The 57,671-nt window shown below is 67.8% G+C and carries 48 protein-coding genes and 2 pseudogenes (1 of these 50 running past the window's edge); 29 read left to right on the top strand and 21 right to left on the bottom strand.

What is annotated here, in order from left to right:
• The first annotated feature begins 126 nt into the window (after positions 1 to 126).
• Positions 127 to 1,683 carry a cytochrome bc1 complex cytochrome b subunit gene (qcrB, locus tag ACZ5NW_RS28215; protein WP_468746742.1) on the top strand — a complete coding sequence of 519 codons (1,557 nt, stop codon included), beginning with the start codon at positions 127 to 129 and terminating at the stop codon, positions 1,681 to 1,683.
• Here qcrB and ctaF read toward each other — a convergent pair.
• Positions 1,601 to 2,002, bottom strand: coding sequence for an aa3-type cytochrome oxidase subunit IV (gene ctaF / locus ACZ5NW_RS28210; RefSeq protein WP_468746741.1), 402 nt, complete (start codon positions 2,000 to 2,002; stop codon positions 1,601 to 1,603). The two genes, qcrB and ctaF, sit on opposite strands and share 83 nt — an antisense overlap.
• Positions 1,999 to 3,663 carry an aa3-type cytochrome oxidase subunit I gene (gene ctaD / locus ACZ5NW_RS28205; RefSeq protein ID WP_468746740.1) on the bottom strand — a complete coding sequence of 555 codons (1,665 nt, stop codon included), beginning with the start codon at positions 3,661 to 3,663 and terminating at the stop codon, positions 1,999 to 2,001. Before ctaD ends, ctaF begins: the two co-directional genes overlap by 4 nt.
• 264 nt (positions 3,664 to 3,927) lie before the next feature.
• On the opposite strand from ctaD, the gene ACZ5NW_RS28200 reads away from it, so the two are divergent.
• The 3 genes from ACZ5NW_RS28200 to ACZ5NW_RS28190 all read left to right on the top strand — a co-directional run bounded on the left by ACZ5NW_RS28200 (position 3,928) and on the right by ACZ5NW_RS28190 (position 7,496).
• Positions 3,928 to 4,314, top strand: coding sequence for a DUF6479 family protein (locus ACZ5NW_RS28200; protein ID WP_468746739.1), 387 nt, complete (start codon positions 3,928 to 3,930; stop codon positions 4,312 to 4,314).
• Positions 4,315 to 4,647: 333 nt separating this feature from the next.
• Positions 4,648 to 5,307, top strand: a complete 660-nt coding sequence (locus ACZ5NW_RS28195; protein ID WP_468746738.1) for a GAF and ANTAR domain-containing protein — start codon at positions 4,648 to 4,650, stop codon at positions 5,305 to 5,307.
• Positions 5,308 to 5,435: 128 nt separating this feature from the next.
• Positions 5,436 to 7,496: a hypothetical protein gene (locus tag ACZ5NW_RS28190; protein WP_468746737.1), complete on the top strand. Its 2,061-nt coding sequence runs from the start codon at positions 5,436 to 5,438 to the stop codon at positions 7,494 to 7,496.
• Between the two features lie 45 nt (positions 7,497 to 7,541).
• Here ACZ5NW_RS28190 and ACZ5NW_RS28185 read toward each other — a convergent pair whose 3' ends face one another.
• Positions 7,542 to 8,045, bottom strand: a complete 504-nt coding sequence (locus ACZ5NW_RS28185; RefSeq protein ID WP_468746736.1) for a GNAT family N-acetyltransferase — start codon at positions 8,043 to 8,045, stop codon at positions 7,542 to 7,544.
• 285 nt (positions 8,046 to 8,330) lie between these two features.
• Here ACZ5NW_RS28185 and ACZ5NW_RS28180 point away from each other — a divergent pair, with 285 nt between their 5' ends.
• The 4 genes from ACZ5NW_RS28180 (at position 8,331) to ACZ5NW_RS28165 (ending at position 21,610) form a co-directional block, all read left to right on the top strand.
• Entirely contained in the window at positions 8,331 to 8,948 is a 618-nt protein-coding gene (locus tag ACZ5NW_RS28180) for a DUF5317 family protein (RefSeq protein WP_468746735.1), read from the top strand.
• Between the two features lie 702 nt (positions 8,949 to 9,650).
• On the top strand, positions 9,651 to 13,913 hold the full coding sequence (locus ACZ5NW_RS28175; protein WP_468746734.1) for a LamG-like jellyroll fold domain-containing protein: 4,263 nt from the start codon (positions 9,651 to 9,653) through the stop codon (positions 13,911 to 13,913).
• A 178-nt stretch (positions 13,914 to 14,091) separates the two neighbouring features.
• Positions 14,092 to 20,970, top strand: coding sequence for a polymorphic toxin-type HINT domain-containing protein (locus ACZ5NW_RS28170; protein ID WP_468746733.1), 6,879 nt, complete (start codon positions 14,092 to 14,094; stop codon positions 20,968 to 20,970).
• On the top strand, positions 20,963 to 21,610 hold the full coding sequence (locus ACZ5NW_RS28165; protein ID WP_468746732.1) for a hypothetical protein: 648 nt from the start codon (positions 20,963 to 20,965) through the stop codon (positions 21,608 to 21,610). Before ACZ5NW_RS28170 ends, ACZ5NW_RS28165 begins: the two co-directional genes overlap by 8 nt.
• 55 nt (positions 21,611 to 21,665) lie before the next feature.
• Here the strand turns inward: ACZ5NW_RS28165 and ACZ5NW_RS28160 are convergent, their stop codons facing one another.
• Positions 21,666 to 22,391 (bottom strand): SDR family NAD(P)-dependent oxidoreductase, encoded by a 726-nt coding sequence (locus ACZ5NW_RS28160; RefSeq protein WP_468746731.1) that lies wholly within the window; start codon positions 22,389 to 22,391, stop codon positions 21,666 to 21,668.
• A 105-nt stretch (positions 22,392 to 22,496) separates the two neighbouring features.
• Between ACZ5NW_RS28160 and ACZ5NW_RS28155 the strand changes: the two genes are divergently transcribed.
• Entirely contained in the window at positions 22,497 to 23,336 is an 840-nt protein-coding gene (locus tag ACZ5NW_RS28155) for a LysR family transcriptional regulator (RefSeq protein ID WP_468746730.1), read from the top strand.
• 498 nt (positions 23,337 to 23,834) lie between these two features.
• Positions 23,835 to 24,212, top strand: coding sequence for a hypothetical protein (locus ACZ5NW_RS28150; protein WP_468746729.1), 378 nt, complete (start codon positions 23,835 to 23,837; stop codon positions 24,210 to 24,212).
• Positions 24,213 to 24,253: 41 nt separating this feature from the next.
• Here the strand turns inward: ACZ5NW_RS28150 and ACZ5NW_RS28145 are convergent, their stop codons facing one another.
• The 5 genes and pseudogenes from ACZ5NW_RS28145 to ACZ5NW_RS28125 form a co-directional block, all read right to left on the bottom strand.
• Entirely contained in the window at positions 24,254 to 24,874 is a 621-nt protein-coding gene (locus ACZ5NW_RS28145) for a TetR/AcrR family transcriptional regulator (protein WP_468746728.1), read from the bottom strand.
• 89 nt (positions 24,875 to 24,963) lie between these two features.
• Positions 24,964 to 25,296, bottom strand: coding sequence for a nuclear transport factor 2 family protein (locus tag ACZ5NW_RS28140; protein WP_468746727.1), 333 nt, complete (start codon positions 25,294 to 25,296; stop codon positions 24,964 to 24,966).
• 74 nt (positions 25,297 to 25,370) lie between these two features.
• Positions 25,371 to 26,270, bottom strand: a complete 900-nt coding sequence (locus tag ACZ5NW_RS28135) for an SDR family oxidoreductase (protein ID WP_468746726.1) — start codon at positions 26,268 to 26,270, stop codon at positions 25,371 to 25,373.
• A gap of 57 nt (positions 26,271 to 26,327) precedes the next feature.
• Positions 26,328 to 27,068, bottom strand: a complete 741-nt coding sequence (locus tag ACZ5NW_RS28130; RefSeq protein ID WP_099933780.1) for an SDR family oxidoreductase — start codon at positions 27,066 to 27,068, stop codon at positions 26,328 to 26,330.
• Positions 27,069 to 27,424: 356 nt separating this feature from the next.
• A pseudogene (locus ACZ5NW_RS28125) lies at positions 27,425 to 27,601 on the bottom strand (DUF5131 family protein); the annotation flags it as partial.
• A gap of 269 nt (positions 27,602 to 27,870) precedes the next feature.
• Here ACZ5NW_RS28125 and ACZ5NW_RS28120 point away from each other — a divergent pair.
• Positions 27,871 to 28,293 (top strand): Hsp20/alpha crystallin family protein, encoded by a 423-nt coding sequence (locus tag ACZ5NW_RS28120; RefSeq protein WP_468746725.1) that lies wholly within the window; start codon positions 27,871 to 27,873, stop codon positions 28,291 to 28,293.
• Between the two features lie 348 nt (positions 28,294 to 28,641).
• On the opposite strand, the gene ACZ5NW_RS28115 is transcribed toward ACZ5NW_RS28120, so the two are convergent.
• Entirely contained in the window at positions 28,642 to 28,794 is a 153-nt protein-coding gene (locus tag ACZ5NW_RS28115; protein WP_468746724.1) for a hypothetical protein, read from the bottom strand.
• 291 nt (positions 28,795 to 29,085) lie between these two features.
• Between ACZ5NW_RS28115 and ACZ5NW_RS28110 the strand changes: the two genes are divergently transcribed.
• The 5 genes from ACZ5NW_RS28110 (at position 29,086) to ACZ5NW_RS28090 (ending at position 33,249) form a co-directional block, all read left to right on the top strand.
• A complete protein-coding gene (locus ACZ5NW_RS28110; RefSeq protein WP_468746723.1) occupies positions 29,086 to 29,448 on the top strand; it encodes a J domain-containing protein in 363 nt (120 codons plus the stop codon).
• Positions 29,449 to 29,487: 39 nt separating this feature from the next.
• Positions 29,488 to 31,347 (top strand): molecular chaperone DnaK, encoded by a 1,860-nt coding sequence (gene dnaK, locus ACZ5NW_RS28105; protein ID WP_468746722.1) that lies wholly within the window; start codon positions 29,488 to 29,490, stop codon positions 31,345 to 31,347.
• 2 nt (positions 31,348 to 31,349) lie between these two features.
• Positions 31,350 to 31,895 carry a nucleotide exchange factor GrpE gene (grpE, locus tag ACZ5NW_RS28100; RefSeq protein WP_468746721.1) on the top strand — a complete coding sequence of 182 codons (546 nt, stop codon included), beginning with the start codon at positions 31,350 to 31,352 and terminating at the stop codon, positions 31,893 to 31,895.
• A gap of 82 nt (positions 31,896 to 31,977) precedes the next feature.
• Positions 31,978 to 32,370 (top strand): DUF2267 domain-containing protein, encoded by a 393-nt coding sequence (locus ACZ5NW_RS28095; protein ID WP_468746720.1) that lies wholly within the window; start codon positions 31,978 to 31,980, stop codon positions 32,368 to 32,370.
• 273 nt (positions 32,371 to 32,643) lie between these two features.
• Positions 32,644 to 33,249, top strand: coding sequence for a dihydrofolate reductase family protein (locus tag ACZ5NW_RS28090; protein WP_468746719.1), 606 nt, complete (start codon positions 32,644 to 32,646; stop codon positions 33,247 to 33,249).
• Between the two features lie 259 nt (positions 33,250 to 33,508).
• Here the strand turns inward: ACZ5NW_RS28090 and ACZ5NW_RS28085 are convergent, their stop codons facing one another.
• Positions 33,509 to 35,269: a S8 family peptidase gene (locus ACZ5NW_RS28085; protein ID WP_468746718.1), complete on the bottom strand. Its 1,761-nt coding sequence runs from the start codon at positions 35,267 to 35,269 to the stop codon at positions 33,509 to 33,511.
• A gap of 822 nt (positions 35,270 to 36,091) precedes the next feature.
• Positions 36,092 to 37,330, bottom strand: a complete 1,239-nt coding sequence (locus ACZ5NW_RS28080) for a hypothetical protein (RefSeq protein ID WP_468746717.1) — start codon at positions 37,328 to 37,330, stop codon at positions 36,092 to 36,094.
• A 389-nt stretch (positions 37,331 to 37,719) separates the two neighbouring features.
• Here ACZ5NW_RS28080 and ACZ5NW_RS28075 point away from each other — a divergent pair, with 389 nt between their 5' ends.
• From ACZ5NW_RS28075 to ACZ5NW_RS28065, 3 genes are all read left to right on the top strand, one after another.
• Complete coding sequence (locus ACZ5NW_RS28075) at positions 37,720 to 38,889, top strand: DNA gyrase subunit B (protein ID WP_468746716.1); 1,170 nt, start codon at positions 37,720 to 37,722, stop codon at positions 38,887 to 38,889.
• Positions 38,890 to 39,129: 240 nt separating this feature from the next.
• Positions 39,130 to 39,714 (top strand): hypothetical protein, encoded by a 585-nt coding sequence (locus tag ACZ5NW_RS28070; protein WP_468746715.1) that lies wholly within the window; start codon positions 39,130 to 39,132, stop codon positions 39,712 to 39,714.
• 375 nt (positions 39,715 to 40,089) lie between these two features.
• Positions 40,090 to 40,989: a GNAT family N-acetyltransferase gene (locus tag ACZ5NW_RS28065; RefSeq protein ID WP_468746714.1), complete on the top strand. Its 900-nt coding sequence runs from the start codon at positions 40,090 to 40,092 to the stop codon at positions 40,987 to 40,989.
• 222 nt (positions 40,990 to 41,211) lie between these two features.
• On the opposite strand, the gene ACZ5NW_RS28060 is transcribed toward ACZ5NW_RS28065, so the two are convergent.
• Positions 41,212 to 41,679: a hypothetical protein gene (locus ACZ5NW_RS28060; protein WP_468746977.1), complete on the bottom strand. Its 468-nt coding sequence runs from the start codon at positions 41,677 to 41,679 to the stop codon at positions 41,212 to 41,214.
• Positions 41,680 to 41,769: 90 nt separating this feature from the next.
• Here ACZ5NW_RS28060 and ACZ5NW_RS28055 point away from each other — a divergent pair, with 90 nt between their 5' ends.
• The 3 genes from ACZ5NW_RS28055 to ACZ5NW_RS28045 all read left to right on the top strand — a co-directional run bounded on the left by ACZ5NW_RS28055 (position 41,770) and on the right by ACZ5NW_RS28045 (position 43,668).
• The gene (locus ACZ5NW_RS28055; protein ID WP_351992962.1) at positions 41,770 to 42,126 is read left to right on the top strand and encodes a MerR family transcriptional regulator; all 357 of its coding nucleotides are present in this window, start codon (positions 41,770 to 41,772) and stop codon (positions 42,124 to 42,126) included.
• Between the two features lie 510 nt (positions 42,127 to 42,636).
• Entirely contained in the window at positions 42,637 to 43,239 is a 603-nt protein-coding gene (locus ACZ5NW_RS28050) for a transposase (RefSeq protein ID WP_468746713.1), read from the top strand.
• Positions 43,240 to 43,398: 159 nt separating this feature from the next.
• Positions 43,399 to 43,668 carry a hypothetical protein gene (locus ACZ5NW_RS28045; protein WP_468746712.1) on the top strand — a complete coding sequence of 90 codons (270 nt, stop codon included), beginning with the start codon at positions 43,399 to 43,401 and terminating at the stop codon, positions 43,666 to 43,668.
• A gap of 1,124 nt (positions 43,669 to 44,792) precedes the next feature.
• Here the strand turns inward: ACZ5NW_RS28045 and ACZ5NW_RS28040 are convergent.
• Entirely contained in the window at positions 44,793 to 45,251 is a 459-nt protein-coding gene (locus ACZ5NW_RS28040; RefSeq protein WP_468746711.1) for a MarR family winged helix-turn-helix transcriptional regulator, read from the bottom strand.
• Between the two features lie 62 nt (positions 45,252 to 45,313).
• On the opposite strand from ACZ5NW_RS28040, the gene ACZ5NW_RS28035 reads away from it, so the two are divergent.
• Complete coding sequence (locus ACZ5NW_RS28035; RefSeq protein ID WP_468746710.1) at positions 45,314 to 45,682, top strand: VOC family protein; 369 nt, start codon at positions 45,314 to 45,316, stop codon at positions 45,680 to 45,682.
• 177 nt (positions 45,683 to 45,859) lie between these two features.
• Positions 45,860 to 46,366, top strand: coding sequence for a hypothetical protein (locus ACZ5NW_RS28030; protein WP_468746709.1), 507 nt, complete (start codon positions 45,860 to 45,862; stop codon positions 46,364 to 46,366).
• A 49-nt stretch (positions 46,367 to 46,415) separates the two neighbouring features.
• On the opposite strand, the gene ACZ5NW_RS28025 is transcribed toward ACZ5NW_RS28030, so the two are convergent.
• Complete coding sequence (locus tag ACZ5NW_RS28025) at positions 46,416 to 46,946, bottom strand: TIR domain-containing protein (RefSeq protein ID WP_468746708.1); 531 nt, start codon at positions 46,944 to 46,946, stop codon at positions 46,416 to 46,418.
• Between the two features lie 233 nt (positions 46,947 to 47,179).
• On the opposite strand from ACZ5NW_RS28025, the gene ACZ5NW_RS28020 reads away from it, so the two are divergent.
• Positions 47,180 to 47,713 (top strand): GNAT family N-acetyltransferase, encoded by a 534-nt coding sequence (locus tag ACZ5NW_RS28020; RefSeq protein ID WP_468746707.1) that lies wholly within the window; start codon positions 47,180 to 47,182, stop codon positions 47,711 to 47,713.
• Positions 47,714 to 48,750: 1,037 nt separating this feature from the next.
• On the opposite strand, the gene ACZ5NW_RS28015 is transcribed toward ACZ5NW_RS28020, so the two are convergent.
• The 3 genes from ACZ5NW_RS28015 to ACZ5NW_RS28005 are packed head-to-tail and all read right to left on the bottom strand — an operon-like array spanning position 48,751 to position 50,006.
• Positions 48,751 to 49,134: a peptidase inhibitor family I36 protein gene (locus tag ACZ5NW_RS28015; RefSeq protein ID WP_468746706.1), complete on the bottom strand. Its 384-nt coding sequence runs from the start codon at positions 49,132 to 49,134 to the stop codon at positions 48,751 to 48,753.
• Between the two features lie 36 nt (positions 49,135 to 49,170).
• Positions 49,171 to 49,641: a hypothetical protein gene (locus ACZ5NW_RS28010; protein ID WP_468746705.1), complete on the bottom strand. Its 471-nt coding sequence runs from the start codon at positions 49,639 to 49,641 to the stop codon at positions 49,171 to 49,173.
• Positions 49,638 to 50,006, bottom strand: coding sequence for a hypothetical protein (locus ACZ5NW_RS28005; protein ID WP_468746704.1), 369 nt, complete (start codon positions 50,004 to 50,006; stop codon positions 49,638 to 49,640). Before ACZ5NW_RS28005 ends, ACZ5NW_RS28010 begins: the two co-directional genes overlap by 4 nt.
• A gap of 133 nt (positions 50,007 to 50,139) precedes the next feature.
• Between ACZ5NW_RS28005 and ACZ5NW_RS28000 the strand changes: the two genes are divergently transcribed.
• Positions 50,140 to 50,361, top strand: coding sequence for a S1 domain-containing protein (locus ACZ5NW_RS28000; protein WP_468746703.1), 222 nt, complete (start codon positions 50,140 to 50,142; stop codon positions 50,359 to 50,361).
• Between the two features lie 823 nt (positions 50,362 to 51,184).
• On the top strand, positions 51,185 to 51,499 hold the full coding sequence (locus ACZ5NW_RS27995) for a DUF6924 domain-containing protein (protein ID WP_468746702.1): 315 nt from the start codon (positions 51,185 to 51,187) through the stop codon (positions 51,497 to 51,499).
• Between the two features lie 55 nt (positions 51,500 to 51,554).
• Here ACZ5NW_RS27995 and ACZ5NW_RS27990 read toward each other — a convergent pair.
• Positions 51,555 to 52,099: pseudogene (locus ACZ5NW_RS27990) on the bottom strand (IS5 family transposase); the annotation flags it as partial.
• Positions 52,100 to 52,314: 215 nt separating this feature from the next.
• Positions 52,315 to 53,175, bottom strand: a complete 861-nt coding sequence (locus ACZ5NW_RS27985) for an SGNH/GDSL hydrolase family protein (protein WP_468746976.1) — start codon at positions 53,173 to 53,175, stop codon at positions 52,315 to 52,317.
• Between the two features lie 97 nt (positions 53,176 to 53,272).
• Between ACZ5NW_RS27985 and ACZ5NW_RS27980 the strand changes: the two genes are divergently transcribed.
• Positions 53,273 to 53,452: a hypothetical protein gene (locus ACZ5NW_RS27980; RefSeq protein ID WP_468746984.1), complete on the top strand. Its 180-nt coding sequence runs from the start codon at positions 53,273 to 53,275 to the stop codon at positions 53,450 to 53,452.
• Between the two features lie 284 nt (positions 53,453 to 53,736).
• Here the strand turns inward: ACZ5NW_RS27980 and ACZ5NW_RS27975 are convergent, their stop codons facing one another.
• On the bottom strand, positions 53,737 to 54,405 hold the full coding sequence (locus ACZ5NW_RS27975) for a FadR/GntR family transcriptional regulator (RefSeq protein WP_468746701.1): 669 nt from the start codon (positions 54,403 to 54,405) through the stop codon (positions 53,737 to 53,739).
• Between the two features lie 344 nt (positions 54,406 to 54,749).
• On the opposite strand from ACZ5NW_RS27975, the gene ACZ5NW_RS27970 reads away from it, so the two are divergent.
• Positions 54,750 to 57,671: the 5' portion of a right-handed parallel beta-helix repeat-containing protein gene (locus ACZ5NW_RS27970; RefSeq protein ID WP_468746700.1), read on the top strand. Its footprint extends 192 nt past the window's final position; only the first 2,922 of its 3,114 coding nucleotides appear in the window; it begins with the start codon at positions 54,750 to 54,752; the stop codon falls past the right edge of the window.

Here is a 57,671-nt window from a genome sequence, read left to right as displayed (position 1 = left end):
CGCCCGGCGGTCCGTGGGCAAGGGATGGCAGACGCGAGCCGGCGTCAGGGCCCAGTGGCGGGCAGAAGGAGGGGATTCCGTGGACCGCGACCGGTGTGAGGCACCGACCGAAGACCTGGACGCCGTATGAGCGCGGAGGGCCGGGATGCCTCCCCACCGCCGTCGGGCGAGGATCGTGGTCGCGGGCAGCGGTTCGCCGACGCGGTCGACGCACGCCTGCCGGTCGTGGACGGCGGCGGCCCGCTGCTGCGTAAGGCGTTCCCCCACCACTGGTCGTTCTTCCTCGGTGAACTCGCGCTCTACAGCCTCGTCGTCCTGGTGCTGACCGGTGTGTGGCTGACACTGTTCTTCAAGCCGGAGATGCGCGAAGTGGTCTACGACGGTCGGTACGTGCCGTTGCGGGGTGTGCGCATGTCGGCGGCCTTCGACTCCACCGTACGCATCAGCTTCGACGTACGCGGCGGTCTCCTGATGCGGCAGATGCACCACTGGGCGGCTCTGGTGTTCGTGGCGGCGATCGGTGCGCACCTGCTGCGGATCTTCTTCACGGGAGCCTTCCGCAGGCCGCGCGAGATGAACTGGGTCATCGGAGTCACCCTGTTCGTGCTCTCCCTTGCCGAGGGTTTCGCCGGCTATTCGCTCCCGGACGACCTGCTCTCCGGGACGGGGCTGCGGATCGCGCAGGGGATCATGCTGTCGATCCCGGTCGTGGGGACGTACGTGAGCATGTTCGCGTTCGGGGCCCAGTTCCCGGGCGAGGACATCGTCCCCCGGCTCTACAGCCTGCACATCCTCCTGCTCCCCGGCGCCCTGATCGCCTTGGTCACGGTGCACCTGATCCTGGTCTTCCATCTGAAGCACACCCAGTGGCGGGGCCCGGGCCGTACCAACCGCAACGTCGTCGGCAAGCCGCTCTTCCCCCAGTTCGCGGCCTCCTCGGCGGGGCTGAGTCTCATCGTCTTCGGCGTGATGGGCCTGCTGGGCGGCCTCGCGCAGATCAACCCCGTGTGGACCTACGGCCCTTACCGTCCCGACCAGGCGTCCACGGGCTCCCAGCCCGACTGGTACGTCGGCTTCCTGGAGGGCGCCCTGCGGCTCGTACCTCCCTGGGAGACGAACGTCGCCGGTCACACGATCATGTGGAACGTCCTCCTCCCGGCCGTCGTCCTGCCCGCCCTGCTGTTCCTGATCCTGTACGCCTACCCGTTCGTGGAACAACGGCTGACCGGCGAGCGGGATCAGGAGCACCACCTGTGCGACCGGCCGCGCGAACGCCCCGTCCGCACCGGCCTCGGCGTAGCCGGGATCACCTTCTACGGCGTCCTGCTGCTGGCCGGCGGCAACGACGTGCTGGCACAGAGCTTCAGGATCTCGCTGAACACCCTCACGTGGATCCTGCGCATCGCGCTCGTACTGGCACCGGTGCTGGCCTTCATGCTCACCCGTCGGCTGTGCCACGCCCTGCTGGAGTCGGAGCAGGAACGGCTGGTACGCGGGGTGGGAACCGGAGAGGTGCGTCAGACGGTCGAAGGCGGTTACGAGAGCGGCCACCGGCCGGTCGAGGAGCCCGAGTTCCGGCCCGGCGCCCCGAGGACGCCCGTCAGCCTTCCCGGTCGGCACCCCGGCGGGCGTACTGGAACGCGAAGCCCGCGACTCCGCGTGCCACCACGCCGACGCCGATGAGGAACAGCCACAACCCGTAGACCACGCCCGTCGCGGCGACCGCGAACCCGACCGCGGTGACCACGGGCCATGGGCTCTCGTCCGGGAAGAACTCGACCGGCCCCGCGCCGTCGGCCACTTCGGCGTCGGGACGGTCCTGGGGGCGCCGCCCCTTGCGCCGGTACTGCACCGCGCAGAAGAACGACACGAGCGCGGCCATGGCGAAGGCGACGACCAGCGCCGCCGTACCGGCCGGGTCGCCCGACCAGAGTCCGTAGAGCACGGCCGTGCCGGCGAAGAACGCGGCGACACCGGCGAAGAGCAGGGCCTCGACCTTCACCGCGGTTCCTCCGTCCGTAGGATCTCCGGATGCCGCAGGTCGAAGGCGGGGGACTCGGACCGCACCCGCGGCAGCGCGGTGAAGTTGTGGCGGGGCGGCGGACAACTCGTCGCCCATTCCAGGGAGCGTCCGAACCCCCACGGGTCCTCCTCGGTGACCCGCTTCCCGTACCTGGCGGTGTGCCAGACGTTGTACAGGAACGGCAGAGTCGACACCCCGAGCAGCAAAGCTCCCGCCGAGGAGAGGGTGTTGAGGAGCGTGAAGCCGTCGGCCGGCAGATAGTCGGCGTACCGGCGGGGCATGCCTTCCTCCCCGAGCCAGTGCTGGACCAGGAACGTCAGCTGGAACGCCGGGAACAGCAGCCAGAAGTGCAGCTTGCCCAGCCGTTCGTCGAGCAGCTTCCCGGTGAACTTGGGCCACCAGAAGTAGAACCCGCCGAACATCGCGAACACCACCGTCCCGAACAGGACGTAATGCAGATGCGCCACGATGAAGTACGAGTCCGTGACGTGGAAATCGAGCGGCGGGGACGCGATGAGCACCCCGCTCAGGCCGCCCAGCAGGAACGACATGAGAAAGCCCAGCGCCCAGAGCATCGGTGTCTCGAAGGACAGCGAACCACGGTGCATGGTGCCGATCCAGGCGAAGAACTTGATTCCGGTCGGTACCGCGATCAGGAACGACATGAGCGAGAAGAACGGCAGCAGCACCGCGCCGGTGGCGAACATGTGATGGGCCCAGACGACCGCGGACAGCATGGTGATCGCGATGGTCGCGCCGATCAGCGACACATACCCGAAGATCGGCTTCCGGGAGAAGACGGGGATGATCTCCGAGATGATCCCGAAGAACGGCAGCGCGACGATATAGACCTCCGGATGCCCGAAGAACCAGAACAGGTGCTGCCAGAGGATCGCCCCTCCGTTCGTCGCGTCGAAGATGTGCGCGCCGAACTTCCGGTCCGCCTCCAGGGCCAGCAGCGCGGCGGTGAGCACGGGGAAGGCCGGCAGCACCAGGATGGACGTGAACAGCACGTTCCAGGTGAAGATCGGCATCCGGAACATCGTCATGCCGGGGGCGCGAAGACACAGGATCGTGGTGATGAAGTTGACGGCGCCGAGCGTGGTGGACACCCCGGTGACCACCAGACCCATCACCCAGAGATCACCGCCCGCGCCGGGGGAGTGGTAGGCGCTGTTCAGCGGCGCGTACGCGAACCAGCCGAACGCGGCGGCGCCTCCCGGCACCACCACGCCGGACACGACCATCAGACCGCCGAAGAGATACATCCAGTACGACAGCGCGTTGAGCCGGGGGAAGGCCACATCCGGGGCGCCGATCTGAAGCGGCATCACCGCGTTGGCGAAGCCGGCGAACATCGGCGTCGCGAAGAGCAGCATCATCACCGTGCCGTGCATGGTGAAGAGCTGGTTGTAGGTCTGCTCGCTCATGAACTGCAGGCCCGGACGGGCTAGTTCGGAACGCATGCCCAGGGCCAGCAGGCCCGCGAAGAGGAAGAAGCAGAACGCCGTGACCATGTACAGGCGGCCGATCACCTTGTGATCGGTCGTGGTCGCCCAGCGCAGCAGGGCCCGGCCCAGAGAGGACGTGGTGGAGGGGACCCTGACGGGGTCGTCGCGGCCTTCCGTGGCTTGGGTCATCGTCCTCCTTCACGGCTGCCCCGGCCGGGCGGGCCACCGGAAGGGCACGAACCGTCCCCGCGAGTGCCCCGGACGGCCTCGGGGGAAACGGATGGCCCGACAGGAAATGCGGGCGGAACCGACGCACCTCCGTCACCTTTCGGTCACCCGCGGTGACGCTACCGGTGAGGGCCCCGGAAAGCGGTGAAGCCACGCCCGGCCACCCCCGAGCCGCCCCCGAGGGCGAACCGGACCAGAACGCGCTCCCCTGGGTACTCGGCCGCCATGGACGCCATCCACTACGCACATGAGGCGATCGAGTCGAGCTCCGTGTTCGGCGCGATCGTCGTACTCGTCGTCGGTCTGGCCATCGCCGGTGCCCTGGTGTGGGCCGTTCGGTTCGGTGGCAGGGTGCGACGACGCGAACAGGACCCGGGACGTCAGGTCCGCCGCTCCCGCGCGAGCAGTCCCCCGGAAGAAGCCGGCCCGCTCCACGAGACCCGGCAGATGCGCGAACCGGACGAGGTCCCCCGGGCAGAGAACGAAAGCGAGCGGCTCACTCCTCACGACCTCAAGGGCCAGGGGAGCAGGCGAGCCAGGGACCAGAGGCGCCCGCGCTGGGATTCCGGCACCAGCGGTTCGTTCGGAAGCGGCGGCCCGGGCGGCATATGACTGCCGCTCCGGCATCGCCGACCCGGTGGCCGTGCCGGGCGGTCGCCCTCCACGCCCGCGCGGACCGGGCTGTCGCCGCCGTCCCGCTCCCGGTGAGAGCGGTCGGCCACCGGCTCTGGCCGGGAAGGGACGCGGTCGGTGCGGTGCGCAGGACGCCGGCGTCTGCGGCGGCGTTGTGGCCCAGGGCCTCACATCTGGCCGTTGGCGGCGATCCGCCCGCGGGCTCCCGTGGGGCGGTTTCGTGCAGGGCTGGGTAGGAGGCTGGGGGAGGGGTGGTCCGGGGCAGGACGAGCGAAGGAGAAGACGGTGGGGTGGGCCCGGTTTGCGGAGCAGATGGCCTCGATGGCACGCGATCTGCTGGCACAGGACTCGGTGGGCGCGACGCTGGAGCGGATCACGGCCTCGGCGACCGAGCTGGTGGACGGCTGCGATGCGGCCGGCATCCTCGTACTGCACGACAAGCGTGTGAAGACTCTTGCCCCCACCCATCAGCTGGCCATCGACAGCGACCGGCTCCAGGAACGCCTGGGAGAAGGTCCCTGCTTCGACGTCACCCACGATTCGAACGGCGAACGGGTCTTCCGCATCGCCGACCTCACCGCCGAACATCAGCGCTGGCCCGCCTATGCCCCCCAGGCCCGCAAGCTCGGGGTGGGCAGCATGATGGGTTTCCTGCTGTACACCGAGGACGAAGATCTCGGCGCGCTGAACCTCTACTCCCACGAGCCCGGCATGTTCACCGCGGCCAGCGAGACGGCCGGTCTGTTGCTGGCCTCCCACGCGGCGGTGGCTTTCTCCGCCGCCCGCACCCAAGCCCAGATGGAACAGGCCCTCGCCACCCGCCACACCATCGGCGAGGCCATGGGCATCCTCATGGGCACCGGCCACCTCACCGAAGAGGAAGCCTTCGACGTCCTGCGCCGTTACTCGCAGGAGAAGAACATCAAACTCCGCGAGGTCGCCCGCCGCGTCTGTGAAGGGGGGACCCTCTGAGCAGTGACGAGTGAGACCAAGGGGGTCATCCCGTACGACTCCGCCGACCGCGTGAATCGGTGGTCACCAGATACAGCGTTCATGGCCACCTGGCCCGCAAAATTGTCGGCGTCCGCTCATGATAAACCGTGGGCAAGTTCCAGGAAATCTTCCGACGCTCGATCCGACTCCTCAGGGGGCAGACCAGCTCCATCCCCTCGGACGCTACGAACGGTCCTCTCGCCGGCGAGGCGCGCAGATTCGATGTTCTTGCCCTCGATTACGAGATGGCAAGGGAAGACGAGCGGACCTTCGCCAACATCCAGACCGCGGTGGCCAGCATCACGGTGGTTCTTATCGGCGCGGTCGCCGCCGTGGTCAGTGACGCATGCGCCCTCAGGGATCCCGGGCAAGACAAAAAGAATTGCAAACAGATCCCAGCCCTTTTTCTGGCCGGCGCGCCCGCTATCCCTCTGGCAACGCTTGCCTTCATGCAACTTCTCGGCATGGTAGCCGCTCTGCGGAGCTATTACATCCGTGCAGTGGAGAACGAGCTGAGAAAATACGCCTCGGCCCCACTGGCCGACCTCTCCGCCGTGGGCTCCATCAGCCCGGCTTCCTACCACGGTCTGATCACAGAGGTGACAACCCTCCGCAGGGGGCGAGCTGGTTATCGCATTCTTGCCGTGATGATCATGTTGGTGGCCCTGGCTGTCTTCGGTGGACTGACGGTGTACCTCGCAATCAAACTGGACGGGGCATACCGCGTCGCCATGCTGATTGGCTATGGACTCGCCTTCACCGTGCTGATCGCTGATGTGGCCGGCGCGACTTTCGGGGCGAGAACAACCTTCATTCAGGTGGCTCACAATTATCATCAACGGAAACATCGCCCGCTTCTTGACGCGGATGTCCCGACCGGCCGAAGCCTGATGTCCTATGTGTTGCTGCCCCGTCCAGAGGACTGGATCAAATGGTTCTTCGTGCCCGGGGGCTACCTTGCTGCCGTCTGGACAATGCAAGGAACCCCGGACTGGGGGACTCTTGCGCTGGCAGTCGTCATCACGGAGTATCTGGTCTACTCCGCCCGCTATCAGTGGAACGATATCCGCGGGTGGGCGGACGACGCATCCCACCCCCATTCGGCTGCCCGGCTCAGATTGCCGTCCATAGAGGGCGATGGCCCTCAGTCCAACAGGAGAAGGCGTCTCATCGTCGCAGCCAGTACGGTCACTGCGCTACTGCGTCTGGCGACCGCCTGCTTGCTCGGCATCGGCGTGGGAAAGGCGTCAGCGACACTGAAACTGATTGCCCTGGTTTTCGGTGTTGGCGTGCTGTACGAGTCGCTACGCGCCGTAGAATCCTCTGAAAAGGCCACAGCGGTGATGCAAAAATCGGCTGCGAGATTGATCTGGATTACCGTCGGCTCGGGTTACGCAATCCGATGCCTCGCGGGCATCTATGCTGCAGGAATGCATCTGTCCAGCTCGCTCGCCGTCGCTGGATCACTGTTCACATATCTCTTCGGTATTACGTTTGTCCTCCTCACCTGGGTATTGGAGGCGACCAGTTACTGTCGAGAAGAGGCTACAGCTACGTACATCGATGGGCGTTTGCAGCAGCCTGCCCTCTGGTATGCAGCCAAACGACTTCTCCATAAGCCTCATCTGATGCTCTTGCTCGAGTTCGTTCCCGGGTTGGTAGTACTGGAGGACCCCGGCCCGCAGGACCGACAACGCGGGCGTCATTGCGGAGGATTGCCGATCCTGAAGCAATGCACCCCTCATTTCGCTCCGTGGAACGTCGCCTACTGGGCCGCCTGCACTGCGGGCGCGTGGCTCGCCGTGAACCTCATGCACCATTCGAGCAGCGGCATGGGAGTTACCAAATTGGCGCTGATCAGTTTGGTGGGATCCGTGGCAGTTTCCCGCGCCTGCCGTCCGCTGCTCCGGACAGTGATCGGGCTAGGCGTCGCCGTCCTTCTATGGATGGTCACAGTATGGGATATCGGCATGTATTTCGATCGGCCTGGCATTGTCATGTCGGTAGTCCCTTGGGTGCTTGCGACGGCAACATACCTGGCATTCCGAGGTCAGTCGTACGATCGCCTGAAAGAATTCCCCAAGGAAATGCGAAAAAATGCGTCGCGACTCGGCCACTCCGTCGCGAAGGCAGTGGTGGGATCCGACACCTGGGAGAAGATCCGCTGAACACTCGAGCGTGTGAGCATGAAGCCCCGCGAGCGCGCTCTCGCATCACGGCAACGAGCGTGTGAGCCAGGCCACTTCACCGTTCTCTTCAGTGGAAACGCGATCCCGCTCGAACCCGAGCTTTTCAAGGACACGGAGCGATGGTGTGTTCCACGTGCCGACGGTCGACCAGAGTCGTTTCCGCCCGGTCGCAATAGCGGCATCGAGCACCGCGCCGGCTGCCTCGGTGGCGTAGCCACGCCCATGCACGCGCTGGAACAGCTCATACGCGATTTCGGGCTCTTCCAGAGTGGAGCGGCCGATGATCAGCCCGCAGTAGCCGATGAAGTCGCCCTCGTCACGGCGCTGGATGGGCAAGAGGGCGATCCCCGTGGTCTCCGTTGCGGCGAGCAGCTCCGCTATGGACGACCGGATGCGCTCAACTTTGGGCGTGCCCTTGCCGCGTTCCGAGAGGAGGGCGCAGAAGTCAGCGGCGTCCGACTCGGCCCACGGCCGCAGTATCAGCCGCTCGGTCTCGAGGTGGAACGGCATCGTCTCGTACGTAGTCATGGCCCCACTCTGCCCCACGGGCCATCACGAACTACGGCTGGAGTACGCAGCATGAGTGGGGCCGGCTTGGACCGGTTGTCCCACGCCCAGGCCAGTTTTGTTCCGCCAGCCGGATAGTCGGCTCCGGGTGCTTGCGGCCCCGCCCTCGCCCTGCGACGATCCGTCAACGGTCTCGCTGAGACCTCGCCAAGGGCCGGGGACGCAGGCCGCTTGGGTCCTGCGGCGCCAGATCGCAGTGAGGTGGGGGATGAGCGTGCGGGGGCGCGTCACCTGCGGGGTGGGGCCATGGGCCTCACCGCGCTGATCCTGTTCGGGGGACCGGTTGCCGTAGGAACGCTTGCGGGGTATCTCAGTGGTGGCCGGCTGAGCAGGCTGTTGGGCGTGCGGCTGCGATGGTTGTGGCTGCTGTGGCTCGCGGCGGCCGTGCAGGTCGCGCAGCTGGCTACCGCCGGCCTTCCCGGCGCTGCCGGACGCCATCTCAGGACACCGCTGCTTGGCTTGACCTTCGCCGTTGCCCTCCTCTGGCTGATCGTCAACGCACGAGGCAGGGCCTGGCCGTTGAAGACGGGGGTGGGACTGGCACTCACGGGAGCCGTCCTCAACGCTCTTCCGATCGCCGTCAACGGCCGGATGCCCTACAGCCCCTCCGCGGCGGCCGCCGCGGGGCTGCGCGCCGGGTCCCAGACCGCCAAAAACGTGCCGGCTGGGCACAGCACCCGGCTGCTCGCCCTGGGCGACATCATCCCGTTTCCGCCTCTGCACGCCGTCGTCAGCATCGGCGACGTGCTCTTGGCGACCGCAGCGGCCCTGCTCGTCGCAACCGCCATGCACCACCCAGCCAACGCCGCTCGAGAAGGGAACCAACCATGTCCCACACCCTCACCTGGCAGCGCTTTGCGCTGATCGCGTTCACGCTGGCCTCGGTCGCCGTCCTCCTTTGGACCCTCGGCGCCCCCGAGATGACCGGCGGCTGATTGATCTGCCGACGGATGCACACTTCGACACCACCGATCTCAAGGAGCCTTCAATGCTTCGGGTCATCCCCTGGCAGCGTCTGGCGCTGATCGCGTTCACGCTGGCCTCGGTCGCCGTCCTCCTCTGGACCCTCGGCGCCCCCGATTTCGGCGGCGGCTGACCAGTCGGCTCGCTGCACGCCCCGACCCTGCCCTCCGCCGAACCTCGCCCCTCCGACACTGCCGCCTTCGAGCGTGGCCCAACAGATCGAGCCCCACCCCGCAATGAGAGCGGGGTGGGGCTCGTGGCTGCAGTGGGGTTGCCGTCTGGACGGGTCAGAGGGGTGTTCATCTTGAATTCTCTTGCATTTTGGCCTTTGATTTCCCTGGGGGATGGCCGAAATGGTGAAGCGTGGATTTTGTGATGGGCGTCACATGAGTTATCCATGGTGTTTGTCGGTCAAATCCCGGGATTTGCCTATCCATTGACCTGGACCCCGCGTTGCCCTCCCTTTAACTTCGACTGGCGATTACTTGATCGTTTTGGCGATGTGAAAGTCCGGGGGAGGACTGGGGGATGACGGTTCCCAGACGGGGCCGCGCCGCTGCCCGCGCAGTGAGCGTCGTAGCAGGTCTTACATTGCTGGGCGGCGTGCTGCCGGCCCTCACGGGGACGGCACTCGCCGTTACCCGGGCGCAGCCAGGGGTGACCCAGGAGGCCGCGCAGACGAAGAACACGGAAAGTGCCGCTTTCGGCCAGGCCGCGCGTTCGGGGAAGAAGGTGGAGATCGCCTCGCTGCGTGGTGAGACGAGCGAGACGTACGCCCTTCCGAACGGCAATTTCGAGGCCGTGGAACATCTGCGTCCGGTGCGGGCGCGAGTGGGTGGGGAGTGGAAGGCGGTCGACACCGCACTGGAGAAGCGGGCGGACGGCAGCATCGCGCCCAAGGCGACGACGGTCGGTATCGTGTTTTCCGGCGGTGGGAAGAAGCAGCCGCTGATCACGCTGGAGCGGGCGGGCCGGAAGCTGTCCCTGTCCTGGCCGACAGCGTTGCCGGAGCCGCTGATCAAGGGCGACACGGCGACGTATCCGTCGGTGCTCAAGGACGTGGACCTTCAGGTGAAGGCGAGCGTCGACGGCGCCTCGGAGGTGCTGGTCGTCAAGACGCCCGAAGCGGCGGCGAATCCGAAGCTGGCCGAGCTGCGGCTGGCGATGGACGCGGGAGACATGGACGTCCGCACCACGCCGGCCGGCGGCCTCGCGGCGGTCGACAAGGCTGCCGGCGGCTCGGTCTTCGAGGCCCCGCGGCCGATGATGTGGGACTCCAGCAAGGGCGCCTCGACCAAGGGCGCCTCGATCAGCGGCACCCCGGCCAGCGGCGCCCCGACCGGCCCCGCACCCAAGGCAACCGAAAAGGCGGCCAAGCCCGCCGCCGACCCCTCGCACGGTCCCGGCGAGTCCGCGAAGGTCGCCCCCATCGCTGTGAGCGTCCCTTCGGGTGACGACGCGCTGGTGCTGAAGCCGGACCAGAAGCTGCTGAAGAGCGCCACGTTCCCGGTCTATATCGACCCGCAGTGGTACTCGCCGAAGGCGAGCAGCTGGACCTTCGTCTCCCGCTACTGGGCCTCGTCCCCGCAGTGGAAGTTCAATGGCAACTCGGACTCGGGCATGGGCTATTGCGCGGGTGACGCGCGCTGCGCGCCCGAGGACGTCAAGCGCGTCCTCTACACGATCCCGACCTCGCGCTTCGCGGGCAAGACGATCCTGTCGGCGGAGTTCGTGGTCAACGAGACGCACTCCTACAGCTGCACCAAGACCGATGTGCAGCTGTGGCGCACCAAGGGGATCAGCTCCTCGACCACGTGGAACACGCAGACAGCCAGCGGCTTCTGGGCCGATCTGCTGAAGACGCAGAGCGAGGCGAAGGGCTGGAGCAGCGACTGCCCGGGTGGCAGCGTCGAGTTCTGGGCGCTGCGCGCCGTGCAGCAGGCGGCGGCCAACGGCTGGTCGACCACGACGTTCGGACTGAAGGCCCGCGACGAGAACGACGTCCTGTCGTGGAAGCGGTTCTCCGACGACGCCTGGCTGCGGGTGCAGTACAACCGCCCCCCGACGCAGATCCGCATGTCGCAGCTGACGCAGGATCCCGGCGGCGCCTGCTCCTCGACCGCCAAGCGGGTGCGCATCCTGCCCACGATCAGGGCGAACGACGTGACGGACCCGGACGGCGACAACATCGCCGTGCAGTTCCAGGCGTCCTGGGACGCCGGTGACGGCAAGGGGTACACGTCACGCTGGACCTCGGCCCGGACGACCTACAAGAAATCCGGTTCCGACTTCTCGATCTCGCTGCCGACCAGCATCCCCAAGAACAAGACCATCGGCTGGCATGTGCGCTCCTACGACAGCGCGCAGTGGTCGCCGTGGAGTTATACGGGCTCGGCGACCGACTGCAACCTGGTCTACGACACGAGCGTGCCCGCGGGCCCCTCGATCGTGTCCACCCAGTACCCGGCCTCGGACCCGGAGGATCCGAACGACCCCTGGCTGGACGGGGTGGGCCGGTACGGCACCTTCACCATCGACTCCTCGTCCACGGATGTGTCCAAGTACTGGTTCGGCATCAACGGCGATCCCACCAGCGCGCACACGCTGACCACCTCCGGCGGCGCCGCGCAGACGACGAAGTTCATGCCGACCAGGTCCGGCATCAACTTCATTACCGCGCAGGCCTTCGACACCGCCGGCAACGGCAGTGAGATCCGCACCTACCAGTTCCGGGTCAACGCCGGCCAGCCCGACCGGCTGAACATGAAGCTCAACGAGGCCGCGGGCTCGACCACGGTCAGCGGCGCGGGCGGGGAATGGCCCGCCCAGCTGAACGGCGCGACCCCGGGCGGCGAAGGCGTGTCCGGCCACGGCCTGCACTTCGACGGCGTCGACGACTACGCCGCCACCGACTCCCCGGTGCTCAACACGGCCAAGAGCTTCTCCGTGTCGACCTGGGCCAAGCTGCCCGCCACCGAGCCGAGCAGCGCGGTGGTGGCCCTGTCGCAGGCCGGCGCCAACACCAGCGGCTTCGAGATCTACTATTCCCCGGCGATGGGCGGCTGGCAGTTCCTGCGGCACAGCGTCGACGCCTCGTCCCCGGCCATCTCGCGCGCTTCCCAGCCCGCCTGCCCGACCGGCGACACCGCCTGCACCGCCGCGCGGCTGAACACATGGACCCATCTGGTCGGCGTCTTCGACAACCCCAAGGGGGAGATGCGGCTGTACGTCAACGGCGCGCTGGTCGGCAGTGCGGCGTTCACGACCCCGTGGGACTCCCGCGGCCGTACCCTCCTCGGCGCCGCCCAGCACTACGGCACCCTGGGCAACTACTTCACCGGTGACCTGGACGAGGCCCAGCTCTTCGACTACCAGCTCACCGCCGCCCAGATCAGCCGCCTCTACGCCAGGCAGCCGGTGAACACCAACCGTCCGGCGAAGGTGGTCTGGCCGCTGGACGAGGAGGCCACGGCGACCGCGGTCTCCGGCCGGTCTCAGGAGGTGACGGCGACCGTCAACGGCGGAGCGGTGCTCGGCTCGGCGGGCGTCGACGGCACGGCGGCGACCTTCGACGGCACCGACGACGGTGTGATCACCGCGCAGCCGGTACTCGACACCTATCAGAGCTTCGCGGTCTCCGTCTGGGCCAGGCTGCCCAAGGACAAGGAGAGCCGGGCGATGATGGCGGTGACCCAGGGAGGCACCAACGTCCCGGGCTTCGAACTGGTTCACTCCTCGGCACTGGGCGGCTGGGTCTTCCTGCGCGCCGGCTCCGACTCGACCAGCGCCACGCTGGTGCGGGCCCGGCAGAACGCCTGTGATCCGAACGTGAACTGCCCGGCCGCCCGGCTCGGCGAGTGGACCCATGTCGTGGGCGTCTACGACTACGACATGGGCCAGATACGGCTCTACGTCGACGGCGTACTGAAGGACACGCAGCCCTTCACCACCCCGTGGCTCGCCTCCGGACCGGTCACCCTCGGCTACAAGGTGACGGGTGGAGCCCAGGCCTTCATGAAGGGCGACCTCGACGACGTCCGGCTCTTCGACCGGGCCCTGTCCGGTGACGAGGTCAAGGAGCTGAACAAGGCGCGTCCGGTCGTGCAGGGCCGCTGGAAGCTGGACTCCGGTACCGGCACGCCCGTGACCTCCGCCGACGACTCCTCCGGCAAGCGGGCGCTGACGCTGGGCGGCAACGCCTCGATCGACACCACCGGCAGCTCCAACTACGTGGGCAACGGCGGTCTGTTGCTGGACGGCGACGGCGACTACGCCGCCACGGCCACCTCGCCCGTCTCCACCGCCACCAGCTTCACCGCCGCCGCGTGGGTGAGCACGGCGGCCCGGCCGGATCATCCGGTCACGGTGTTCTCGCAGGCGGGCTCCGTCAACAGCGGTTTCTCCGTGCGGTATGTGCCCAGCGCGACCGACCCGGCGAACGCCGGCCGGTGGCAGCTGGCGGTGCCCGGCTCCGACGCCAAGGGCGCGACCGTGGCGACGGCCGAGCATCCCAACTTCATGAACAACACGAGCTGGAACCATCTGGCGGTGGTCTACGACGCCTTCGCCGACCAGATGCGGCTGTATGTCGACGGCAACCTGGAGCAGGTGGTCTGCGCCGACGCCGACGAGGACGGCAGTCCCGATGTCGCGGGCTGCACCGACTCGGTGTCCTGGAACTCCAACGTCCTTCCGTTCAACGCCACCGCCGGACTTCAGCTCGGGCGCGGTAGGACCGACGGGGCGTGGGGCGAGTACTGGCCGGGCGTGATCGACGACGTGTGGACCCTGCAGGGCGTGGCCTCCGACGAGCAGATCGCCCGGCTGGCCAACGGCACGGACCTGGCCACGGTCCCCGGCCCGTAGCAGTCCGGCACGAGCAGCGCGGCGGGGGGCGGGGCCCAACGGCCCGCCCCCCCCGCGTGGCCTTCGTCGGCATCGCCGTGCTCGCCGACGCGCCTTCAGAAGAAGACGAACAGAATTCAGAGGGGGAATCATGGTCTTGGCTGAGCGGGCCTGGAGACGGACGCGGCGCAGAGTCGCCGTGACCGTCTCCGCGGTCCTGGTCGGAACACTGCTGCAAGGGGCGGTTGCCTCGACCGCGGCCCAGGCGGACGACATGCCGAAGGTCCCGGCCGCCGAGAAGGCGCTCTCGGGGCACACCGTGAAGCCGCTGCCGCGCGGCACGGACGGGCAGCGCAGGATGCCGTCCACGGCGCCGCGCCACGCGTCGCCGAAGGCCGGGGCGGCCACGGTCACCCTGCGGCCGGGTGCCAAGGCGGTCACCCGGCGGGCGGGCACCCTGCCCGTGTCGCTGACCGCGCCCGCCACCACGAAGACGACGAAGACGGCGAAGACCGCTAAGCCGGCGAAGAGTACAGCGTTCTCGGGTGCCGCGACCGTACGCGTACTGGATGAGAAGGCCGCCCGGAACGCCGGTGTCGAGGGCCTGCTGTTCTCCGTTCGGCGCGCGGCCGACGCCCAGGGCAGCAAGATCGGTGTCAGTGTCGACCAGTCCGCGTTCGCGCAGACCTACGGCGGCGCCTACGCCGCCCGGCTCAAGCTCGTACGGCTGCCCGCCTGCGCCGCGACGACTCCGCAGCGCGCGCAGTGCCGTACGCAGCAGCCGCTCGACGCCCGCAACGACGGGTCCACGCTGTCCGCCGACGTCAGTGTCGCGGGCGCCGAACCGATGATGCTGGCGGCGACCTCGGCCGCCGCGGGCGGAGCGTCCAGCGACCACGGCGACTACACCGCCAGCCAGTTGTCCCCCTCCGCGACCTGGTCGACGAGCCTGAACTCGGGCAGCTTCTCCTGGTCGTACGACATGCCCGTGCCGGGCGTGCCGGGCAAGTTCGCGCCCAGCGTGGGCCTGTCCTACTCCTCCGGGGCCATCGACGGCCGTACGTCCTCGACGAACAACCAGTCCTCCTGGACGGGCGACGGATTCAGCCTGTGGCCCGGCTCCGTCGAGCGCAGCTACAAGAGCTGTGCCGACGACGACGTGAAGAACGCCGACGGCAACAAGCCCGGTGACATGTGCTGGGCGTACGACAACGCCACCATCTCGTTCAACGGGCACTCCGGTGAGCTGATCCCGGACGGCACCGACTCCTTCCGGATCAAGGGCGACGACGGCACCAAGGTCCAGCGCGTCTACGGCTCCACCACCGACGTCCGCTCCAACGGCGCGCGCAACGACGAGTACTGGAAGGTCACCACGACCGACGGCACCCAGTACTTCTTCGGCTACAACCGGCTGCCCGGCTGGGCGTCCGGCAAGGACACCACCGACTCCACCTGGACGACCCCGGTCTACGGCGACGACGAGGGCGAGCCCTGCCACGCCGCCGCCTTCGCCGACTCCTGGTGCCGGCAGGCCTACCGCTGGAACCTCGACTACGCCGTCGACGTCCACGGCAACGCGATCGCCTACTACTACAAGAAGGAGTCCAACTACTACGCCCGCAATCTCACGGCCGCCGACGAGACGGCCTACGACCGCGGCGGCTACCTGGACCGGATCGAGTACGGCCTGCGCAAGGACACCGTCTACTCGGCCAAGGCCCTCGCCAAGGTCAGCTTCACCTCGGCCGAGCGCTGCCTGCCGCAGACCGGTGTCACCTGCGACGCGTCGACCATCGACGACCAGAAGTTCTACTGGTACGACACGCCGTGGGACCTGAACTGCAAGTCCGGGGAGGACTGCACCAAATCCGCCTCCCCGACCTTCTGGACCCGCAAGCGGCTGACGGCGGTCACCACGCAGGTGCTCAAGTCGGACGGGACGTACGCCCCGATCGACACCTGGACACTCGGCCACCGCTGGGGCATGGCGGACATCGACTACCAACTGCTGCTCGACTCGATCCAGCACACCGGCAGGTCGACCACTCCCGAGATCACCCTGCCCAAGGTCACCTTCGGCTACCACCAGGACGCCAACCGCCTCGACATCGCCGGTGACAACACCGCGCCCTTCATCAAGGAGCGCCTGTCGACCGTCGCCGACGAGTCCGGCGGCCAGATCGACGTGAACTACTCGGCGGCGGCCTGCGACGCGGCCAACCTGCCGACCCCGCAGACCAACACCACCCGCTGCTACCCGGTGTACTTCACCAAGTCCGGTGACCCCGACCCGACCCTGCAGTGGTTCAACAAGTACGTGGTGGAGTCGGTCACCGAGACCGACCGCACCAACACCGCCCCGGACATGGTCACACGCTACGACTACCTCGACGGCGGGGCCTGGCACTACGCCGACGACGACGGCCTGACCAAGGAGAAGTACAAGACCTGGTCGCAGTGGCGCGGCTACGCTCACGTACGGGAACGCACCGGCGGCCAGGAGCCGGTCGGCATGAAGTCGCAGACCGACCACTACTTCCTGCGCGGCATGGACGGCGACCGCAAGGGCCCGTCGACCGCCGACGGCACCAAGTCCGTCACCGTCTCCGACGACAACGGCGGCACGATCACCGACCACGACTCCGCGGCGGGCTTCGAGTACAAGACCGAGGAGTTCAGCGGCCCCGGCGGCCGGGTGCTGAACAAGTCGGTCAGCACGCCCTGGCATCACCAGACCGCCAGCAAGATCCGCCCGTGGGGCACCACCACCGCGAACCTGACCGGCACCGCCTCCGAGCGCACCTGGACCTCGCTCGACAACGGGGCAGGACAGCAGTGGCGCCAGACCTACCTGACCAACACCCACGAGAACACCGCCGGCCGTGTCACCCAGCTCGACGACTTCGGTGACACCGCCACCGCCGCCGACGACCAGTGCACCCGCACCACCTATGTCGACAACACCACGGCCTGGATTCTGACCAAGCCCTCACGAGCGGAGACCGTGGCGGTCAAGTGCGCCGCCACTCCGGACCGCTCCAAGGACGTGCTGTCCGACATCCGCACCGCCTACGACGGCCAGGCGTACAACGCCGCCCCCACCAAGGGCGACCCCACGCACATCGCGAGCCTGAAGTCGCACAACGGCACCACGGCGACGTACCTGGAGTCCGGCGTCACCTACGACACCGTCTACGGCCGCCAGCTGACCAGCACCGACATCACCGGCACGGTCACCGCTACCGTGACCGGCACCCCAACGCGCACCGACCGCAGCGACGGCCGCACGACGACCACGGTGTACGCCCCGACCACGGGCTTCCCGACCACGGTCACCGTCACCACCCCGCCGGCCACGCCGGGCGTCGCCAGCACCGCGCAGACGACCACCACCACGTACGACACGCTGCGCGGACTGCCGGTGACCGTGCTGGACACCAACAACAAGCGCACCGACAAGGCCTACGACGCGCTCGGCCGCAGCCTGAAGATCTGGCTGCCCAACCGTTCCAAGGCCAACAACCAGACCCCGAACTACGAGTTCGCCTACACCATCACCGACGGCAAGCCGGTGGCGGTGACCACGAAGACACTGAAGAACGACGGCAGCCAGCGCAGCTCGTACACGCTGTACGACGGCTTCCTGCGTGCCCGTCAGACCCAGGGCCCCGGCCCGTCCGGCGGCAGGCTGGTCAACGACGTCTTCTACGACGAACGCGGCCTGACGGCCAAGGTCTTCGCGCCGTACTACAACACCGGCGCCCCCTCCACCGAGCTGCTGAAGCTCGACGACGCCCTGGCGGTGGAGACGCAGACCTGGAACACCTACGACGGCCTCGGCCGGGTCATCAAGGCCCAGCAGGTGGCCGGCAACGGTGACGGCGGCACGGTGCTCGCCACCACCCTCACCGCCTACGACGGCGACCGCACCACGGTCACCCCGCCGGCCGGCGGCACCCCGAGCACCACCGTCACCGACGCCCGCGGCCGCACCACCGACCTGATGCAGTACGACGCGGCCACCCCGACCGGCACCCCGGCCACGACCCACTACGACTACGACCCCGCCGGGCGGGTCTCCGCGATCACCGACCCCGTCGGCAACCAGTGGACGTACAGCTACGACCAGCGGGGCAACAAGACCGGGACGAAGGACCCCGACAAGGGCCAGACCACCTACACCTACGACGACCGCAACATGCTGGTCACCAGCACCGACGACCGTGAGGTCAAGCAGACCGTCACGCATGTCTACGACGGTCTGGGCCGCGAGCTGGAGACCCACGACGGCACCGCCACCGGCCCGCTGCTGACCCAGCACGTCTGGGACCCCGCCGGCTTCGAGGGCCAGCCGGCCTCCGCCACCCGCTACGTCGGCGGCGCGAGCGGCAGCGCGTACACCACCACGTACAGCATGTACGACACGCTGTACCGACCCAACCGGGTGACCACCACGATCCCGGCGTCCGAGGGCGCCCTGGCCGGGTCGTACCAGTCGAACACCAAGTACAACCTGGACGGCACCGTCCAGTCGAGCAGCTACCCGGCGGCCGGCAGCCTCGCCGCGGACGTCATCACCCCGACGTACGACGACGTGCTGCGTCCGGTCACGCTCTCCGGCGCGGGCGGCGTCACCTACATCACCGACACGGTGTACAGCCCCACCGGCAAGCCGCTGCAGTTCACCTACCAGAGCGGCGGCAAGAAGACCCAGGTCACCAACACCTACCAGTGGGGCACCCAGCGCCTGGACAACACGCGGGTCGACCGTGAGGGCGTGCCCGGCGTCGACAAGTCGTCCACCTTCGGCTACGACGAGGCCGGGAACATCACGTCGATCAGCGACGTGTCACGCGACGGCACCGACAACCAGTGCTACCGCTACGACCACTTCGGTCGGCTCACCGAGGCATGGGCCCAGGGCAGCACCGGCTGCTCCGCCACCGCGGGGTCCCTGCTCGGCGGGCCCGCGCCCTACTGGCAGTCGTACACCTACGACGCCACCGGCAACCGGAGCACCGAGACGCTCCACGACCTCACCGGTGACGCCACCAAGGACACCAAGCGCACCTACGAGTACCCCGCGCCCAAGTCCCCGCGCCCGCACGGCCTGACCCGGGTCACCACCCAGGGGCCTTCGGGTTCGTCGATCGACTCGTACACGTACGACAAGGTCGGCAACACCCACACGCGCACCATCGGAGGCAACCAGCAGGTCCTCGACTGGGACGCCGAGGGGCACCTCGCCAAGGTGACGGAGGGGACGAAGACCACCTCCTACGTCTACGACGCCGAGGGCAACCGGCTGATCCGCCGTACCGACGCCGACACCACGCTCTACCTCGGCTCCACCGAGATCACCCTCGCCAAGGGCGCCACCACCGCCAAGGCCACGCGTTACTACGACCTCGGCGGCGGCAACCAGGCGATCCGCACGGACGACGGCAAGCTGTCGTTCCTGATCGGCGACCACCACGGCACCTCCGAACTCGCCGTCAACGCCGCCGACCTGACCATGCAGCAGCGCCGCTCGACCCCGTTCGGCGCCGCTCGCGGCCGGGCACCGACGTCATGGCCCGGCCAGAAGGGCTTTGTCGGCGGTACCGACGACACCACGACCGGACTGACCCACCTCGGCGCCCGTGAGTACGACGTCCAGACCGGCCGTTTCCTCAGCGTCGACCCGGTCATGGACTCGGGCGACCCGCAGCAGATGAACGGGTACAGCTACACGGAGAACAACCCGGTCACCCACAGCGACCCCACGGGCACCACGAAGTGCGACGCCGAACCCGAACTGTGCGGTCACCACGACAACCGCTGCAATGCGGCGTGTGTCAAGAAGAACATCGAGAAGGTCAACAAGGCCAACAAGGCGACCGAGGAGTACTTCAGGAAGAAGCGACAGAAGGAGGCGAAGAAGCTCTACGACTACTTCTTCACGCCGACGAAGTGCTTCGGCAACCCGGTCAATCCGCTCCCGAAGTACGACACCTGCTACACGCAGGCGGAACTCGACAACGACACGCAGCTGTTGAAGACCGTCCTGTCCGCCTTCGGTGACATGACGATGCTGGAGCCCTGGTACCAGTGCGCCTTCCACGACAACCAGGACAAGTGTGACACCCTCGGTATGGCCATGTCCTCCGCGGACGCCGGCGGTATCGCGCGGGGCGCCACCCGGTTCATCGGCGCGATGAGCAAGGCCGGGCGGATTCTGTGCAGCTTCACCTCCTCGACCCGGGTGCTCATGAAGGACGGACGCACCAAACAGATCGGGAAGATCAAACCCGGCGACAAGGTCGAGGCCGCCGACCCGAAGACCGGCAGACACAAGGGTCCACGCACCGTCACCGCTCAAGGCGCACACCGTGACCAAGACCTGGTCGACCTGAGGATCCGGGACGAAGCGGGCCGCGCCGGCACCATCCACACCACCTACAAGCACCCCTTCTGGGACGACACGGCACACGCGTGGATCAAGGCCGGTGAGCTCACCGCGGGCCACGACCTCAGCACCGTCGACGACGGTCACGTCCGACTCCTCGGCGTGGAGCACGCATCCGGCGCGGCCGACATGTACAACCTCACCGTCGAGGAACTGCACACGTACTACGTGCTCGCCGGTTCCACGCCGGTTCTGGTCCACAACTGCGACCTCGCCCTCGGGTGGCGCACGATGGGAACCGGCGAGTGGGCGAAGAAGAACAACTTCGACCACATGCTGGCCAACCCCGACGACGGCTGGAAGTTCCCCGTCGAGCGCATGATCGGTGACCCCAACGTCACGGTCCACGTCAACCTGACGGGCTGGGAGACGGATTTCGAGGGCGCGGTCAGGAACGGTCTCGCGGGAGGCAAGGCCACGGAACTCGAGATGAGCTGGATCGCCAGGGCAGTGGCCAACGGCCAGCGTTCATGGAAATCCGTGAATTTCTACGAGAAGCGGGGCGACGATATCGTGCCGATACCACGGCCTCCGGAGCCGGACTGGTCCACCTTCGGCAACCTCGAACCGGTCAAAAGCCCGTACACCATGTGTAAATGCGAAGGGTCGGTTCCCTGGGATGAGTAACGAGAGGCCGCCGAAGGTCATGCCCGAAGGGCTGGTCGAGACGCTGAAGCGGCGTGCCACCGCACTCGGGCTGCCCCTCGGCGGGCTCGTCGAGGGATTCGGCGGAGCGCAGCTCGCGACCGACCGCGGGATCGTCAAAGTCTGGACCGGGACCGAGGGAGGCTTCCTCGGCGTCAAGATCTACGAGCCCGACGTCCTCGAATGGGCGGCCGGGACGACCGAGGACGTCGACCAGGCCCTGCGGGCGGTAGCCGCCTGGCAGGGCGGCGAGTCCCTGGACGACTTCCTGTCGGAGTTCCCGTTCATGCAACCGGGAACGCTGGCGCACGCGTACGCGCAGGGAAGGCTCACCGAAGGGAAGTGGCAGAGCCTGCTGGACTCGGAGTACCCCACGGGCGGCCAGCAGCTCCTCGTCAGCCTCGCCCCCTTCGCCGAACTGCGCAGCTACTACCCGGACATCAGCTATGGCGAAGTCCGCTTCACCACGCCCCCGCCCCGACGGGACAACCGGGTGTTCCGCGTCCAGCGGGACGGCCCCGGATTCCGCGTGGAGGAGTCCGGGCCGGAGCGCCGGGACTACACCCTCTCCACACTGGAGGACCTCGCCCGCCACATCGTCGAGTTCTTCACCTCGGGCTGATCGAGGGCAAACGAAGGCCCACCGGACGCTGGTGTCGCTCCGGTGGGCCTTCCTGTCACCAGGGAAGTGTTCCACCGTCGTCGAAGAATCCGCCGGTCGGTCCGTCGTCGGGCAGGGTCGCGAGGTGAATGGCGATCGCCGCGCCTTGTTGGGGAGTGCGGACGCCCTGAAAGCCGTTGAGGTCGGTGGCGGTGAAACCGGGACAGCCGGAGTTGATCAGGATGTCGGTGTCGCTCAGTTCCTTGGCGTATTGGACGGTGACAGCGTTGAGGAAGGTCTTGGACGCCAAGTAGGCAACGGGAATCGGGCCCATGTCGATGCCGGGCGTGGTCTGCAGGGTGAGCGAGCCGACGCTGCTGGACATGTTCACGATCCGTGGCGATGCCGAGCGGCGGAGCATGGGCAGCATCGCGTTGGTGACACGGATGACCCCGATCACGTTGGTTTCCACGACGTCTCGTACGGTCGCGGGAGAGACCGTGGTGGGCGTCTGCGGCATACCATCGGTGATCGCGGCGTTGTTGACCAGGACGTCGAGCCCTCCGGCGCGGTCGGCGATCAGCTCGGCCGCGGCGGCCACACTGGCGTCGTCCGCCACGTCGAGCGGAACGCCGAACGCGTCGGCCCCCGCCGCGCGCAGCTTCTCCACCGCGGTGTCGCGGCGCTGTTGATCCCGCGCGCCCACGCCGATGCGCCAGCCGAGGGCACCCAGGCCCGCCGCGATCTCGTATCCGATTCCTTTGTTCGCACCGGTCACCAGCGCGATCGTCTGTTCACTCATGTCGTCAAGCGTGGTGCGGACTCGGGCGGGACGTCCAAGACCGACTGGGTGGGCCGCGATACTGCACGGATATCGGTCCTGGTGAGCGCCGGATACGATGACGCGGTGGAGACGCGGGAGCTACGGTACTTCGTCGCCGTCGCGGAGGAATTGCACTTCGGGCGGGCGGCGCAGCGACTCGCCATGGCGCAACCACCGCTGTCGCGAGCGATCCAGCAGCTGGAGCGGCGGCTCGGAGTGGTCCTGCTGCACCGCACTGCTCGCGCAGTCGCCTTGACCGAGGCCGGTTCGGTGCTTCTGCGGGAGGCCCGGGCCGCACTCGACGCGGTCGAGGCCGCCGAGCGCCGCACCCGCCGCGCAGCTGCCGAACGGCCCGGTGTGGTGCTGGCCACGAAAGCCGGAGCGTCCGGCGAACTGCTGTCGAAGCTGCTGGACGCCTACGCCGCCGAGCCCGGCGCGGTCGCCGTCGAGGTGATGCTGTGCGGGCCCGGCGAGCAGGAAGGGCTGCTGCGCGACGGGCGTGCCGATGTAGCTCTGCTTCAGCGGCCCTTCGACACGACGGCGGGACTCGACACCGAGGACCTGCACACCGAACAGCAGGTCCTGGTCCTGCCCGCAGGGCACCCCTTGGCCAACCGTCCCCATGTGTCGATGGCCGAGGTCACCACCCTGACGGGCCTGCCCCTGCCACGCTGGCCTCGACGGGACGGGCGCTATGCGGACGGACCTGGCCCGCAGGTGCGCGACCACACCCAGCTGTTCCAGCTGATCGCGCTCGGACGGGCGTGCGCGGTCGTGCCGGAGTCCGTCCGAGCTCACCTGCGTGACGATCATGCGACGGTGCCGGTGCCGGACGCACCGGCTGTCACAACCGTGATCGCCTGGCCACCACACAGCAGATCCAAAGCCGTCGCCGACCTCGTCCGCACCGCGACACGCCTGTAGCCAACGGCAAGGGCGGGCAGGGGAACTCTGGCCGTGTAGACCGTGAGCGCGTCGATCAGCGGCTGGTGCTGGGCGGTAGACGCTGAATCGCCGTAGGTCGACAGAACGTCGCGCACGGCCGGGCGGATCTGGCGTCCTGCCGTACGTGGTGATCGATGGGGCGAGTCGGGAGATCGAGCCGATCAGCCGGTACCTGCGGGATCTGCTGCTGTGGCCGGTCGACGTCGGGTGGGAGCAGGCCACCGAGGCCGAGATCGCCACACGGGTGGGGTGGCTGCGGTCGGCGCCGAACCCGCAGCGGCGACGCCGCCGCGTGGATGCCTTGACGGCGGGGACGGTCAATCCGAAGACTGGCAAGCCGACTCTTGGGGCGGGTACGCGCCGCGCACAACTTGTCGGTGGTGCACGGCTTCTACGCGTTCCATCTGCCACTTCGGCCGGGGGCCTGCGGTCAACCCGGTGCCGGACAGCAGATCCCGCCGACGGGCCTTGGCGCACGTGTCGCCGATTGAGCCGGCCAGGCCGCATCGGCGGGCACGGCTGCGGCCGAAGGTCCCGGCCCGTCAGCCGCGGGCGATCCCCGACCCGCAGTGGGAGGAGCTGTCCGCCGCGATGCGCTGCGCGCGTGACCGGGCCCTGCCGGCCTGCTATGTCTCTTCCGGTGCCCGGGCCTCAGAGCTGCTGGGCGTCCAGCTCAGCGGCGTCGAATGGACCAAGGGCCAGCTCTGGGTGATCTCCAAGGGGTCGAGGCTTCGGCAGGCGGTCCCCGCCTCCCCGGAGGCCCTGGCCTACCTGGTCGGCTATCTGGAGGAAGCGGGTCTGCCCGCGGGTGGCGGTTCCATTGACCCCCGACGCCGGATCCGGGCAGGTGGCTGACCGGCCACCGCGTAGCCATCACGACCGCGGTCACGACCGTCCTAATTCGGGCGGACTCCGTCCAGGAGGTTGTTCACGAGCGCGACGATGAAGTCGTCGGTGACAGGTTCGTCGGGGATGAGCAGGCGGTGGTAGACGGCGCCCCAGAGCTGGTCGACCAGGACCTGCACGTCGATGCCGGTGCGGATCTGGCCGAGTTCCTGAGCCCGGTGGAGGCGCTCCGCTGCCAGCTGGCGCCGGTGCGAGGAGTACAGCTTCCGGTAGGCGGTGGCCAGGTTCTTGTCGGTCTGTGACTCGCCGATCAGCTCGGTCAGTACGCGTCCGCCTGGGGTGTGGGTCATCACGTGGGCGAAGGCTCGGAGTTGGGTGAGCAGGTCGGCGCGGATGTCTCCGGTGTCGGGGAAGGCGAGCGTTGTCTCGACGGCGTGGAAGTAGCCGTCCAGGGCGAGTGCTCCCTTGGAGGGCCACCATTTGTAGAGCGTCGTCTTGCTCACCCCCGATGCCCTGGCGACGCGTTCGAAGGTGAGGTCGGCGATGCCTTCAGTGAGCAGCAGGTCGCCGGCGGTGCGCAGGACGTCTGCTCGGACCTCGTCCGCCGGCCGGCGCCCTCGTCCGCGGCCGTTGCCTTCCTTGGCGGCGGGGCCGTTCGCCTGGTTCGCCATGTGTGCTCCTGATCGGTTGCCGGGGGTCATGTCAGTTTCCAGGGGAGCGCTGCCCGTGGTCGAGTCGGCGGGCGGCGTCGCGGCCGGTGTCACGGTGTGATCCGCAGACTCGCGATCAGCCCGTCGCGCAGACGGAAGGTCATGGGGCCGGTGCCGTTGTGGCCGTTGCCGGTCACCGTCAGGGTCGCGACATAGCTGTCGGAGGACGAGCCGGGCTCGATCGTAACCAGCTCGAAGTGCGCCTGGACGCCGATGTTGTCGGTGCGGTCCCAGGCACGCACGCCGTCGCGGCCGCGATACTCGCGGCCCCAGTCGTTGAGGTCGGTGTCATGGGTGAACGCGGCGGCGAACGCCTCGGCGTCGCCGCGGTTGGTCGCCTCGATGAACGTCTGGACGGCGGCCGGGGTTTCGATGGTGGTCATGGTGATCGCCTCGGTGGTGAGGGGAGCCGGGGCGGGGGAGGGCTGACGTCCCTCGCCCGTCCGGGCTCGGGGTGTCAGCGCTGGACGGTGAGCAGGTCGGCGAGGTCGATGCGGGTGAGGAATTCACGGCGGATGCGGTCGGCAGTCTCGGAGACCTCCTCGGATCCGTCGTCGGCGGGGTCGATGTGCACGCGGAAGGGGCGCTGTCCGGCGGGCAGGGCGATGATGCGGGCGATCTCGTCGGAGACCAGCGACGCGGACGCGCCCTCGGGGGCGAGGGCGGCCAGCTTGGCCGCCACCTGATCCATCAGGCCGGCGTACCTGGTCTCGTACTCGGCCTCGACGGTGATGTCGTCGGGGCGGCCGGAGTGGGCGAAGTGGTTGGTGCCGCTGGTGAACGAGCCGGGAACGACGATCGAGGTCTCCACGCCCCAGCGGGCGAGTTCGCCGGCGTAGGACACCGCGAGGGAGTCCATGCCGGCCTTGGCGGCGAAGTAGGGGGCGAGGTAGGGCGGAGTGCCGCCCTTGACGCTGGTGCTGGACACCCAGACCACCAGTCCCTGTCCGCGCCTGCGCATGCCCGGCAGCGCGGCGCGGTTGACGCGCTGGGTGGACAGCACGTTCACGTTGTAGAGCTCGGCAAGTTGGTCGGCGGTGAACGCCTCGGCAGGCCCGGTCACCATGTGCCCGGCGTTGTGGATCACCACGTCGATGTGGCCGTGCGCTGCCTCGATCCGTGCGATGGCGGTGTCGACCGAGCCCTGAGAGTTCACGTCGAGCTCGATGGAGCGCAGGTCGACATTGTGCTCTTTGGCGTAGTCGGCGGCGGCCTGGACCTGGGGCGCGTTGCGGCCGGTGGTCTGGCGCATGCCGGCGTAGACCGTGTGGCCGGCGTCGGCCAGCGCGCGGGCGGTGAGCGCACCGAAACCGCTGGAGGCGCCGGTGATGACGACGACGTTGCCGGTGGTGGACATGAGTGGGGTTCCTTTCGGCAGTGAGGGCCGGGGTGGGATTGCCGTGTGCGGCAGGTGTCAGGCGAGGCCGCCGTTGGCGTAGAGGACCTGTCCGTTGACCCAGCGTGCGGGGCCGGCGAGGAAGGAGACGACCTCGGCGATGTCCTCGGGCCGGCCCAGCCGCTCGAGCGGGGTCGCCTTGGCGAAGTTTGCGATGGTGGCGTCGTCCTTGCCGTTCAGGAACAGCGGTGTGGCGGTGGGGCCGGGCGCGACGGCGTTGACGGTGATGTCCCGGCCGCGCAGCTCACGGGCCAGGGTGAGGGTCAGGCCCTCGACTGCGGCCTTGCTGGCGACGTAGGCGCCGTAGGCCGGCAGCTGGGTGCGGACCACCGAGGTCGAGAAGTTGACGATCGCGCCACCCGGGCGGACGCGGCGCGCCGCCTGCTGGGAGACGACGAAAGTGCCGCGGATGTTCGTGCGGTGCATCCGGTCCAGGTCGGCGAGGTCGAACGTCGCGATCGGCGCCAAGATCATGATGCCGGCGGTGTTCACGACCACGTCGATGCCGCCGAAGGCCGCCTCGACCGCGTCGAACGCTGCGCTCATCGCGGTCTCGTCGGCGACATCGCCTCCCACTGCGAGGGCCCGGCCGCCGGCCGCGGTGATCGCGGCCACGGTTTCCTCGGCGCTGGCCTTGTTGCCGGCGTACTGCACGGCGACCGCGAAACCGTCCTGGGCGAGTCGCTCGGCCGCGACACGGCCGATGCCGCCCGAGCCACCGGTGACCAGCGCGACGCGGTTGGTGATGGGGGTACTCATGGCTGTTCTCCCTTCAAGGAACTTCAAATGAACGACACGTACATATAAGCAGCTAATGAACGCGCCGTCCATATCTGCTGGCAAGATTTTTCCTTCGCAGGCAGGCAAGCCCTGGTTCCCTGTGTCGGTGGCGGCGAGAGGCGGTGGTGCCAGTCCGGCGCTGTGGTGTTCCGGTGCTGGTCAAAGGGGTTGAGGGGCTGGCGCTGCTGTGAGAGACCCTTCCCGGCGGCCGCCTGTTTCACTGCCCCCGCAGCGCGCAGTCAGGTACGCGCGGCACCCGGCCTCGGCCCTGCGCTCTGGCGCCGGGCTGGTCAGAGCTTCAAGATCACCCCTCAGCTCTTTGACTCATGACCGGGTCACAAAGCCACCATGTCCGCTGTGTCGGGATACTCATCCCAGGTCCGGCCATCGAGCAGGCGGCCGCCGGACTTCGCGGTCAGCCCACCGACCTGCTGGAAGAACAGAGCCACCCGAAGATCGACACACTGGTCTCGAATATCGCGAACCCAGGCCAGGTCCAGCGCGCTCGATCGATGTGCCGATCCAGACGTGGGGCGGCGGCCACGGACTCAAGGCGTTCCAGGCCACACGCTTGCGCACGTCCTCGCGTACTGGCCTGGCCAGCGGGACAGCTTCGTCCTCTGACAACTGCCTACGAAAGCCGGCTCATCCAGCCGACATGAGGTCGGCAGGGAACTCATCGACCAAAAAGTTGAGCCTGTAGTTGTCAACTTTCCGGAGTAGTGGTACATCAGAAGAGAGCGGATTGGACGCAGGAACGACGTGAAGGAGGGATGACAGAATGCTGATGCGTACGGATCCCTTCCGCGAGCTTGACCGGCTCGCCGAGCGGGTCTGGGGCACGGCCGCACACCCGGCGGGGATGCCGCTGGATGCCTGGCGTGAGGGGGACACGTTCCTCGTGGAGCTGGACCTGCCGGGCGTCGATGCGGAGTCGATCGACCTCGGTGTCGAGCGCAACGTCCTGACCGTGAAGGCCGAACGCAAGCGGGCGTACGGCGAGAACACCGAGACGGTGGTCACCGAACGGCCCGCGGGGACGTTCAGCAGGCAGCTGTTCCTCGGTGAGACCCTCGACGTCGACAAGATCGAAGCCTCCTACGAGGCCGGTGTGCTGAGGCTGCGGATTCCGGTCGCCGAGCAGGCCAAGCCACGCAAGATCGCCATCAGCGGCGGCAGCGACCGCAGGGAACTGGCCGGCTGACGCCACCGCAACTCCCCTCTTGTGAGGGCCTCGGGCGTCAGTCCGGGGCCCTGACGCCGTCATTGCCCCTTCTCCATCGGCGACCGCGGGGCGCCCACAGATGACAGGGCCCGTGTCCGTACCGGCCTACCACCACGGGAGATCACAGCGAACACCTGCTCGGGCCGCTCCGATACGGGGACGAAGTGGCCGAACGCCGGGCCCCTCGTCTGGGGAGGGTTCTCCCGCCCGCCTACCCGCCTACTCGCGCACCCGTGTAGACAGCGTGCAACAAAAGGCCGGTCGGCCGTAGGGCGTCAGGCCGGGAGAACTCCTTGCCGGCGTCTCGCGTGCGGCGCTTGGACCGCGTCAGGACGGGGCAGGCCCCTCCGGCTTCCCGCCGTCCGAGTCGAACACCTTGGTGAAGTCGGCGCCGCACCGGCAGCGGGAGTGCTCGATCAGTTTTCCATCGGCCGACACGCTCAGCCCCTGGCTGAGCCGCACGTGCACATGATCACCCATGAGGAGCTGCCTTCCTTGACCTCGTCCGGTCCGGTCATCGTGGAGGCCGACCGCGTGGACCGGCAATGCCTCAGCTCACACGCGAGTGCCGATGGTGCTCGCCCTTCAGGGTCCGCCGCAGTGCCCAGGAGATCGGCGTGCGGAGTCCCTGACGTCACCGTGCGGTGCTCCTGCGCGAGCCGACCGCCCTGTCTCCCTCAGACTTGACAAGGAAAGACTCAAGTTTTATCCCATATAGGTAGGCAAGCCAGTAGAAACAGCAGCTCAGCATGGGCAAGGAGGTGGTCGGGCATGCAGGCGCCGGAGCCCGAACCGGACCTGTACGCGGTGCTGGGAGTGCAGCCGTCAGCCACGGCCGAGAAGATCACCTCGGCCTTCCGCGCCCGGGTGCGGGAACTGCGCCCCGACACCCGCGTGGACGCGGACACCACGGCACGGTTCGGTGAAGTGCGCGCGGCGTACGAGACGCTGCACGACCCCATCCTGCGGGCGGCCTACGACCAGCGCCTCGAGCGCACGCTGCCTGCGTCCGATCGAGGTGCTGCACCCACCGAGCCCGTGCGACCCGTACGTCGGTACGCCGTGGTGCTCGGCGACGTGCGTCCCGAGCCGCCGCTGCGCGCGGGGCCGGTCCGGTGGATCCCCGGCCGGTGAGACGAAGAACGAGGTGAGGACGAGAAGGGAGCGGCAAAGATGGCACGTGCGGTTGGTATCGACCTGGGTACGACGAACTCGGTGGTCTCGGTCCTGGAGGGCGGCGAGCCCACCGTCATCACCAACACCGAAGGCGCGCGGACGACCCCGTCGGTGGTGGCTTTCTCCAAGAACGGTGAGGTGCTGGTCGGCGAAGTGGCCAAGCGGCAGGCCGTGACGAACGTGGAGCGCACCGCACGCTCGGTGAAGCGGCACATGGGCGACCACGGCTGGCGTTTCCCCGACCACGGGGACGTCGACGGCAAGCGGTACACCGCGCAGGAGATCTCCGCTCGCGTGCTGCAGAAGCTCAAGAGGGACGCGGAGTCCTATCTGGGTGAGGACGTCACCGATGCCGTGATCACCGTACCGGCGTACTTCGACGACACCCAGCGGCAGGCGACCAAGGAGGCTGGCGAGATCGCGGGCCTGAACGTCCTGCGGATCATCAACGAGCCGACCGCGGCCGCGCTGGCCTACGGCCTGGACAAGGAGAACGACCAGACGGTCCTCGTCTTCGACCTCGGCGGCGGCACCTTCGATGTGTCCCTGCTGGAGATGGGCGAGGGTGTCATCGAGGTCAAGGCCACCAACGGCGACACGCACCTCGGCGGTGACGACTGGGACCAGCGGGTCGTCGACCACCTCGTCACGCAGTTCAAGAACCACTACGGCGTGGATCTGTCCAAGGACAAGATGGCCGTGCAGCGCCTGCGGGAAGCGGCGGAGAAGGCGAAGGTCGAGCTGTCATCGTCCACCGAGACGAGTATCAACCTGCCCTACATCACCGCCTCGGCCGAGGGCCCGCTGCACCTGGACGAGAAGCTGACCCGCGCCCAGTTCCAGCAGCTGACCGCCGATCTGCTGGAGCGATGCAGGGCGCCGTTCCACAATGCGATCAAGGACGCCGGGATCAAGGTGTCCGACATCGACCACGTGGTCATGGTGGGCGGCTCGACCCGCATGCCGGCCGTCACCGAGCTGGTGAAGGAACTGACCGGCAAGGACCCGCACAAGGGCGTCAACCCGGACGAGGTCGTCGCCGTCGGCGCGAGCCTGCAGGCCGGTGTCCTCAAGGGCGAGGTCAAGGACGTCCTGCTGCTCGATGTCACCCCGCTGTCTCTGGGCATCGAGACCAAGGGCGGCATCATGACCAAGCTCATCGAGCGCAACACCACCATCCCGACGAAGCGTTCGGAGATCTTCACGACCGCCGAGGACAACCAGCCGTCGGTGACCGTGCAGGTCTACCAGGGCGAACGGGAGATCGCCGCCTACAACAAGAAGCTGGGCATGTTCGAACTGTCCGGCCTGCCCCCGGCACCGCGGGGGGTGCCGCAGATCGAGGTCACCTTCGACATCGACGCCAACGGCATCATGCACGTCTCCGCCAAGGACCTGGGCACTGGCAAGGAGCAGAAGATGACCGTCACCGGCGGCTCGGCGCTTCCCAGGGACGACATCGACCGCATGGTCCGGGAAGCGGAGCAGCACGCCGAGGAAGACCGCAAGCGGCGTGAGGCCGCCGAGACCCGTAACCAGGGTGAACAGCTCGTCTACTCCACCGAGAAGCTCCTCAGGGACAACCCCGACAAGATCCCGGCGGATGCGAAGAGCGAGACCGAGTCGGCGCTGACCGAGCTGAAGGAGAAGCTGAAGGGCGAGGACGACGCCGCGATCCGGCAGGCCATCGACCGCACCACCCAGGCCGCGCAGAAGATCGGCACCGCCTTGTATCAGCAGTCCCAGGCCGAGCAGTCGGCCGGTGCCTCCGCGGGCGGTGGTACGAGCGGTGGTCCGGCCGAGGATGACGTGGTGGATGCCGAGATCGTTGATGACGACAAGCCGGAGGCTGGCTGACGATGACCGGGAGCGGTCCGCAGAGCACCGAGCTGGAGCAGCTGAGGCACCTCGTTCAGGAGCGGACCGCCGATCTGCAGCGGGTCAAGGCCGAGTACGACAACTACCGCAAGCGGGTCCGGCGGGACCGTCTGGCCGTGCGCGAGATTGCCGCGGCCAACGTGCTCAAGGCGCTGCTGCCGGTACTGGACGCCGTGGACCGGGCGTGCGCCCATGAACCGCTCACGCCCGGTCTGAAGGACATCGCGGGCAGCCTCGAGGAGCAGCTCGGCTCGCTGGGTGTCACCTCGTTCGGCGAGGTGGGCGATCCGTTCGATCCCGCCTGCCACAACGCCCTCACCCATCACGTCTGCGCCGCGGCGGACGGCCTGGTGTGCTCGGCGGTCCTGCGTCCCGGCTACCGGCTGGGCGAGAACCTGCTGCGCCCGGCGACCGTGGAGGTCACCGGACCGGCTCCGCCCGCGAGCAGCGCACCGGCGCCGGAGTGCGGTGGACGGGGGTCGTCCGCCCGCCCGGACCAGCCCCCGTTGCCAGTCGTGCGGAGCTGAGAGGTTCACCCCTACCCGGGTACCGGGGAAGTGGGCATCGCCTTCGATGCCCTCAGATCACTGGAAGCGGAGGTGACGAACGATGCAGCACCACGAGTTCCTCGCTCGGGTACGCGAGCTCGGTGAATACGCCAGCCAGGACGAAGCCGCGAGGGTCACCGACGCGGTGCTGAGCGTGCTCGCCCAGCGCATCAGCCCCGGCGAGGTCGACGACCTTGCCTCCCAGCTGCCCGCACCGCTCGGACGGACATTGGCCCAGGCCAGGCAGGCGCGGGCCGAGAGCTTTGGAATCGAGGAGTTCTACCGCCGGGTCGCCGTGCGCATCGGCGCCCGACCGCGCACCGCACAGTGGGACGCCAGCGCGGTCCTGACCACCCTGGCCGGCGCCGTCTCCGGCGGTGAGCTGAACCAGATCATCAGCCAGCTCCCCTCCGGCTACGCCGTCCTGTTCGGCAAAGCCGATCTGGCCAGCTGACACCGGCAACCCTGGGGGACGCCGAGTACGGCCACCCCGTCCGTGCGCGCCAAGCCTCGCAAGATCGCCATCGACGAGTCCCGCGAGGAGATTTCCGCCTGACCGACGGCAGCCAGGACCGACCGAACGACGGCCGCGCCGGCGATGTCGGGGCACGCTCAGGGACTGCCGCGCAGTGGGGGCCGGACTTTTCTCGTTATTCGGCAGCGGGTCCGATGAGTTTGTGGCTCCCGGCCGGTCCAAGCTCGTGACACGTTAGGAAAGGACGCCGTCATGTCGGAACTTCTCGTCGACTTCATCACTTCCCTCGATGGCTACGCATCGGGTGAGCGTTGGCCCGGGTTCTGGGGTCTGGAGGGCCCGGAGTATCTCGCGTGGCTCGGCAAGCAGCCCGAGGCCACTTACCTGATGGGAGCGAACACCTACCGCCTGATGTCGGGCTTCGCCGCGGGTGAGGTGCCCTCCGGGCAAGACGAGTTCAGGCCCGAGGAAGAGGCGTCGGTCGACGCGCTCACGCAGGCGTCCAAGGTGGTGTTCTCCTCCTCGCTTGAGGAGCCACTGACGTGGGCCAACTCCACGCTCGTTCGGGACGACGCCGTGGAGACGGTCCGCGCGATGAAGTCGACCGGCTCTGGGCTGCTCAGCACGATCGGCAGCCTCAGCCTGTGCCGGTCCCTGCTGCGCGCCGGGCTCGTCGACCGCTTCCGGGTCGTGATGTTCCCGGTGATCACCGGGGCCACGGGCGAAGAGCGCATCTACGACGGCTATCCGGACGTCGCCCTGGAGATGATCGAGCACCGTACCTTCGACGGTCGCATCCAGCTGGTGGAGTACAAGCCCCGAGTGCTCGAGCACCCGCCGCTCGGCACCCCTGCGTGATGCCGCTCCGCCCGCCAGGCCGGCGTCGGCGCGGGCGCGGAGCAAGAGCGCATAGGGGAGGGACGAACCACCAGCGTCGGGACGCCCGGTCAGGGTGGTGATCAGGTCGGACAGGGGCGGCGTCAGTCCACGAGTGCGTCCGCTCCCACGTCCTCGGCCGACCACAGCCGCTCCCACTCGGCATCCGGCAGATCAGCCCGCCCCATGCCCGCAACAACAACCCAGGCACGGGGCGGTCACTTGATCGCCCGGACAGATGCTAGAAGGTCAGGTTCCAGGCGTCGATCTTGCCTGTGTCGGAGGCGGCGTTGTCGTTGACGCGTAGCTTCCAGGTGCCGTTCGCGACCTCCGAGGAGGCGTTCACGGTGTAGGTCTGGGCGATGTTGTCGGCGCTGCCGCCGGCGCGGTTGTGCAGCGTGTAGACGGTGCCGTCCGGCGCCACCAGGTCGACCTTCAGGTCACCGATGTAGGTGTGCTTGATGTCCACACCCACCTTGAGGGTGGCCGGGGCGTTGCCGGTCACACCGGTTACGGTGATCGGGCTCTCCACGGTCGCGTTGTCGTTGATGGCGAAGTCCGCGAGGTTCTCGAAGTACTTGCCGGCCGGCGGGGTGGCCCCGACGGCCTTGAGGGCGTCGACCTGTCCTTCGCCGAAGAACGAGTTGTTGGCCGTCGTACCCGTGCAGCGGCTGTCCGAGGGGCAGGCGATGTCGTTCGCTTGCTCGGCCAGCTTGGCGCGGATCTGCGCCGGGGTGATGCCCGGGTTGGCGCTGGCGATGAGTGCCGCTACGCCGACCACGTGCGGGGTGGCCATCGAGGTGCCGCTCTTGCTGCCGTAGCCGCCGCCGGGGACGGTGGAGTACACGTTGCTGCCCGGCGCCGCGACGTCGATGACGCCCTGACCGTAGTTGGAGAACGAGGCCTTGGTAACGCCGGTGCCGTTGGCCGCGACCGTGACCACGCCCGGCAGCTCGGTCGGGATGTCGAGGCAGGCATTGGTGATGGTGCGGGTGACCGGCGTGGAGTCGTTCGGGCTCGCGGAGTCGGTCGTCTTGTGGGCGAGGTCGTAGTTCTCGTTGCCCGCGGCGGCGATCTGGAGGGAGCCCTTGCTCTCGGCGTACTCCTGGGCGCGCTTGACGCCCTCGATGATGGCGGCCTGGTCGATGTTGTCCGGGCAGTTGTACTGCCACGGGTCCGTGTAATAGCTGTTGTTGGTGACCTTGAAGCCGTGGTCACCGGCCCAGACGAAGCCGCAGATGGTGTTCTCGGCGAAGAAGAAGGAGTTGCCCGGTTCGGCGACCCGGACCGCGGCGATCTTCACCCCGGGTGCCACGCCGACAACGCCCTTGCCGTTCTTGGCCGCGGCGATGGTGCCCGCCACGTGGGTGCCGTGCGTGTCGACGTCCCGCCACGCGCCGACACGGGTGTCGGGCTTGCCGTAGGCGCAGGAGACCGAGTCGGCCGCGTCGAAGTTGGGCGCCAGGTCCTGGTGCTGGTCGTCCACGCCGGTGTCCAGGATGCCGACCGTGACGGAGGCGGAGCCCGGGTTCACGGCCCAGGCCTGGTCGGCCTTGATCTGGCTCATGTCGGCCCGGACCGGTTCACCGGCCGGGGTCGATGCCTGGGCCGGATTGGCCGGGAGTGCCGGGTTGTAGGCGTCGGCCGGGACGTCCGAGGTACGCGTGGCGCCGACCTGCTGCACGCCGGCGACGCCGCGCATGGTGGCGGCGAAGGTGCTGGACGCGGAGTGGGCGACGATCACGCCGATGGCGTCGAAGTTCGAGAAGACGGTGCCGCCGTTGGCCGCGATCGCGGAGCGGACCGCCGAAGTGTCACCGGGGGCGGTGATCACGAGGTAGGCGCGCGTGCCGGCCACCCAGGCCGCACTCTGGGAAGCCAGTGCGGCGGCCGGCGTGTGAGCCTTGGCGGCCGGCGCGGTGGAGGGGACGACCGGGAGCGTGCCCGCGAGGGCGCCCGGGGCGCCGAACGCGAGAACGGCGCCGAGCGTGGCCGCCAGCACCAGCGTGCGTCTCGGTCGGCTGGATATGTGGGGTATCAATGCGTCCTCCGAAGACGGCCCGGCCGCGCTTATGGCACCGGCCGGGTCGTACGAAACCAGTGGTGGATGCAAGATGTCAGGTGCATGCCCTGTACGGAAGTACCTTTCCGTGCAGGGAGGTTGTGGAGGCATGGCTGAAAATAGGCGGGCGGCGACCGACACTGCTCGCGCCTTGGTGGCCGTCGGCGACGTACTACCCTCTCGTGCCGGTCGAAGCGCCGAGCAGATGGCCGGCATTCCCGGAACTGGGGTAAAGCGTTTCCGGAGCCATCTCGCCGTACCCTCTGAGCTGCTGGAACGGACTTTCGTTCAAGCCCTCCCGCGCACTGGCAGCGCTCCCTGGCCAGCCACCAGCGCTGCCCCGGCACTGGCAAGACCCAGCCGACGGCAGTCGCAGCGTCGCCAGGGAAATGGCGGTGACCAGGTCGCCAGCCAGCCGTCGCAGCCGCTCTGTCACAGGTCAGCCCAGGAATCCCCCGTAGAAGACCTAAGCTTCCCCAGCTGAGAGCGCGAGTTCGATTCTCGTCACCCGTTCCAGCGAAAACCCTCAGGTCAGAGACCCGGGGGTTCTTTGTTGTCTAGATCGGCGGGCGGCGAGTGCACCACAACCGCACCACAAGATCTCGTCGAACGCCCTTCCGGCCCAGATGAGGCACATGGCCGACGTCACCTCGACCGCGGATTCCTGAACACGAAGGCGCTGACCGTACTCGGGTGCGCGTAGCCGCAGAGGGAGCGGTACACGGAGTACAGGTCGCGCTTGGGGTCGATCTCGTCACGCTTTCAGGGTGTCCGAGGGGGCGTCAGGCCCCGCCGGTTTTCTCTCTGGCGGCCGTCGGCTGCCAGGAGGGCGATCACCGCGATCACCGCGAGGAGGATCAGGACCAGGAGCAGGACGGTGAGGACCGTGGGGTGGTTCCACAGGGCGAACAGCAGGGCGACCAGCAGCAGGGCGCCGGTCGTCAGCCACTTGCGGTGGGCCTCGGTCCAGGTGCCCACGGCGCCGGTGTCGATCCCGTGGCCGCCCCACCAGCCGGCCGCGGAGTCGGCGCCGCGCTCGGCGGTGGAGCGGGTGGCGCGGGCGAGTCGGCCGGGGCCGATGAAGTAGGCGCCGAGGGCGATGACGACGCCGAGCACGATCGCGGTGCGCAGGGCGACACGCAGGAAGTGCAGGAGGTGGTCGAAGATGGCGGCCGCGGCCGCTTCGGACTGCACCTGCGGCGGGAGGTGGTCGAGGTAGTAGCGGCGGGCGATGACGAGGCCGATGACCACGATCAGGCACGCGAAGGCGGCGCCCAGGGCGGTCTTCGCCAGGGCGCGGCGGCGGCGATGAGCCAGGAACACCCCTGCCGCGGCGATCACCACCGTGAGGATGGGCAGCCAGTTCCCGAGCACGTCCAGGGCGTGCGCGGCGTTCTGCACCTTCTTCAGTTTGTCGGACTGGAAGAGGACCATCGTCTTGTCGACGTCGGGGATCCTCTCCGCCGGTTCCAGCCCCGCGTCCACGAGCTCCTTTTTGACCTCGTCCACGGCGCTGCCGACGTCGAGGGTGACCGTGCCCTCCGAAACGTCGACCGCTCCGCGGCCCTTGCCGGTCAGTGCGTGCACCACCGCCGTGTGGGCGGCCCGGTTCGCGGTGACCCACACGTTCTCGAACCGGTCGCTCTGGACGAAACGGGTCGCCACTTTGTCCGCGGCCGCGTTCACCGCGTCGTCCAGCTGCGGAGCGAGGCCCCGGACCGCCTTGGCCGCGCGCGGCGGCAGGCCCTGCGACTGCAGCCAGGCCGCGATCTCGGCCGTGACCTCCTTGCCGTCTACACGCACGTCCACGGCCTTGACGATGCGGTTGTGCGCGGCCTCCTCGATCGCGGGGTCGGAGGCGAGTGGCTTCATCGTGGCGACGTAGCGGTCGGTGTCGAGGACGATGTCGTGCACCCACACCGTGAGGACGCTGACCGGGACCAGGATGCAGGCGAGGACAATCAGCACCGCCGACGCCACGCTCCGGAGCACTCTTCCCATCCGCCCTCCAAGGTCGCGATGCCGTTGTGCCGTCGGCAGGGGTCCTCGTCCATTTCCGCCCATGCGCGAGGGCATGGCATCCCGGGTGCGCCATTCGGAGTCCCGGGGCGGAGCACGCCGTCGTGTCGGTGAGGGATGCGGCCGGCTTCCCCTTAATGACCTGCCGTACCCCGGAATTGGTGGCCTCGGGACCGCCTGGGGTGGGGCCGTAGGGGGCCTCGGTGGGCCGCCTCACATGCTTCGGCCGCGATGGCGGATCACCTGGCCGGGCGTCTTGCGGTAGGCCCTCACGCACCCGTCCAGGGCCTCGATCAAGCGCCTCTGACCTGGTGTTTTCCTCGATTGCGTCTAGGCTGGCGAGATCTGCCGGATGTCGGGGGAGGGTCCTGTTGAGCGGCGATGCTATGGGGTACGACGTTGCCCGGATCGAGGTGCTTGAGGAGCGGGAAGCCATCCGCAGGCGGCCCGGGATGTGGGTCGGCTCGACGACGCAACGGGGCCTGCATCAGATGGTGTTCCAGGTTGTGGGCCGCGCGGTGAACGAGGTCCTGGCCGCAGGTGCTGGTTCCGTGGATGTCACGCTCACGTGCGACGGCGGCGTGCGGGTCGCCGACGACGGGCCGGGGGTCGCCTTCGAGGCCCCGGCCAGCGGGGGTACGGGCGGCCCGGGGCTGGAAGCGCTGCTGACGAGCCTGTGGACGGCGTCCGGGTCCGGTGGCCGGCGCGGCGTGGCCGTGGGTCATTTCGATGCGGGGCTCTTCGTCGCCGGCGCTCTGTCGAGCCGGCTGACCGCCGAGGTGCGGCGCGAGGGGGTCCACCGGGCCCAGGAGTATGCGCGCGGTGTCGCGCTCGCCCCGCCCGTCACAGTGGGATCCGCGGTCGGCAGTGGGACGACCATCGCCTTCTGGCCCGATACCGAGATCTTCGAGACGACGCGGTGCTCGTTCGCGGTCCTGGCGGAGCGTTTGCGGCAGGTGGCCTTCCTCAACCGGGGGCTGGGGATCTCACTGACAGATGAACGCCCGGCGGGCGGCGCGCGGGTGGTGCGGTTCCGGTTTCCGGACGGCGTACGGGACTTCGTGGCCGCCCTGGACGCGGAGGCGGGGGCGGCCCTCGAACCGGACATCATCGGCTTCGAGCGGGAGGATCCACGGATGGCGGGCGCGATGGAGGTGGCCCTTGCGTGGAACGGCTCCCGCGAGGAGCGGGTGCGCGGTTTCGTCAACAGCCGGGCCACTGACCAGGGCGGCACCCACGTGGACGGCTTCCGTGACGGGGTGGCGGCCGCGGTCACCGCCTACGCAGCGGAGCAGGCACTGCAAACAGCAGTGGACCCCGGTGTCCTGACCGACCGGATCGGCGAGGGTCTGACGGCGATCGTGTCGGTGAAGCTGGACCATCCGGAGTTCCTCGGCGCCACCCGCGGGCTGCTCGGCAACGCCGAAGTGCACACCTGTGTCGCACAGGCCGTCCGGGAACACCTCGGCGGCTGGTTCCAGCAGCACCCGGAGCGGGCCGCGCAGATCGTAGACAGGATCGTTCGCAGTGCCCAGGGCTGAACAGCAGCGCACGGCCCGGCCTTCGAGCAGGACGACGCAGTGCGCCTGCGCCGCCTCACACCCGGCCTGGTCTTCGCAAAGAGGGCGTAGCCATCCCGAGAGCGCGGCCGGAACCGATGTCAGAGATCCCCGTCGGGCGTTGGCGATATGCGGATGTGGCTCTGACCGCACTTTCATGGTCGGCGGTGCCGGCGGGTGTGGCTGTGGCATCTTGACCGAGTGATGCGTGGAGAGGAAGGGGTGTGGCTGGCGACCCAGCGTCCGTCACGCGTGCGCGAGGTCCAGGCCGGCCGCCTGGCCTGGACCGAGATCGACCTCATCGACATCGAAAGCGCGTTCGCGCGTCCGTTGAGGGACGCACTGGAAGTCTTCGGCGTCCGTGTGAATTATCTGCGGGTCGGTCAGCCTCGCCACCTGGTGGCGGCGTTGGACGGCAGCAGACCGATCGCGCCCTATGTGATCGTGTCCTGCCACGGCGATGAGGGACGCATCCTGATGGAGGATGTCGCCGAGGAGCTGACCGTATTCCAGCCGTTCAACGGGGATATCGGGCCAGACCGAGTACGCGAACACGTCCATCTGCCGGGCAGCGTCACCCTCGTCACCGGCTGCGACACAGGGGAGCCCGCGCTCGCCGACGCCTTCCTGGACGCCGGCGCCGGCATCTATATCGCCCCTCGGGGCGCCCCGTTCGGCTATGCGAGCGTGTTCGCCCCGCTGTTCTTCTTCTACGAGCTCACCCAACAGCGCACTCCCGTGGAGGCGGTCGAACGCCTGCGCGCGCACGACGACGAACTTGCCATGTGGCAGCTCTATCAACGCTGATCGGTACGCCTGCGGTCCTTCCGGCCGGAACGCTTCGGGTAGCTGATGGCGGAGTGAGGATGGGGGCTGCCGACGATCACGCATTTGCCCCTCGGCGGTGTCAGCCGTGCATGGTCAGGGGAATTCGGTGCATGGCATGGCGCCCGAACCCAACCGCCACGGGGAACGCTTCACCACATCAATCGCGGGTCAGGGCGTAGGAAATCCGTGGACGGGCCCGCGGTAGATCACTTAGTGTGTGGTTCCACGCCCTGAGACGGACGGAAGGAGGCGAGTGCCGTGCGGTTCACACCATTCCAGCGCTCCCTCTGTCCCGGCGTGGTTCGTGAGTTCTGACCGGGAGCGCTCCAAGCAGCCTGTATCCCGGAGGAATCCATGACCGATCCGGTCATCCGCGCGCTCTCCGCGAGCGACGCTCATCTCTTCGACGCACTCCCCGACCCTCTGGGCGCCCGTGAAGGCCATCGGCGTACCCAGTTCCGCCCCGACTGGAAGCGCGTCGCCCTGCGCGACGGCGAGGTCGTCGCACGCGGCGCGTGGTGGGGCGGCCCCGACGACTCAGAGCCCGTCAACATCAACTGGTTCGACGTGGCCGAAGGCGAGGAGGAGGCCGGGGCCGAACTCCTGCGCTCCGCTCCTTGGCAGGTCGAACTCGAGATCAACCTGCCCGGCGGCTGGCGGGAAAAGACCGACCTGCGCGACGCCGCAGAGGCGCGCTTCGCCGCCGCACGAGCGGCAGGATACGAACTCCTGGTGGAACGCCTCCTGTACCGCTGGACCCCGGAGCGAGGTCTGCCCGAGCGGCCCGGACGCCTGCGCTTCAGCGCCGAACCCGACGACACCGTGTTCTTCGACGCGTTGCGCCGCATCCACTCCGTCACCCTGGACGCCCACGCGCTCAGGGCCATCGAGGAGGGCGGCCTCGACCAGGCCGCCCGGGAGGAACTCGACTTCTTCCACTGGTGCCCCTCCCCGCGGGGTTGGTGGCAGATGGCGTACACGCCGGAGGGCGACCTGGCCGGTATCCACATCCCGGCCCACAACCCCTCCGGCCCTACCATCGGCTTCATCGGAGTCGTCCCGGAACAGCGCGGTCGCGGCTATGCCTACGACCTCCTCGCGGAGTGCACCCACCTCCTCGTCGAGCAGGGCGCGGAGTTCGTCAGCGGAGCGACGGACCAGGGCAACTTCCCCATGGCCGCGAACTTCGCCAAGGCTGGCTTCCCCGTCATCAGTGAACGCATCAACTTTCACCCGGCGGGCCAAGCGGCCTAGCGAGGAGTAGCACGCGCTGAGGGGTCCGGTCCGAGGGCAGGCCCGGACCCCTTGTCAGCGACATTCGGGATCTGCGCTGTGGCCGGCGGCCACCATCTCGTCGTCAGACCACGTCCCTCACGGTGATCAACGGTGGACGCACTCGTCTCTGCAGCTGGAGTACTAGCGGGGAGACGAGGCCGCTGGCGAATGGCATTTCGGCCCAAGGGACTCGTCTGGGTATCACCGGCCCGCGTCGTCGAGCGGTTGTCCGGCAGAGGGGTTCATAAGGTCGGTGCGTCGAGCCTGCCACCACGGCACAAGCTGGAGAACGCCGAACGCCACCTCGACAACGAAGAACAGCCACAGCCAGCGTGGGGCACCGTGTGCCAGCGCATACGCCTGCCACGCGGCGAAAAGCGTGCGCGCGATGCCGTCGAACAGTCCGTGCACTGGTAGCGGGTTGATGATCCGGAGCAGCGCCCAGACGACCACCACTGAACCCATCAGATTCGCGTAAAGGGTCTCTATCGGGTCGAGGGCAGGCAGGGTGCCCAGCCCGAGTGCGTCACCGATGTTCGACAGTGCGTCGTGCACCAGGGCGTAGGTCCACGGCGCGGCGAAACCGGCTGTGACCACGAGGTCGTACCAAGCACTTGTGCGTACGACGCGAAGATAGGCGGGGTGGGAAGGGGCGAAAAGACGGAACACGGCGAGGCTCCTGCTGGTCTCCTGCACGGACGCCACGACGGTAAACAGTGGAGTACTGTCCAAGGTCAAGTCCGCAGTTCAGGGAGAGCCGTGCGTATCGGGGAGCTGGCCGCGCAAGCGGGACTGACCAGGGACACCATCCGTTTCTACGAGAAGATCGGTCTCGTGACGGGGCGGCGTCTGGCCAACGGTTATCGCGACTTCCCGCCGGAGGCAGTGCCCTGGCTGCAGTACGTCCGCACCGCACAGACGCTCGGCTTCTCGCTGGCCGAGATCGCACAGACCGGCGAGGAACTGCGGAACGCGCCCGACACCGCCGAGGCTTTGTCCGCGCTGTTCAAGGAGAAGATCAAGGTAATCGATGCGCGTATGGCGCAGCTTGCCGCCCTGCGGGCCGAGCTCGACGCACGTGTTGGCACCGGATGCCCGCTGCGGGCGGCCGGCTGAGCCGGGTGAGCAGCGACAAACAGGCCTCGACCTCTCTCAAGGCACTTTCCAACCTGATCGCGCCGTGGGCGAGTTGGCCAGCTGTACAACGCGACAAAGTCTCCTGGTAGTTGGGGTCACGACCAAGATCACACATGGCGCAGGCGGCGCGGTATGTGGTCGAACAGGTCGGCCGTCCTCACCCTCCACCTGACCAGCTGAGGCTGAGGACGGAAATGGCTCTGTCACCGGTTTGAGTTTCAGGCACGTGGCTGTAGCCGTTTCTCCGGCGAGCGGCGGGTGTTGGGTTGAGCAGTCCCGGTTGGGCGTCGGCTGGTCGACTGGTCACCCGTGTGCGGTGCGGGGACCAGCAAAGGCAAGCCGTCGGTGGTTACGCGCGTTGAGATTCGCACCTGTTGAAGTCCGCTCTGTGGAGACTCGGGTTTCCCGGGTGGAGCTCCGCGACGGAGTGGGGGAGGGCTGTAGCTGGGGGAGGGGCGGTCGCGTTTCGTCGTTGCCGAATAAGGCGTCGTGTTGTTTCGTGAGTTGGTGGTGGCACGCGAGGAGCGCGGGAGCGTTCCTGTCGCGAGCGCGGATTCCGCGTCGGCTACTCGACGCTCACGCCCTCCTGCGAACCCTGAAAGCCGGCACGGCCCCGGCCGCACGAGCAGGAATCCCGAGTCCGCGCCGGATCACCTCCTCGATCATGAGGCCCGCGCGAGCGCCTCAGCACCCAGGAGCTCGAGCACCTCGATCAGGCCCGCCTCGCGTGCCCAGACGTCGCGCGGGCCTGCGACCTCGCCCGGGCTTTCACTGATCGTCCGCAACCGCCGAGGCCAGCTGCTGCCTGCCTGGATCCGCCAGGCCGAACAGTCCGACACTCTCTCTGTCGCAAAGTTCGGCGCGTTCCTCCGCCAGGACTTCGACGCTGTCATCGCGGCCTCACTCCACGAATCGAGCTCTGGCAAGGTCGAAGGCCATGTCAAGCGCGTGAACACGATCAAGCGAGCCATGCACGGGCGGGACGGCTTCCGACGACTACGGACCCGGATCCTCGCTCCTACATCAGGGCTCCGTCAAGTTCCGTGTTTGCGTGGAGGGTTGATGATCAGGCCGGTAGGGGCGGATGGCTGAGCAGGCACGGAACTTGACGGAGCCCTGCAACTCGCGCCGTTTTCAACCAGGTTGAAAAAAACCGAGTGGCATGGTTGCGCCAAGTTGCGGAACCGGCCGTATGGCTCATCCTGGAAATAGCACACGATCACCGCGCGAGCATGGCGTATCGCCGCCGCAGTGGCACACCAAATCGCAACTAGAAAAATTCTGGAAGAATTACCCAAGGTCAGCACCCGCGACGCCAAGACGACGCCGCTGCTGCCGCCCGGGGAAGGATTCGGCGATAACCCACCCCTTGCCGCCCTCACATCGCTGGCGTTCTGGGGACGAGGCGTCGGCCGAAGCTGGCAGGTGACAAACCCGCAACAGAAGTTCGACACAGGGCTGAACCTGAACGGACTCACCCGGATCCAAGTGTGGATCGGATACCAGTTTCTCAACGGTTGACCGGCCGCGGCACGATCGGCGAGATGACCGGTGGGCGACTGCCTAGAGGTCTCGACGGCGATCGATGGGCCGGACGCTACGCGCCAACAAGGGCATGGGTTTCTACCAGCTGGGAAACGCGAGATTGGAGATCCGCAATGACAGAGGTCGACGCGGCTGTAGTGGACTCGAACGCGTCCAGCGCTACGATCCCGGCAACGATATTCAACAAATCAAGTCGTACTATCGCCGCGGGCGGCACAGTGCGACTTACGGCAGCTCCCTTTGGGACCGGGAATCTCGCTGATGCGACTTTCGGCTCGATCGCGCCAGGGGGACAAGAGACGCAGCTTATCAATTGGGATTTGGAGCAAGATGACGGACATACCCCATACCCGACGGCCGCCCGCTATTTCCTTTCAGCGGAAGAGGGCGGGGCCTGCTCAGGCGGAACCGGTGAAAATCCAGAAGGAATCGCAGGAGTCCGATTCTCTATATTTGACTCTGATTGGTCATAACTGTGCCGATCCTGGATAGAGGGGCGCTGCTCCCCGAAACAGGTAGCGGTCCCGTCCGGAGTTAGCGAGGAGATCATGTCTACTTCGTCATTTCAAATGTCGAGCTTCACTCCTGTTGAGGGTAAGATTGTCAATCAAAGCTCGACCTCTGTATCGTTCTCATTCTCTAGCGCATACGTAACGCATATCAGCGTCGACATATGGTCTGAGGATGACCAAGGCGCAACCTACGCTGATAGGCAAGAAACGGATACGAACGGTACCGATGATGTGGGCTTGTCGTTTGCCGTGCCTGCCGCCGTTAACCTGCACTACAAGATTACGGTCAGTGGCGACCCCGGCTCGAATAATATTGTCCACGTCCGCATCGAATGGTAACTCGTTAGCATTCCGTGTGCCATCCCAGCCCCGCCAGGGCTGATCAAGTTCCGTGAATATCTGGGTTGTTGGTGATGCCCAGGATGGCGAGTGCTCGTTCGGGTTCGTGGCGAGTGGCGCGGCGTGCAGTGCCGGTGTGAATGGTCGAGGCGTCCTCAGCGAACGTGACAAGCCCAAGCCCATACATCTTCGGATACTCAACCGCGCACTATCCGCCTCGCTCCGGCGGGCCCTGCGCCGCGGAACGAGCTATGCACCCTCGTTGTCGCTGCGCAGGGAATGGATCATGCTCTGCAGGATCCGGAACGCGTCCGACTGCTCTGTCTCGGTCAGGCCGGCCAGCATTCTGGCCTCGACGGACCGGACGGCTGCGCTCGCCTTCTCAAGGCTTCGTCGGCCGCGAGGCGTGAGCCGCGTGGGAAGCGCCTTTCCTACGGGTGCCTGCGCAGGCCTGGTCACGTAGCCGTCTCGTTCCAGTGCCTGGAGCAGCACGTTCATCGTCTGTCGTGTCACGAACGCGCCCCGGGCGAGCTCGGAGTTCGACAAGCCCGGTCGTTGCGCCAGCAGTTCGAGACAGGAGTAGTGCGTCACGCTCATCCCGAGCGGCCGCAGCACTTCCTCCATGGCCGCGCGCAGGGCGCTGGACGTTTCTTTGAGCAGGTAGCCCAGTGACGTCTCCAGGTCGACGCCGATACCTTCTTGACTCATGTCAGCATTCTGACATAGCTTGCCGCATGTCAGAAAACTGACACGAATAGAAGGAGCGTTACATGCCCGCCACCGGTCCCGACTTCATCTCGCTCCAAGTGCGCGACCTCGACGCCTCGCAGACGTTCTACGAGCAGTACCTGGGTCTCGTCCGCTCGCCGGCCGGACCTCCGCACGCCGTCGTCTTCGAAACCAAGCCGATCGCGTTCGCCCTCCGCGACGTCATTCCCGGCACCGACCTCGCGTCCGTCGCTCAGCCCGGCATCGGTGCCGCGATCTGGCTCCACGCCACCGATGTCCAGGTCATCCACGACGCGCTCGTAGCCGACGGTCACACCATCGTCTCCGCGCCGATCGACGGCCCGTTCGGCCGGACCTTCACTTTCGCCGATCCCGACGGTTACCAGGTCACGCTCCACGACCGCGCTTGATCGACCCAACGCCACCGGACGACAGTGTCGAGACCATAAGCAGGCAAGCAATCAACGGATGGTTGGCTATGCGTACAGCAGCCCGTGGGCGCGAGGACAACAGGTGTGCCCTAACAACGGCTGACCTTGAGATTTAACCCGTAGGAGCCTTGGGCGCGCGGCTCGCATACTGGTCCGATGAGCGCGATCTCCACACACCACCGGTTCCGGGACCCCCGGAGCACGAAATACGACTTCCTCACGTCGGTTCTCGTGCACTGTCCCGGCTGCGGAAAAGTCGCGCACGTCGGTACAGCACCGGACCCGTCTGGGGTTCACGACCAGGGCCTCTTCGCACGGAGGCGTCTCGTCTGTCGGAGCTGCGGGATGGCAAAGGACTGGAGCCGTGGCGGTGTGGCGTTGCACCGGGATCGGCATGCGCCGGCCACAGACCCGTACTTCGATGTGCGACTCTGGCTGCAGACCGAGACCCGGCACGGGTGGGTATGGGCCTATAACCTGGAACACCTGGAGTTGATCAGGCGGTTTGTGCAGGCACCACTGCGTGAAGGGATTCCCTGGTACGACCACGGCCGGAAGATGACCGTGGTGGCCCGCCTGCCTGCATGGATGCAGCAGGCCAAAAACCGCGACGAAGTGCTGCGGGCCATCGCCCGCATCCACGCCTCCCTGCTGCGCGTCTGACCTTGCGTCGTCCGGCGCCGGGGCCGGTCGCTGTGTCGAGGCTGGTTCGTCAGAGGTCGCCGTGGTCCTGCCAGCCGCACGAACCGCAGATGACGAGGCGCAGGGCACGGTCGTGTTGGTGGTCGACGGTGACGTAGGGGCGCAGCCGGTCACTGCCGACACCGCACTGTGGGCACCTCTCGTACTGACCCAGGGGGCCGAAGTCGCTGATGACGAGAGAGGGTTCGGGATCGGATCCCTCGTCACCGGAGGGCGTGTCGGCCAGAACGAGGCGCGCGACCGCGGCCGCTGCCGCGTCCGTCACGCCGACGGCCAGGCGTACTTGGGGCAGTCGGTTCAGCGGGAGCGGCAGGGGGCAGTCGTCGAGGCGGACGGGTACGACACGTCCGCCCTCCGCCCGGGCGGCGGTCCAGGCAGCCTTGGCGGCATACGACCACAGCAGGACGACGGCATCCGCCCCGGCCGCATCGGCGTCGGCAGCGGCATCGGTCACGACATCGGCACCGGCCCGAGCCAGCGCGGAGGCGAGGGACGCGGCCTGCCGCTCGTCCTTGGGCTGGTACGAAAGGTAAGTACGCACGATCTCATCATGCGGCAGGGCGGCACGCCGTGATGCCTGCGCTGCCAAGCCCGTTGCTGTCGGCGACAGCTGAAATCAGCCGCCGCCGACACGGCTCCTCGTCGAGCGCACTGTGCGTATGAGGCGTGACGGCATCAGCCCACCGAGAGGAAGAAGCACGATGACCTTGCCCCGCCAGCGAGGCTTGACCGAGCAGGCTGCATGGTGACGTCAGGGCACCAGTACTGTCTGACATGACCTATGTGATCACTGCCGCTCATCCTGACGACGCCGCGACGTTGGGGCCCTTGCACCTGCGGAACTGGCTGCAGAACTACCCCAACGCAGACGCAGGGATCGATGAGTCCTGGATCCGTGAGCACCGCGGTTCGTCCGCCACGGCGGAAGGCATCACGCAGTGGCGGGAGTTCATTGAGGTGGCAAACCAGCACCCTGCCCCGCGCTTCTGCCGTGTCGTTCGGTCCAAGACGGAGATCGTCGGGTACCTCTGCGGTCACCAGGACGAATCGGAATCGGTCACTCTCGGACCGATGTATTTGCTGGACCACGCCCAGGGGCACGGCCTCGGTGGCCGCATGATGACCGAGTTCCTCACCTGGGCCGGATCTGCACGTATCCGCCTGGGGGTCGTCGACTACAACGAACGTGCGATCCGGTTCTACCAGCGCCACGGCTTTGAGATCACAGGCGAGCGTTACCTCTGGCGAGGGAGGCTGCCAACCCTGCCCATGACCCGCGAGGCCCCATCAGCCGCCGACTGCAGCTGAGGGGCTGTTGTCTTTCCGATCTTGAAGTGTGCCAGTCGAACGAGGGTCTCATTCGGGCGCGCGTCGCCGAGTATGGACGGGCAATGCCGACGGCTCAGCGTGCGGTGTGCCCGGAACGGAGCTCGTCAGTGTCGACCGTCGTGAGCGCCACGCTCAGTGGCACGCCGGTGCCAGCCGCGGCGGCCAGCCGCTCGCGTACCTCGCGCGGTGTTCGAGGCCGCCAGCCGGGCCCATCACAGCAGCCGGAGTGGAACGTGACACCCGCGTTCAGTAGGGCAGTCAACGTCCGCCACCCAGCGGTGTCGCTCCGCTTCGGCACAGCGAGGTCCTGGCCCGCGTCGATCATCCCTCCACCGCAGCGCGGGCACCGGCTTGCCCACGTGCCGCGCTTCTTGAAGGAAGAACGGCAAGGCAAGCACACGTAATGCCGGTTCGGAGTCCCTCCACGAAAGCACATCGCACCAGTATGGCAAGGTCACTTTGCCCATCCCAGCGATTTGGTAGCGACGCGACTGTCGTCGTTCTGACCTCGAGGCGTGTCGGTCGATCGGGTGACTGCGGCGGCTGCCGTGCATGAGAACAGGGCCTCTTGGTAGCTCGAAGGGTGTCTACGCCAATGAGCTGCCCAGAGCGCCTGGCTCACCGGTTCGGGAAGGCAGGCGACCACGGATGCGTGAGCGCCCCCATTTCCGGCGCTGTCGCCGACGCCGAACGGGTCACCGACGTCCAGGTCCTCCTCATGCGCGACTGGTCCGCCCACACGCTCGCCACGATCCCGCGGATGGCGCAGGGCCTGGCGGCGCGCGGACTGTGCTCCGGGAAGAGCTCACCGACGACCGGCCACCTGGAACATGAGCGCCAATTACTCCGGTTCGCAGGTGCTGACCGTCGAAACGGACGCCAGCGGCACCTACCGGGGCGTCACGATCCAGCACAATGGCAACCTCACCTGGCCGACGGTCTCCTGCAGCACGGCCGGACGCACGAAGGCGCGGCGACCACGCCGACGGTCGCCGCGCTTTTCGGAAAGCAGCCGGCTAGCAGCTCATCGCCCACACATGGGCGTCGCCGCGGTCGTTGGCGACGCCGTTGTAGGCGACCTCCTGGCCCGGCGTCAGGCAGATGGTCATGGCTCCGCCGGTGGACGGGAACTGGATGGCGGACTCGTAGACCTTGACGTGGTCCTTGATGCCCGGGCCGGAGATGCCGTGGTTGGCCCACGACGAGTCGTTGTCGGCGATCCAGCTCTCCCACCACTCGTCGTCGCCGGACGCGTTCATGCGCTGCCCGCCGAAGTTCGCGTCCGTCCATACGCAGAAGTTGCCGCTCGGACACTCGGCGGCCGCCGCGGGCGAGGCGGTCACCAGCCCCGTGCCGGTGGCGAGCAGGGCGGCGACGAGCAGGGAGACGTACTGCTTCACAAGTAGTGCCTTTCTTTTGGTCGTTGTACGGCGCGTCTACCGGTCGGTGTACGACGCGCTGAGCAACGCCCGTGCCTCGGCGAGGCCGTGGGCGCGCAGCTCCTGATAGGCGGCGCGATCCTCGCGCGACGCACGGGACTTGAGGTTGTTCACGAGGGTCATCGCCCGGAACCAGCGCCGCTGGTCGCCGTAGAGGCGGCGCTGGGCGGCGGCGAGGCAGCCGTCGGTGTGCTGGCCGACGACATGACCGCTGGGCAGTTCGAGCGTGAGCTCGGCGCGGCCGGTGCCGAACAGGGCGTGGTCCACGGCGGTGGAGGCGGGCGGTCCGCCCGGACGCGGCGGGGTGAGGCCCTGACGGGTCAGACAGCGGTCGGTGAGCAGGACCTGGGCCGCTTTGAGGGTGTCGTCCGGGCTGAGCGACACCGCTGGTTCACGCGACCCGCCGCAACTGGCCGCACAGGCGGCCAGACACAGCGCGGCGAGTGCGCGCCGGGTGCGGCGGCTCATCCGGGCTGGCAGTCGGAGTGCGGGGTGGTGTCGATCGCGTCGGCCTTGTCGGCCCACTCCCAGTTCTCCGAGTAGTCACCGCCGTAGACCGTGCGTTGCAGACAGCCGCCCGAGCGCGGGAAGTGCAGGACGTACGTGGTCCGGTCGACCTGGGAGCTGAAGGACTTCGCGTTTCTGCGGACCGCGGCGTCGAGTTCGGCGTATCCGCCGCGGCCCGCGTCGTAGCACCAGCCGCCGCCCATCTCCCCGGGCTGCGGCCAGAAGCACACATGGCCCGGCAGGACGGCGGCGGAGGCGGACGGGGCGGGGGTGAGCGCCGCGAGCGCGGCGGACAGGGCGAGGGCGAGGGTGACGGAGCGTCGCAAGGGGGACCTCTGGGGACGGTGGTCGGACGTTGCTCACGCTGCCTTCCCCGTGCTGACCAGGACAAGCGCGGCCGCCCTCGACCTCACCCGTTACAGTGAGTAGTCATACAGGTCGAGAGGTAGGATCGAGCGCATGGTGACCGCGACAGTCCGCGACTGGTACGACGAGGAAGGCTGGGGCGTCCTCGATTCCCCAGAGACGCCGGGTGGGTGCTTCGGTCACTTCTCCGACATCCAGGCACACGGGAACGCCTTCCGCACGCTCACGCCCGGCCAGCGGGTGCAACTCACCTGGGAGGCCCCTGGGTTCAAGCAGGATGGGTACGACTATCGCGCGGTGTCGATCGTGCCGTGACCGCCGCCCCCGCTCGGCCGTCCGGGCCTGATCCTTCGTCAGCGCCTTGGCGACCTTGCGGGGTGGCAGCGGGTCCACCAGCAGCACGTGGGAGGCGAACCAGCGGTCGGGCTCCGGGTCCGGCGCCGGGTTCACGAACTCCGCGCCTGCGTAGTCGTCGAGCGGTGGGTCGTAGAGATGGCCGGAGACCACGCGGTGCCAGACCAGCCGCTCCACCGGGGCATCCCGGTCGTCCACGAGGAGCGGCACCCGGAGGGGCGGCAGCGGGCCGTCGTGGCCGCCGCGGTCGCGCATCGCCGGGCAGACCCAGGGAGTGCCCGCGACGAGCGTGACCCCCGCAAGGCCGGCGCACTGAAGCCAAAGGCCACCGACCTGGCTCACCAGGCGTAGGACAAGCGGTCCGACCTGGTCAAGGACAAAGCCGCCCATTCAGGTGGGCAGGGTCGCGGCAGGGCGGCCCTGGCCGAGCACCTGGGCGCGACAAGGCCACAGAACCCGTACCGCACACTACTGCTTGAAGATCATCTACAAGCCGGTCGGCCTGGCGCTCAGCGTCGTCAGCGGCATCGTCACGGCGCCCTGTTCAAACAGGCGTGGAAGATGGTCGGCCATGACGGGGACGCCCCCGACGCCACCGACGAGTAAGGTACCTGGAGCGAAGTGGTCCTGGCCGCCTCCCTTCAGCTGTTTTCGCCGGCGGAACCAGGGCCTGCGACCTTGCCTGCGCCTCCTGGTGGAGTGGGTCTGGCAGGCCGAACAGGACGCAAGAGTTCCGGGGTCGCCGAAGGTGCGCGGATGGGGTGAAAGAGTTCAAGCGGGCTAGGTGTGGCCGAGCCTTGATGAGTTCGATGCCCTGGTCGTCAGAACCGACTACCTGAACGGCCAGGCGTGGCAGGACGTATCGGCGGCACTGATGGAGCCCTGGGGAGACAGGCCCTACGAGGCAGACGTCCACATCATCGATGATCTGGCCTGGTCAGTGGCGACCGTTGACGAGGTGCTGACGGCGGTCCGCGGCGAGGACAACCTGGCCGTCGTCTTTCTCGCCGACCGTACAACCATGCAGGCCGAGAACAGCCCGGTGGCTGTGTCGATCTCCGCAAGCGCCCGGTCACAGCGACACCACGAGGTCAAGTGATCCTCGACGAAGCCCGGCACCTGCTCCAGCTCCTTGACGCACAGGAATCAGATCGCCTGGGCCTCCCGGAACGCTCCCGTCCGCGCAGACCCCGGATCGGTGGGACCGCGTCCAGCAACGGCAGAAGCTGGGTGACGTCGTGCCGGTTACCGCCGGTGAGCATGACGGCAAGCGGGGTTCCGTGACAGTCGACGATCAGATGGTGCTTGGAGCCGGGGCGGCCGCGGTCAAAGGGCGAGGGGCCGGTGCAATCCCCGTTCGAGCGCCCGAATGTGCGAGCCGTCCACCGCGCAGTCGTCGAGGTTCAACAGGCTGGCGCGGCACAACTCGTCCAGCAAGACGGCATTGCAGGCGGGGCCAGACGCCGGCCTCGGTCCAGTCCCGCAGTCGGCGCCAGGCCGTCACCCCGGAGCAGCCCACGGTCTCCGCGGGGACGTCGCGCCAGGCGACACCGGTCCGCAGCACGTACATGACGCCGGCGAGTGCCACGCGGTCCGGAACGCGTAGCCGCCCGGGATAGCGGTGGCGTCGTTCCGGAGCAGGCGGCAACTGCGGAGCAACCCGCTCCCACAGGTCGTCAGGAACAAGATCAGCACGCACCCCGGACACACTGTCGACCAAGATCGTCGAGCACAGGACCCGCAGCTCAACTCATTCTGAAACGATCAGTAAGCCGGTCGCTCGTGCGGATAGCGCCCCCAACTGAGGAATCCATCGACAGTGCCAGGGAAGAGCGCGTCCGCGTGCTCTAGAAGGACGTGATGGGCATCGTTCGTCGTTCCCGACTCGGGCGAGCACCGACCCAGCGGATCTCGCTACTCCGAGGCGTCTGCCCGGTCGACGGAGGGCTCTGGTCCAAGCTGGAAGGCACGGCCGAAGTCCCGGCCGGAGCTGCCGACAGGCAGGAGGTCCGGGCGTTTGGCCACGCGACCGTCTCCGGAGGAACGCCCACGCGCGCGCCTGCCGAGCCACGGACCGAGGAATCCGGCGACCCAGCGCACCTCGGCTGACGCGGCACGCAAGAATCGTGCCCGACCGACAGGCAGGACAGGCAGCGGGTGCGTCCAGGAGTCGTCGGTGTCCGGCAGGTTGAGCGAGTGAGCGAGCGCCGCCGCGATCCGCTGGTGGCCGAGCGGGCTCGAGTGGAGACGGTCCTGACTCCACAGGCGTGGATCCGTGGCCACCGGATACGGGGTGACGTCGGCGACGACGACACCATGCCGGTGCGCCGCCGCGCGAACGCGATGGTTCAGCGCCTCAAGACGCGGCTGGAGCGGACGGGCCAGTGGAGTGAGGCGCGTGATGTCCGGAATGGTGAGCGTCGCCACGCGCGCCCCCTGGCCGGTGAGCGCGGCGAACATCGCCTCCAGATGCGCGGCCACCTCATCCGGATCGAAGCGGGGCCGCAGCATGTCGTTGACTCCGGCCACGACCGTCGCGAAGTCCGGCCGCAGCGCAAGCGCGGCGGGCAACTGCTCCGCGTGGACCTGCCCGGCCAGACGGCCCCGTACTGCGAGATTGGCGTACTGAAGCTGCGGGCTGTGCCGGGCCAGGTGCTCGGCGAGCCGGTCGGCCCACCCTCGCAGACCTGTCACATCGTCGCCGTCGCCGACCCCTTCGGTGTGACTGTCACCCAGGGCCACGAAGCGCAGATAGCGGGTCTCAGTGCCTGACATGAGCGGCTGGCTCCTTATTGCGATCACCAGAAGAGCCACCACTCTACTCAATTTTTTGAGTACTGGTCTGGCGTGCTGGTCGATCCTGCGCAACGCCATGTCGCCTCACTGGAGGTTCTCCCGCTCGAACGACATCCCGCGCTACGAATCCCTGTACGCCCGCTCGGACGCACTCGTCGAGCTCACGGACGCGGTGCTGTGCGCGGACGGGCCGGTGAAGACGCTGGCGGAACTGTCGCCGGCGGTCGAGCACAGGCGCGGCCACGGCGCGCAGTAGGCCGCTTTCGACCGGGGCTGAGGTGGCCCGCGAGGTCGACACGGGGGGTGCCGAAGGCCTCCGGCGCGCCCAGGCCCGGGTCCGACTGGCATGGGGCCGCTACGCGGCGGCGCCGGGTAGGCGGAGGCGGAGGTGACGGCCTGTGAGGCGGATCCCTGTGGAGGAAGTGCAGTGCTCTTTGCGGTACTCGCGCGGACTGACGCCGCCCTGTGGCGATCGGTCGGCGGCATGACCGGATGTACCCAACCTGTCAGTTCCGGCGGACGTGCGGCCCGTCGGCGACGTCACGGCTGCGGGGTCGGTCGGCGGCTCGCCCACGCCTGGCCGATGTGCTCGCGCATGGCGCGGGCGGCTCCTGCGGCGTCACGCTGCCGGAGCAGCTCGAGTATGGCCATGTGCTCGCCCAGCGACACGGTCAGACCGTCGCGGGTTGAGTGGCCGATATAGAAGCGTGACACGCGGGCCTTGCCGTGAACGCTGCGGATGATCGCTTGCCCCAGGAGGTTCCCGGAAGCCCTCATGATGATCTCGTGGAAGGCGGCGTCTTCCTCGGCGTGGCGCACCGGGTCGTCCAGTGCCTCCCGCATCGCGGTGACTCGCTCCTCGAGTCCGGCGAGTTCGACGTCGGTGATGCGGCCGGCCGCGTCGGCGGCCATCTCGGCCTCCAGGGCGATCCGCACGCTGACCAGCTGGTCGAGGATCGTCAGCGTCCGGTCGTGACGGATCTGGGCCTCCAGGACGACAGGATCCAGGAGGTTCCAGTCTTGCGGCTCGCGCACCCGTGTACCGCGCCCGGGCGCCGCCCTGACCAGCCCCTTTTCTTCGAGTACCTTCACCGACTCGCGCACGACGGTCCGACTGACGCCGAACTCCTCGCACAGCACCGGCTCGATGGGCAGCGCGGAGTCCGGCGGATAGGCCCCGCCCACAATCCGGTCGACGAGATAGGTCACCACGGTGTCGCTGAGCCGGCCACTCTGCCGTCGGGGAACGGCTCCCAGCGATCCCTCCGAGGGCGCAGGCGCCAGTCGTTGACGACTGGCCGGGGTACGGGGCACGAGCGGCTCCTTGCGATCAGTAAATGGCACATCATACACCTTGCGGATTACGTCATTCGTATGATGAAGTGCGTCCGCCCCGGCGAAACGCCGGTGAAACACGGCCGAAGTCCCGCCGGGCCGCGACCGGGATGGGACCGGGACGGGACCAGGCACGGTGCGCATCACTGAAGGAGCCCCTCGTGCTGTTACTCAGAAGAACGATCCCCTCACGCCGCCCCAGTCCGCGGATACGCGCCATGACTGCGGCGACGGCGCTTGTCGGCGCCCTGCTCTCCGCAGTCGCATCCGCCGGAACGGCGCAGGCCGCGACCATGACGACGCTCTACGCATCCCCCTCGGGTACTGGCACCGCATGCTCCTCCACCCAGCCGTGCTCTCTCACCCAGGCCAAAGCAAATGTGCGTGCGGTCAACTCCGGCATGGCCGGCGACATCGTCGTGCAGCTGGCGGACGGCACCTACCGCCTCTCCGCCCCGCTCTCCTTCACTGCCGCCGACTCCGGCGACAACGGCCATACGGTGGTGTGGAAGGCCGCCCCCGGCGCGAACCCGATCATCTCGGGGGCACGGAAGATAACCGGCTGGACGCAGTTCGACGCGACCAAGAACATCTGGCGCGCCAACGTCGGTACCGGCTTCGACACCCGCCAGCTCTACGTCGACGGCCTGCTCGCCACCCGGGCGCGCACCCAGGTCAACCGCTCCGACCTGACGTTCAACCCGACCGGGTTCACCTTCACCAATCCCGCACTGAGCTACCTGAACACGCTGGCCAACCAGAGCCGGGTGGAGCTCGAGACGCTCAACAGCTGGACCGACCGCTACATGCCGGTCCAGAGCATCAGCAACAACACCTTCACCATGCAGCAGCCCGCCTGGGACAACAACACCTGGGGCTGGGACACCGTCCAAAGCCCGTTCCGCAATGGACCGGTGTACCTGGAGAACGCCTACGAGTTCCTCGATGCCGCGGGGGAGTGGTATCTGAACACCGCCACCGGCTACCTCTATTACAAGCCGCTGGCGGGGCAGGATGTCAGCACCGCTGACGTGGAGCTGCCGCGGCTGGAGTCGCTCATCAGCGTCGGCGGCACGTACAGTGCGCCGGCCCACAACCTGTCCTTCACCGGTGTGCAGTTCTCCCACACGAGCTGGCTGCACCCGAGCACCAAGGAGGGCTGGGCCGACCAGCAGACCGGCGGGTACATCCAAGGCAACTGGAACAGGCCGGCAAATGCCTTCACCTCCTGCAAGGCGGGATGCAGCCTGTTCGAGGCGACCCGGCCGAACTGGCTGCAGATGCCCGCGGCGGTACAGGTGTCCGCCGCGAACCACGTCACGTTCAGCGCCGACAAGTTCACCGGCATCGGCCAGTTCGGCCTCGGTATCGGCGAGGACGCCAACGCGAACACCTCAGGTGTCGGCCTGGGGGCCAGCGACATCACCGTCGTCGGCTCGCTCTTCACTCAGATCGCGGCGGGCGGTGTCATCGTCGGCGGCCAACAGCAAGACGCGCACCACCCCAGTGACGTCCGTATGACGAACAAGAACATCGCCATCAAGGACAACCTCATCCACGACGTCGCCATCGACTACCGTGACAACGACGCGATTCTCGCCACCTACACCACCAACTCGGAGATCAGCCACAACGAGGTGTACAACCTCCCCTACTCCGGCATCAGCATCGGCTACGGATGGGGAGTCAACGACCCGGGCGGCAGCCAGGACTACCTCAACCGGGGTCTGTACAACTATCAGCCGATCTACAACACCCCGACGACAGCCACGGGGAACTCGGTCGTCGCGAACTACGTGCACAACTTCCTGCAGTCGATGAACGACGCCGGCTGTATCTACACCCTGTCGGCGAACCCCTCCAGTGTGATCAACCGGAACTACTGCACCAACGGCGGCAACCACGGCATGTATTTCGACGAGGGATCGCGATACCTGTCCGCCACCAACAACGTCTTCAACGGGACCGGAGACTACGCCCACCAGAACGCCACCAGCACCAACAACACCGGCAACTTCACCCTGACCGACAACTGGGCCACGCAGGGCGGTGACGTCACTGACGGCAATCGTGGCAACGTGGTCAGAGGCACGCAGATCGTCACGAACGGTGACTGGCCGTCGGGCGCCCAGACGGTCATGAACGCGGCCGGTCTGGAACCCGCCTACCAGTACCTCAAGTATGCGGTGACCGCTCCCTACTCCACCTTCGCGGTGAACTCGCCGGCCACCTTCAGCCAGGCGAACGGCCAGTTCGCGATCACCGGGGCCGGGGCCGACGTCTGGGGTGCCGGCGGACAGCACGACGACCAGTACGGGGCCGTCTACCAGAGCCAGGCGTTCACCAACGGCACTACCGTGACCGTCAAGGTGGACCAGTTGGACAACACCAACCCCTGGGCCAAGGCCGGGATCATGGTGCGTAACCGCATCGACGGTGCCGGCAGTTCAGCGGGGTACGCGGTCATGTCCGTGACGCCGGGCAACGGCGTCGTTCTCGGGCACGACTCCAACGGCGATGGATACCTCGACACCAACGCGCAAACCACGGACATCAAGGCGCCGGTCTGGTTGCGGCTCACCCGCACGGGCAGCCAGGTCAGCGGGTACTACTCCACCAATGGCACCACCTTCACCCAGGTCGGCTCCGCGGTGAACCTGTCCGGGGCCAACGCGACCCAGGATGCGGGCGTCTTCCACACCTCCCACGACGTCAGCGTCCCGGGCACGGCCACCTTCAGCGGCTTGAGCATCACCACGCCCCCGTTCGCCGGATACGCGAACATCCCGGCCCTCCTCAACCAGCACCAGAACCAGGTCGCGATCACCGGCGCCGGGGCCGACGTCTGGGGTGCCGGCGGACAGCACGACGACCAGTACGGGGCCGTCTACCAGCGCCAGGCGTTCACCAACGGCACCACCGTGACCGTCAAGGTGGACCAGATGGACGACGCCAACTCCTGGGCGAAGGCCGGGATCATGGTGCGTAACGACATGACGGCCGCCGGCAGTTCAGCGGGGTACGCGGTCATGGCCGTGACGCCGGGCAACGGCGTCGTTCTCGGGTACGACTCCAACGGCGACGGATACCTCGACACCAACGCGCAGACCACGGACATCAAGGCGCCTGTCTGGTTGCGG

It is taken from the genome of Streptomyces sp. NPDC032126, from assembly GCF_055580085.1.
This window is presented reverse-complemented; position numbering and strand designations above follow the sequence as displayed.

What these genes read in the sequence shown, in the direction of transcription:
- qcrB (WP_468746742.1), top strand. Translation starts at nt 127, where the DNA reads ATGAGCGCGGAGGGCCGGGATGCCTCCCCACCGCCGTCGGGCGAGGAT.
- ctaD (WP_468746740.1), bottom strand. Translation starts at nt 3,663, where the DNA reads ATGACCCAAGCCACGGAAGGCCGCGACGACCCCGTCAGGGTCCCCTCC.
- ACZ5NW_RS28200 (WP_468746739.1), top strand. Translation starts at nt 3,928, where the DNA reads ATGGACGCCATCCACTACGCACATGAGGCGATCGAGTCGAGCTCCGTG.
- ACZ5NW_RS28195 (WP_468746738.1), top strand. Translation starts at nt 4,648, where the DNA reads ATGGCCTCGATGGCACGCGATCTGCTGGCACAGGACTCGGTGGGCGCG.
- ACZ5NW_RS28185 (WP_468746736.1), bottom strand. Translation starts at nt 8,045, where the DNA reads ATGACTACGTACGAGACGATGCCGTTCCACCTCGAGACCGAGCGGCTG.
- ACZ5NW_RS28180 (WP_468746735.1), top strand. Translation starts at nt 8,331, where the DNA reads ATGGGCCTCACCGCGCTGATCCTGTTCGGGGGACCGGTTGCCGTAGGA.
- ACZ5NW_RS28165 (WP_468746732.1), top strand. Translation starts at nt 20,963, where the DNA reads ATGAGTAACGAGAGGCCGCCGAAGGTCATGCCCGAAGGGCTGGTCGAG.
- ACZ5NW_RS28160 (WP_468746731.1), bottom strand. Translation starts at nt 22,391, where the DNA reads ATGAGTGAACAGACGATCGCGCTGGTGACCGGTGCGAACAAAGGAATC.
- ACZ5NW_RS28145 (WP_468746728.1), bottom strand. Translation starts at nt 24,874, where the DNA reads ATGGCGAACCAGGCGAACGGCCCCGCCGCCAAGGAAGGCAACGGCCGC.
- ACZ5NW_RS28140 (WP_468746727.1), bottom strand. Translation starts at nt 25,296, where the DNA reads ATGACCACCATCGAAACCCCGGCCGCCGTCCAGACGTTCATCGAGGCG.
- ACZ5NW_RS28135 (WP_468746726.1), bottom strand. Translation starts at nt 26,270, where the DNA reads ATGTCCACCACCGGCAACGTCGTCGTCATCACCGGCGCCTCCAGCGGT.
- ACZ5NW_RS28130 (WP_099933780.1), bottom strand. Translation starts at nt 27,068, where the DNA reads ATGAGTACCCCCATCACCAACCGCGTCGCGCTGGTCACCGGTGGCTCG.
- ACZ5NW_RS28120 (WP_468746725.1), top strand. Translation starts at nt 27,871, where the DNA reads ATGCTGATGCGTACGGATCCCTTCCGCGAGCTTGACCGGCTCGCCGAG.
- ACZ5NW_RS28115 (WP_468746724.1), bottom strand. Translation starts at nt 28,794, where the DNA reads ATGGGTGATCATGTGCACGTGCGGCTCAGCCAGGGGCTGAGCGTGTCG.
- ACZ5NW_RS28110 (WP_468746723.1), top strand. Translation starts at nt 29,086, where the DNA reads ATGCAGGCGCCGGAGCCCGAACCGGACCTGTACGCGGTGCTGGGAGTG.
- dnaK (WP_468746722.1), top strand. Translation starts at nt 29,488, where the DNA reads ATGGCACGTGCGGTTGGTATCGACCTGGGTACGACGAACTCGGTGGTC.
- grpE (WP_468746721.1), top strand. Translation starts at nt 31,350, where the DNA reads ATGACCGGGAGCGGTCCGCAGAGCACCGAGCTGGAGCAGCTGAGGCAC.
- ACZ5NW_RS28095 (WP_468746720.1), top strand. Translation starts at nt 31,978, where the DNA reads ATGCAGCACCACGAGTTCCTCGCTCGGGTACGCGAGCTCGGTGAATAC.
- ACZ5NW_RS28090 (WP_468746719.1), top strand. Translation starts at nt 32,644, where the DNA reads ATGTCGGAACTTCTCGTCGACTTCATCACTTCCCTCGATGGCTACGCA.
- ACZ5NW_RS28080 (WP_468746717.1), bottom strand. Translation starts at nt 37,330, where the DNA reads ATGGGAAGAGTGCTCCGGAGCGTGGCGTCGGCGGTGCTGATTGTCCTC.
- ACZ5NW_RS28065 (WP_468746714.1), top strand. Translation starts at nt 40,090, where the DNA reads ATGACCGATCCGGTCATCCGCGCGCTCTCCGCGAGCGACGCTCATCTC.
- ACZ5NW_RS28040 (WP_468746711.1), bottom strand. Translation starts at nt 45,251, where the DNA reads ATGAGTCAAGAAGGTATCGGCGTCGACCTGGAGACGTCACTGGGCTAC.
- ACZ5NW_RS28035 (WP_468746710.1), top strand. Translation starts at nt 45,314, where the DNA reads ATGCCCGCCACCGGTCCCGACTTCATCTCGCTCCAAGTGCGCGACCTC.
- ACZ5NW_RS28030 (WP_468746709.1), top strand. Translation starts at nt 45,860, where the DNA reads ATGAGCGCGATCTCCACACACCACCGGTTCCGGGACCCCCGGAGCACG.
- ACZ5NW_RS28020 (WP_468746707.1), top strand. Translation starts at nt 47,180, where the DNA reads ATGACCTATGTGATCACTGCCGCTCATCCTGACGACGCCGCGACGTTG.
- ACZ5NW_RS28010 (WP_468746705.1), bottom strand. Translation starts at nt 49,641, where the DNA reads ATGAGCCGCCGCACCCGGCGCGCACTCGCCGCGCTGTGTCTGGCCGCC.
- ACZ5NW_RS28000 (WP_468746703.1), top strand. Translation starts at nt 50,140, where the DNA reads ATGGTGACCGCGACAGTCCGCGACTGGTACGACGAGGAAGGCTGGGGC.
- ACZ5NW_RS27985 (WP_468746976.1), bottom strand. Translation starts at nt 53,175, where the DNA reads ATGTCAGGCACTGAGACCCGCTATCTGCGCTTCGTGGCCCTGGGTGAC.
- ACZ5NW_RS27980 (WP_468746984.1), top strand. Translation starts at nt 53,273, where the DNA reads ATGTCGCCTCACTGGAGGTTCTCCCGCTCGAACGACATCCCGCGCTAC.